Raw genomic sequence first — 55891 nt, forward strand, 5'->3', positions numbered from 1 at the left:
TTCTTCATATGGACAACTTACTTAGTTGTAAGTAAGCATGCCTCATGGACATCGCAGCTCCCCGCTTCGAACACCTCGACGACGCTCTTGGCCTGGGCGAAAGCCGTCCGAGACTCTCCTGGATCGTTGATTGCGAAAGCCCAGGATGGCACCAGAGCGCCTACGAGATCTCGGCCAGGGGCGAGCGCGTCCTGGTCGAGTCGGCGGAGTCGGTACTGGTCCCGTGGCCGTTCGCGCCGCTGGCCGCCCGCGAGCGCGTGGAGGTCCGCGTCCGCGTGCGCGACGCGGAGGGCGCGTGGTCGGACTGGAGCCCGCCCGCCGTCGCCGAGGCCGGCCTGCTCGGCCCGGCCGACTGGACCGCGCGCTTCGTCGCGCCGCCGGGCGAGGAGCAACTCCTGCGCGGCGAGTTCACGGTACGGCCCGCCGTAACGTCGGCCAGGCTCTACGCCACCGCGCTCGGCGTCTACGAGATCGAGCTCAACGGCGTCACGGTCGGCGACCACGTCATGGCGCCCGGCTGGACCAGCTACACCCACCGCCTGCGCTACCAGACCTACGACGTCACCCCGCTCCTGCGCCCCGGCCCCAACACGCTCGGCGCGATCCTCGGCGAGGGCTGGTACCGGGGCCGCCTGGGTTTCCAGGGCGGTACCGTCGCGGTCTACGGTGAGCGCCTCGCGCTGCTGGCCCAGCTGGAGATCACCTACGCCGACGGCACCGTCCAGCGGTACGGCACCGGCCCCGGCTGGCAATGCGCCCCCGGCCCCATCCTGGCCAGCGGCATCTACGACGGCGAGACCCACGACGCCCGCCTGCGGACTCCCGCCGACTGGCGCCCCGTGGACCCGCTGGAGCACGACCTGTCCACGCTGGTGGCGCCCAGCGGCCCGCCGGTGCGCCGTACCCAGGAACTCGCCCCTACGGAGATCCTTACCTCCCCCTCGGGACAGACCATCCTCGACTTCGGCCAGAACCTCGTCGGCCGCCTGCGGATCACCGCCCGCGGGCAGGCGGGCGAGCGCGTCGTCCTGCGCCACGCGGAGGTGCTGGAGGCCGGTGAACTGTCCGTCCGCCCCCTGCGCACCGCCGCCGCCACCGACGTCTACATCCTGCGCGGCGACGCCGAAGAGGTCTGGGAACCGCGCTTCACCTTCCACGGCTTCCGCTACGCCTCCGTCGAAGGGCCCGTGGACCCGGCGCTGGTCCGCGCCGTCGTCTGCCACACCGACATGGAGCGCACCGGCCACTTCGAGTGCTCGGACCCGCTGGTCAACCGCCTGCACGAGAACGTGGTGTGGAGCATGCGCGGCAACTTCCTCGACCTGCCCACCGACTGCCCCCAGCGCGACGAACGCCTCGGCTGGACCGGCGACCTCCAGGTCTTCACCCCCGCCGCCGCCTTCCTGCACGACTGCGCCGGAATGCTCACCTCATGGCTGGCCGACCTCGCCGCCGAACAGGCGCCGAGCGGCGCCGTCCCCGTCGTGGTCCCCAACGTGCTCGGTGAGCGCGCCGTGATCGCCGCCGCCGGGTGGGGCGACGCCGCCGTCCTGGTCCCCTGGACCCTCTTTCAGCGGTACGGCGACGCCGGGCTCCTGGAACGGCAGTTTCCCAGCATGCGGCGCTATGTCGACCATGTCGCGGAGCTGGCGGGCCATGGCATTTGGGACACCGGGTACCAGTTCGGCGACTGGCTGGACCCGGCCGCGCCGCCGGACAAGCCGGGCGACGGGCGTACACCCAAGGAGGTTGTCGCCACCGCCTACCTCGCGCACTCCGCAACGGTCGTCGCGCAGGCGGCGGCGGTCCTGGGACAGGACGCCGGCCCGTACACCGCGCTGTCAGCCCAGGTCCGGCAGGCCTTCGCGGCCGCGTATGTGTCGCCGGAGGGAATGGTGCTGGGGGATTCGGCCACCGGGTACGCGCTCGCCCTGCGCTTCGACCTGCTTCCCACGCGGGAGCAGCGGGTGTTCGCCGGCGAACGGCTGGCCCGGGTACTGGCCGACGGCGGCCACCACATAGCGACTGGATTCCTCGGAACCCCGGAGGTGTGCGACGCCCTGACCGAGGCCGGGCAGGTGGAGGCCGCGTACCGGCTGCTGCTCCAGCGAGAATGCCCGTCCTGGCTGTACGCCGTGACGATGGGCGCCACCACTATCTGGGAACGATGGGACAGCATGCTGCCCGACGGCACCGTGAACCCGGGCGAGATGACATCGTTCAACCACTACGCGTTCGGCGCGGTGGCCGACTGGCTGCACCGCGTGGTGGCCGGAATAGCCCCGGCGGCGCCGGGCTACCGCCGCATCCTGCTGTCCCCCCGCCCAGGCGCGAACCTGACGTCCGCGCAAGCAACCCTCCGCACCCCGTACGGAAGAGCCGAACTCTCCTGGACCCTGACCAAGAACACAATGACCACAGACGCCGTAATCCCCCCCAACACCACAGCCCTGGTCACCCTCCCCCACACACCCCCCTTCACCATCCAATCCGGCACCCACCACTGGACCACCCCTTGGCCAGCGGCAGACAGCACAAACCCGCACTAGAGAGGGCCTCTGCACGGGGCGCTCGGGGCAAGGGCTTCGTATGGGGCGCTTCGCGCTGGGGGCTCAGGCTGTTTTGTGTGGGGGCGCGGCCCCCACGCCCCGGCCTAAGGGCGAGGGCTTCGCACGGGGGCGCTTCGCGCCTTGGGCTCAGGCTGTGTCCCTTTTGGGGCTCTGCCCCAAGCCCCGGTGTGGGCTGTCGCCCAGGTGCACCACGGAAGGCTCACGACACATGCCGGGGTGACGTGTAGAAGCATTGAGCCCCCGGGATCCTTCGCCCTTGCAGGTCACGCGTGTAGCGGCGATGACAATCACTGCGCCGGGCTGCGTCGGGCTGCCTGCCGCGTGCCCCTGTCCCGCGTCTCAAAGGCTCCCGGTGCTACTCGGTTCCCGGCGCATGGCCGCTGTGCCCGGCTCATGGCCGCGGCGCATGGCCATGGTGCCTGGCCTCCACCCTGGCTCGCCGCCTTGCTCGTCGCTGTCCCGTCCACCTCTGTGCACTGCTCCGGCTCGTTCGCGTGCCACGGACAGCACCGACCGGCAACAGGGGTCGGCACGGCCGCCCGTCCAGGCGGCAGCCGTACCCCCGTCGACGGTCTTGAGAATGGGTGGTTTTGGGGCGTTGACCGGAATGACATAGCTCACCTAGCCTGTCTGCTACCAATCAGTTGGTAGGTTTTTGGAGGGCGCATGGAAGACCGGCCCGGTCTGGTGGAAAAGCTCGCCTTCTTCGGCGGTGTCGCGGGTGGTGCGCTGATGGGCGCGGCCTCCGGCTTCCTCCTGCTGTACCTCACCGACGTCGTCGGCATCGGCGCGGCAGCCGTAGGCACCCTGATGCTGGTGGCCAGGATCGTCGACGGCGCGAGCGACCCGATCATGGGCTACCTCGTCGACCACCTACCAGTCACTCGGTGGGGCCGGTTCCGCCTCTACGTGCTCATCGGCGGCATCCTCTGCGCCGTCTGCCTGGTGGCGCTCTTCGCCGCCCCAGCCTGGTTCCCGAACGCCCTGCTCGCCGCCTGGATCACCTACCTGCTGTGGGGCCTGCTGCTCGATCTGTTCCAGATCCCGGTGACGTCGTTGCTGCCCGTGGTGGCCGGCGACGCGCGTACCAGAAGTCAGCTCGCGAGCATCGTCGGCCTCACCGGCCTGCTGGCGGCGGCGCTGAGCACCGGCGCCACGCTCCCGATCGTCAAGGCGCTGGGGGGCGGCACGGGCGGCTGGCTCACGTACGTCAGCATGATCGCCCTGGTGGGCTGCGTCCTGGTGACCGTCATGGCGGTGCGCGTGCGCGAGCGCGTCAAGCCGTTGTCGCCGGAGCGCTACCGCCTGTCCGACGTACGCCGCGTCTTCTTCGCCCACCGCGCCGTCCCGATCCTGCTCACCTCCAAAGTGGCGGTACAGGCGGCCAGCGGCTCCCTCACCGCCGCCATGCCGTACTTCTTCCTCTACTACATCGGCGACCAGGCCTACCTCTCCGCCGCGGCCCTGGTCATGGCCGTGCCCATGGTCGTCGGCGCGATCGTGGTCCCCGTCATGGCCAGGCGGCACGGCGCCAAACCCTGGTACCTCCTCAGCCTCGCCGTCTCCATCGCCGGCCTCGCCCTGCTGATGGCCGTCCCGCCGACCCCCCTGCCGGTGCTCGCCTGCTTCGCGCTGACGGGCTTCGGTTTCGGCGGCGCCGTGGCGCTGGGTCTGGTCCTGCTCGCCGAACTCGCCGACTACACCGAGTGGCAGTACGGCTTCCGCACCGAAGCCTCCCTCGCCGCCATGACCTCGTTCGCCACCAAGGCGGGCAGTGGTGTGGGCGGCGGCCTGCTCGCGTACACGCTGGCCGCCACCGGCTACCGCAGCGGCGGCGTCGCTCAGGACCCAGAAGCGATCCAGGGCATCCTGTACGCCCAAAGCCTGATCCCGGCCGCCATCGGCATAGTCGGCGCCCTGGCCTTCGCCGCGTACCCGATCACCCGCGAAATAGCCTCCCGCGCCGCCGCCGACCTGGCCGATCGCAAACTCCTCGCCACCCAGCCCTGACCCCGATCCAGGGGCTGCGTGCGGTGTGCCGGGACGGATGCACCTGGCCCTGCCATGCTTTCTCCAACTGGCCCGGCTCCAGACCTCGGCCCGTCCGGGATGCACATCTGGCCGGACTTCTGACCCGGTCGGCATCACTGGTGCCGAGTGTTCGTCCCGGGGGTGGGTACACGTGGTGCCCGCTGGGCTGACGGCTCGCTCACCTCGGTCGGGGGTGTCGCGGCGCCCAGGAAGGTCCGGCCTCCAGGTTGGATCCTGTGGCAAGGTCTGGCCCCCGGGTTGGGTCCGGCGGCTTTGGTGGCAGGCGGCGTCCGGTGGTCGGGTTGTGCGCTGTTCGGAGATGGGTGGAGGCCAGAGACGGCTCGGGGGCGGGTGGGTGGCTCGAGGGGTGTCCCGGAAAGTGGGGGCGACGGGGACGCGCGGGAGAAAGCTACCGAGTGCTTGGTAGCTGAGCGATGGAAAACCTACCGACTGATAGGTAATTTTTGGTAAGGTTTGTTGCATGGTAGCCAAGAGGCGCTATGCCGTCGGGGTGGCTCGCAGGGAGCAGATTCTCGAGGCCGCTCGTGAGGTGTTCAGCGTCAGGGGCTACCGCGGTGGGTCCATGCGGGACGTGGCCGCGCGCGTGGGGCTCAGTCTGGCGGGGGTGTTGCATTACTTCCCGTCCAAAGAGGATCTGCTGGCTGAGGTGCTTCAGCAGCGTGATGACATCGACATTCCGTGGTTCGAGGAGAAGTGGGCTGAGCTGGGGAGCTTTCGGCTGGCGGTGCGGGAGCTTCAGGTTCGGAACATGGGGCGGGCCGGGGTCATGCGGTTGTTCGTCACGTTGTCGGCCGAGGCTGCCGATGCCCAGCATCCGGCGCACGACTTCTTCGCGAAGCGGTACAGGACCAGTCGTGAGCTGTTCTCGGCCACGCTGGCCAAGGCTCGGGAGCGGGGCGAGGTGGTGGAGGGCGCGAGCGGGCCGTTGCTGATCGCCGTACTCGACGGGCTGCAGGTGCAGTGGTTGCTGGAGCCGGACTTCGACCTTCTGACCGCCCTGGACGCCTACCTCGACAGCATTACGCGATAGCCGTCGCCAGGGGTGAGGTGATTCCGCGACCCATGGGGCCTGCATCGCTGATGGGGGTTCGTGTTTCTGGTGGGTTCGCGTGCCGCCGCAGGTCTCCACCCGGGCGCGCATGCGGGTCCGCGGTTCTGTGGCTGCGCTTCGGGGCGCCGGTGGTGGTGACGCCGGTGGTGGTGACGCCGGTGGTGGTGACGCCGGTGGTGGTGACGGCGGTGACGGTGGTGACGCCGGTGGTGGTGACGGTTGGGCGTCATGCCGGAGCGTAGGTGTGGGTTCTGGTGTCTGGGCGGCTGGGTGCGGCCGTGTGGATGTGCTCGCCGAGATGGGCGTGCCGGCCCTGCGGGAGTTGTGGTGGGCGGTGCTGGGATGTAAAAACGACCTATCGGTTGGTTGATTTGTTAGGGTGGCGAGTATGCCGTCGAAACGACCGTACGCCGTGGGGATCGCGCGGAGGATGCAGATCCTTCAGGCGGCCCGAGAGCTCTTCAGCGTCCGTGGTTACCGGGGCGCGTCAATGCGGGATGTGGCGGCGGAGGTCGGGCTGACGCTGGCTGGGGTGCTGCACTACTTTCCGTCCAAGGAAGAGTTGCTGGCCGAGGTGCTTCAGCAGCGGACCGACATGGACGTCCCCTGGTTCGAGCAGACGTGGGCTGAGCTGGGGAGTTTTCGGCTGGCTGTTCGCGAGTTGATGGTGCGGAATATGGCCGACCCCGGGGTTATGCGGTTGTTTGTGACGCTTTCGGCGGAGGCCACCGATCCTGGGCATCCCGCGCATGACTTCTTCGTCAAGCGGTACCGGACGAGCCGGGAGCTGTTCTCGGCCACGCTGGCCAAGGCCCGTGCCAACGGGGAGATCACCCGGCCGGTGAACGGGCCGTTGCTGATCGCCGTGCTCGATGGTCTGCAGATCCAGTGGCTCATCGAGTCGGACTTCGACCTGCTTGGGGCGCTTGACGCCTATCTGGACTCCATTACCGGGTGATCCCCGCCGAGTATGTGCCCGACCGGCTCCCTCACCGCCCGGCCCCGGTCACCCGGTTCCGGACGTGCCGGTCGGGCCGCTTTGCGGCACCGGCCCGAGCCGAACAAACCCACGCCGCCGCTCCGGCTCACGCGGAGAACGCCGTGTGAGGAGCGGACTCACCACGCAAGCGGCCCTTGGGGGCAGCTGTCTCAGGGTGCATGCGACTTCGCGGGCAGTGGGTCGCCGACCGAGCGGTCGTGGGGCGGCGACCGAGCGGTCGTGGGGCGGCGACCGAGCGGTCGTGGGGCGGCGATGTCGCAGGGCAGGCTGCCAAGGAGGCAGCCATCTCACGGAGCCTGCGCTCCGGGGCATCGACTCGCCGATCGAGCCGCGTAGATGCAGCGGTCTCGAAAGGCGAGCGGCCACCAGGACAGCGATCTCAAGTCCGTGCGGCATCGGGGCGGCGGTTTCACGGTGTGTGCGGCCTTGGGGGGCGGCGGTCTCACGGTGTGCGCGGCTTCAGAGGCAGTGACCTTACGGTGCGTGCGGCTTCGGGCGGGGGCCTCACCAGGGAAACGGTTTCACCAGCCCGCCCGCTCATTCACCTCGTCAGCCAGCTTGTCCAACCGCTCCGGATCCAGATAGGCCCCAGGAAACCGGGCAAGCCGCCGTACCGGCACCGACCCCGCCATCCGCAGAGCCGGCTCGGTGAGAAACCGCGAATGCGACTGCCCGGTCTCGGCAGGAGGTCGCATCTCCCGCTGCAGCACATCCAGCCCACCCGGCGCCGCCAGCCAATCAGCCAAAGGCGAATCAGGCGTGATGGCCGCCGGTAGAGGCTGTTTGGTGCCCTCCATCGCCACCGTGGCCGCCACCCGCAGGTCCCGGGAAGAAGCGCCGACGTGGATGGTGGCGGTGCCCGGGTCGATGGTCCAGCGGCGCCGTACCGGATGGAAGTAGGCGAAGTCCCGGAAGGCGAGATAGAAGCGCACGGTCGTGGAGGCACCCGGCTCCAGGGGGACTTTTCGGAAGGCGCGCAGTTCGCGGGCGGGGCGGCGGACGTCGTGGCCGGGGGCGGCGACGTAGACCTGCGCCACCTCCTGACCGGCCCGGTCGCCGAGGTTGGTGATGCGGACGCTGACGCGGACGACGAGTTCCTCGCCGGAGCCGCGCGTGTGGACATCGAGGTCGGAGTAGCCGAACTCGGTGTAAGACAGGCCGTGCCCGAACGGGTAGCTGACCGGCGCGTCGAGCGCGTCGTGGTAGCGGTAGCCGACGAAGACGCCCTCGGTGTAGCGGACGGTGCCGAGTTCGCCGGGGAAGTCGAGGTAGGAGGCGGTGTCCTCCAAGCGCAGCGGGATGGTCTCGGCCAGGCGCCCGGACGGGTTGACCTCGCCGTAGAGGACGTCGGCGATCGCGCCGCCGCCGGCCTGTCCGAGCAACCATCCTTCCAGTACGGCCGAGGCCGCCCCCTCCCAGTCCGCGACCCGGACCACGCCGCCGTTGGACAGCACGACGACCACCCGCGTCCCGGTGGCGGCCACGACGTCGAGCAACGCGCGCTGATTGTCCGGAAGCTCCAGATGTGTACGGTCGTATCCCTCACCCTCGTCCTCCGGCGGCAGCCCGAGGCAGACGACCGTGGTCGCGGCGCGCGCCGCGCCGGCCCGCGCCTCCACCTCCAGCTCGGGGGAACGGCCGGCGTCGCCCAGCCGGTATCCGGGCGCGTACTCCAGCTCCCGCCCGGCCAGCGCGCGCATCTCGGTGAGCACGTCGTCCAGCCGCGTGGGCACGATGTGGGAGCTGCCCGCCCCCTGATATCGGGGGGTACGCGCGAGTTCGCCCACCACCGCCACCGAATCCTGGAACCCCAGAGGCAGCACCCCGTCGTTCTTCAGCAACACGGCGCACTGACCGGCCACCTCCCGCGCCAGCCGGTGGTGCGCGCCGGCGTCGAACGTCCCCTCGCCGGGCTGGGCCCGCGCGACCAGCGCCAGGACGCGGGCGGCGGAGGCGTCCAGCAGCTCCTGGTCGAGCGCGCCGGCCTCGACCGCCTTGACCACCGAAGCGTCGGAGGCCCGGCCGGAGGTCGGCATCTCCAGGTCCAGGCCGGCCCACAGCGCCGCCACCCGGTCGTCGACCGCGCCCCAGTCGGACACGACGACGCCACGGAAGCCCCACTCCTCGCGCAGCACCTCGGTGAGCAGCCACGGATGTTCGGAGGCGTACACGCCGTTGACCCGGTTGTACGCGCTCATCACCATCCACGGCTTCGCAACGGTGACGACGTGCTGGAAGGCGGGGAGGTAGATCTCGCGCAGGGTGCGTTCGTCGACCTCGGCGCTGACGCGCATGCGGTCGGTCTCCTGGTTGTTGGCCGCGAAGTGCTTGACGGCGGCGCCGACACCCTGCGACTGGATGCCGAGGACGAGCGCGGCGCCGAGCACGCCGGACAGGCGCGGGTCCTCGGAGAAGTACTCGAAGTTGCGGCCGCACAGCGGGGAGCGCTTGATGTTGACGCCGGGGCCGAGCAGTACCTGCACGTCCATGGCACGCGACTCCCGGCCGAGCGCCTCGCCCACCCTGCGCACGAGCTCCGGGTCCCAGGAGGAGCCGAGCGCCACGGCGGGCGGGAAGCAGGTGGCGGGCGTACTGTGCCCGACTCCCAGATGGTCGCCGTCGTCCGGCTGGCGGCGTACGCCGTGCGGCCCGTCGCTGAGCGTGATCGACGGTATCCCGGCCCGCTCGATCGCCTGGGTGCGCCAGAGCGACTCGCCGGAGGTGAGCGCGGCTCGCTCGGCGAGGGTGAGCCGGTCGAGAGGGTTGTCTGTCATGCGTTTCCTTTCGCGGTCAGGGCGCGCAGTACGGCGAGGCTAACAAAAACTACCGATCAATTGGTAGACATTTGCCGAGGCCGTTGACGGGGTGATTCGCTGGCCCTACGGTGAGGCTACCAATCAGTCGGTAGGTTTTTTGGAGCAGCGCATGCGCAGACGCACCGCCGTACTGTCCGCCGCCTGCCTGATCACGGCAGCGTGCTTAACCGCGACCACCCCGGCCGCCGCCCACACCACCCCACCTTCAACCACCACCCTCGCCTCGTCTGACCAGACCGGGACCGCCCTCACCCTGTCTGGCCAGAACAGCACAACCCCGAACAGCACCCCTGTGAACGGCACCCCCGTGAAGTTCACGCTTGTGAACGGGACGCCTGTGAGGGGCACGCCTGTGGAGGGCAAGGCCACAGACGGACCGGCAGGGGACGGCCGGGCCACGAACGGCATACCTGCGAACGAGACGTCCGGGGCTGGGACGCCCACGGGCAGCACGTCCGGGGACGGCGAGGCCGTGGAAGGACTGGCCGCGGAGGAGGCGGCCAAGGATTTGCTGACCGGGCCGCTGGCCCAGCCCGTGTGGTTGTGCCGTCCCGGCAAGGCGGCCAACCCCTGTGGCCAGGATGCCGCCGGCAACCCCATCGACCCCGTGATCACCGGCAGGTACCCGGACGGCCACCAGGTCGGCCTGGACGCCACCGTCATCCGCCCCGACGGCACCACGACGAACGAACCGCTACCCCCACCCCAGTCCCCGAAGGTGGACTGCTTCTACGCCTACCCCACCGTCAACCTGCTGGCCAACCCGCTCCTCCTGCTAGGCGGCAACCCGCCGGTAGCCAGGGAGAGCGAGGCCGCCGTCACGCTGACGCAGATGGGCCGCCTGACGAGCAACTGCCGGGTGTTCGTGCCGCTCTACCGCCAGGTCGCCCTCACCGGCTACCTGCTGGGCGCCATCATCCCGCCGCACTTCGAGACCGCGTACCAGGACCTGAAGCAGGCCTTCCGCCAGTACTGGACCACCGACAACATCGACCCGGCCACCGGCAAGCGGCGCGGTGTCATCCTGCTCGGCCACTCGCAGGGCGCCTTTCACCTGGCCCGCCTGCTGCAGGAGGAGTTCGACGGCAACGCGGCCAACACGAAGAGCCTGGTAGCCGCCTACATCGTCGGCGCCGAGGTCAGGGTGCCGGTCGATGCGCCGTCCGGGGGCGGCTCGGACCCGGTCTCGACGTTCCAGCACCTGCCGGCGTGTGAACGGCCCAGCAGCCAGGCCCCCATGCCGGTCGGCTGCGTGGTGGCGTTCAACTCGGCCGATCTGCAGCCGGGCCATGAGGAGACGGTCGCCTTCGGCCGCGCGCCGGACCCGGCTCACCGCGTCCTGTGCGTGAACCCGGCCGCCGTCCTGGCCGGTGGACCCGCCGACGCGACCACACCCATGCGCCCCTACATGCCGACCAAGAAGCTCCTCAGGGGGAACCTGCTGGCGCCGGCCGGTTCGCTCAGCCTGCTGCTCAACTTCACGCCGACCACGCATCCGACGGGCTTCGCGGCGTACGCGGACCTGGCCACGGGAAGGTGCGCGCGCACCGACACCAGCAAGGGCAGGCTCGACTGGCTGCAGGTGGACGGGCTGGACGGCATCCGTTCCTCCCACTCGGCCCTGGGCCTGCACGTTCTCGACTACAACGTCGACGGCGGCGGCCTGGCCGCACTCGCCGCGGCCCAGGCCGCCGCCTGGACCGCGAGCGCCGGATAGCACACCTCACGGACGGGACAACAGGTCGCGGAGGGCCTTGAGCACCAGTTCAGGGTCCTCTTCGGCGACGAAGTGCCCGCTGGTGATCGTGCGATGCTCAAGGTCCGGCGCCCAGGCGCCCCAGAGCGCGACGGCGTCGTAGGGCAGCACGGCACCCCAGTCCTGCTGCAGTACGGTCACCGGCATGCCCAGCCGCCGCCCCGCCGCCCGATCGGCCAGATCATGCTCACGGTCGACCCCGGCGCTGGCCCGGTAGTCGGCCACGATCGAGGTCACGGCCTCGCGCGAGGCCCGCAGGTACTCCGCCCGCACGTCGGCGGGGATCGCCTCGGCCCGGAGCACCCACGTGTCGAGAAAGTGCCCGAAGAACTCGTCGGGCGCCGCGGCGATCAGCCGTTCCGGCAACCCGGGCGGCTGCGCCATCAGGTAGAGGTGGAACCCGACCGCGGCCGCCACCCCGTTCATGACCTCCCACATGTCCAGCGTGGGCAGCATGTCGATCGGCGCCAGATGGGTGATCGCGTCCGGATGGTCCAGCCCTGCGCGGAAGGCGACGAGCCCGCCCCGGTCGTGCCCGGCCAGGGCGAACCGGTCGTGCCCGAGCGCACGGGCCAGGTTGACGACGTCCTGAGCCATGCGCCGCTTGGAGTAGGTCTGCCCGTCGAGGTCGGCCGGCTTGTCGCTGGCGCCGTACCCGCGCAGGTCGGGGACGATCACCTGATGGCCGGCGGCGAGGGCGGGGGCGACGTGCCGCCAGATGAGATGGGTCTGCGGGAAGCCGTGCAGGAGCACGATCGGCGAGCCGGAGCCGCCGACGGCCACGTTGAGCGAGACGTCCCCGTCGACGGGGACGCGCTGGTAGGTGAATCCTTCGATACCGGTCATGGGGAACAGCCTGGAGGGCGGGTGTTGAAGAACGATGGAATCCGTCTTCAACGCCCGAGCGCGGCCAGGGCGGCCTCCAGGGCGGCCTTGCCGTGGACGACCTCGTGCGTTCCGGCCTCCGACAGGCCGAGGGCGAGCAGGCCGCGGGCGTAGGCGATCCTGGGGTCGGCGGGGGAGAAGGGGTCGGCGGGCGGCGGGTCGAGCGCCCCCACCAGGGCCAGCGCGCGGGCCACCACGAGCGTGCTGCCCACCGTCAGCTCGGGGTCGGGCGCGCCGCGGTGGCGCCGGTCCATGGCGGCCAGGCACGACGCCTCCTCCAGCAGCAGGTCGCGGGCGCCGGGATCGGTCATGGCACGTTCCGCGGCGCCGGTGACGGCCGCCAGCCAGCTCGCCTGCACGGTGGCGAGCGCCGCGCGCCGCTCCGCCTCGGGCGTGCGGGCGAGCGCGAAGTCCCGCAGCAGGTCGTGGTAGCGGTAGCGACCGGCGGCGGCCGACTCCAGCAGGCTGAGGTCCACGAGCTCCTCGCAGGTCCGCTCGGCATCCCGCGCGTCGCGGCCGAGCACCGCCGCCGCCAGCTCCACGGTCAGTTCGGCGCTGTCGGGTACGGCCAGCCGCCGAAACCCCCTGGCCAGCTCCTCCCCGAGCTGGTCATAGCTCAGCGCGAACGACGCCTCCACCCCCAGATCCCCCACCCGCAGCTCACCCAGCCGCTGCGCGGACAGCCGGGCCAGCAGGTCCTCGACGCTCCACCGGGGCCGGGCCGCCAGCCGCGCTCCGGCCACCCGCACCGCCAGCGGCAGGTACCCGCACGCCTCCACCACCCGCGCGGCCGTCCGCCCGGAAGGAGTCCGGGCGACCGCGGTGAACAGGGCGACGGCCTCGCGTTCCGTCAGCACGTCCAGGTCCACGTGCCGGGCGCCGATGAGGTCGGACAGCCGGGCGCGGCTGGTGACCAGCACCCCGCTGCCCGGCCCGGACGGCAGCAGCGGCCGGACCTGGGCCGCCGAGGCCGCGTTGTCCAGCAGGAACAGCACCCGCCTGTCCACGGTGAGCGTGCGCAGCAGGGCGGCCCGTTCATCCGGGCCGGGCGGGACGCGCCCGGCGCCGAGGGCGTCGAGGAAACGTTCGAGCACCAGGGCGGGGTCGGCCGGGTCCGCGCCGGCGCCGCGCAGGTCCACGTGGAGCTGGCCGTCGGGGTAGCGCTCCCTGACCCGGTGGGCCACGTGGACGGCCAGCGCCGTCTTCCCGACGCCGCCGAGCCCGGAGATCGCCACCACACCGGTCCGCAGGAGTTCCTCGACCGCCTCCACGGCCGCCCGCCGCCCGGTGAAGTCGGGAATGTCCCCCGGCAACTGGGCAGGGAGCGGGCCTGCCGTACCGGAAAGAAGCGGTCCGGTGGGAAGTGAGCCCGTGATGACCTGCTGGTAGACGTCGGCGAGTTCGGACGACGGCTCGACTCCCAGCTCCTCGTCCAGGACGCGGCGCGCCTCGGTGAAGACCCCGATCGCCTCCGACTGCCGCCCGGCCCGGTACAGCGCCCGCATCAGCAGGGCGCGCACGCCCTCCCGCAGCGGGTACGCGGCCACCAGCGCGCTCAGCTCGCCGGTCACCTCCATCCCGGACTCCAGGTCGGCGGCCAGCCGCCGCTCCAGCACCGCCAGCCGCTCCTCCTCCAGCGCGGCCCGCCTGGCCTCGGCGTAAGGGCCGGGCAGGTCGGCCAGTGCCTCACCCCGCCACAGGGCCAGCGCCTCGTGCAGCCGCCCGGCGTCCCGCAGCCGCTCGAACTCCGCCAGATCGGTGGAGACCTGGCCGAGCCGGTAACCGGATCCGACGGACACCAGCGCCTCCCGGCCGAGCACGCCGCGCAGCCGGGAGGCGTAGGTCCGCAGGACGTTGCGGGCGGTGGCGGGCGGGTCGTCCGCCCACAGCACGTCGATGAGCTGGTCACGGCCGAGCGTGCGGCCCTCGGCCAGGACCAGGGCGGCCAGCAGCAGCCGCTGCTTGGGCGAGCCCAGGTCGAGCTCGACCGGCCCGCGCCGCGCGCGGACCGGGCCGAGCAGGCCGAGGTGCGGCGTTTCGTCCATCCTTCGACCTTACGGGTGCATCAGCGTGTCCTTGCTGATCCGGCCGATGTCGTCCACGCAGCGGCCGAGGCCGAGCGCGACCGTCTCGACCGGGCGCTCGGCCCGCTGGACCGGCACCTCCAGTTCGAGCCGCAGCCGCCGCGCCAGTCCGCGCATGAGCGCGCCGCCGCCGGTCAGCACCGCGCCCCGGTCGGCCACGTCGGCGGCCAGGTCGGGGGAGCAGCGCTCGATGACCTCGCGGGCGGCTCGTACGATCATGCTGACGGTCTGCCGGGTGGCCTCGTACACCTGCCCGGCGGAGATCGCCACGATGCCGGCCCGGCCGGAGCGGTCGACGCCCCGCACGCTCGCCGTCCGGGTCACGGGCCGCCAGGCCGAGCCGATGCCGCGCTTGGCCACCTCGGCGGACTGCTCGGTGATGTCGAGGCCGTGGTCGTGCTTGACCTGGGCGACGATGGCCCGGTTGACGTCGGCGCCGCCGGACTGGACGGTGGCGGCGTGCACGACGCTGGCGCACGAGACGACGGCGATCCTGGTGGTGTCGCGGCCGATGTCGATGATCATGTTCCCGGCCGCCTCCCTGACCGGCAGCCCGGCGCCCAGCGCGGCGGCCAGGCCGTGGTGGACGAGGTAGACGCGCCGCGCCTCGGCCTGGAAGGCCAGGTCGCGCAGGGCGTTGCCGGCGAAGCCCGTGCTGTCGGCGGGCAGCGCGATGACCATGCGCGGCCGGGAGAACGGATGGCCGTGCACCTTGCGCAGGAAGTGCCGGATCATGCGCGTGGTCAGGTCCACGTCGGCGGGGACGCCGCCGACGACGGGCCGGATCGCGACGGGCTCGGGGCCGGTGCCCGCCGGGGTGTCGGCGCCGTAGCCGATCACCTTGCCGGTGGTGGCGCAGCGGACGACGAGTGAGGGTTCGTTGATGACGATGCCGCGCTTCCTGGCGTAGATCTGGGTGCTGGCTGCTCCGAGGTCCAGCGCCAGATCCTGGCCCAGGATGCGCATGGGGTTCATATCGCACCAATCGGTCGGCGGGTCATGTTGAGCCTCATATCCGGCGAAGTTCCACCACAACCTCAAGAACGTTCGATCCTTTGACGGGTTGAGTAGGGCTACTCACCTCATATGCGCTTAAAGCCCCATGTGTCGGCCCGCCTCCAGGTCAGAACCTGGTCACATGAACGGCCTCTACGCACTCAAGCCCTGGTACGCCGCCCGGCTGGGTGGCGTGCGCGCCCTCCTGGTCGCCCGCGAGGTACCCCCGTGGGCCATCACCGCCGCCGGGGTCGCCTTCGCGGCCGCGGCGGGAGCCGTACTGGCGACCGCTTCTCCAGGGCCGCTCGCCGCGCTCGCCGTCGCGCTGCTCCTGGCCGCCCGGCTGGCCTGCGCCAACCTCGACGGCGGCGTCGCCCGCGAGAGCGGGCGCGCCACCCGGTTCGGCGCCGTCGTCAACGAGCTGGGCGACCGCCTGGCCGAACTGGCCGTGCTCGCCGGCTGCCTCGTCCTGGCCCCGCCCGCGCTCGTGGCGAGCGCGGCGCTGGCGGCCACCCTGCCGTCGTGGGTCGCGCTGGCCGGTGCCGCCGCGGGGGCGCGGCGCGCGCAGGGCGGCCCCGTGGGCAAGACCGAGCGCTGTGTGCTGCTGGTCGCCTTCGCCCTCACGGGCTGGGCGCCGTGGCTGATCGTGCTCGCCGCCGGCTCGGCGATCACCGCTCTGGTACGGCTGGCGCGCATCGGAAAGGAACTGGCGTGATACTCGAGACCGCTCCCTTCCTGGCCGGCGCGCTCGGCGCCAGCGGCGTGGCCGTGTGGATCTCGCACCGGCGCGAGCTCGTCCAGCGCTGGCTGACCTGGGCCGTGGCCGCCCCGGTGGTGACGCTGGCGCTGCTGGCCGGTCCGGTCGGCGCGGCGGCGCTGGCCGCGGCGCTCGGCGTCGTGTGCGCCGCCGAGTACGCCCGGCTGGTCCGGCTGCGCCCGCCGGAGGCCCTGATCCTCGCCGGCGCCGCCGCCGTGCTGCCGTTCCTGCCCTCGCCGCTCGCCGCGGGCCCGTTGCTGCTGCTGGCGCTCGTCCTCGTCCCGGTGCTCGGCGGCGACGCCGAGGACGGCGGCAGGCGGGCCGCGTACTCGGTCTTCGGACTGCTCTGGATCGCGCCGCTGAGCGCCCTGGCCACGCTCGCCCCGGCGACCGCGTTCGCCCTCGTCCTGGCCGTCGCGCTCGCCGACGTCTGCGCCTGGTGCGGCGGCAGGCTCCTGGGCGGGCCCGCGCTGTCGCCGCTGTCACCGGCCAAGACCTGGGGCGGGGTCGCCGGCGGCGCCGCGGGCGGCCTGACGGTCCTGTTCCTGCTGGGCGAGCTCACCCCGGTCACCGCGCTGGCCGTTGCCATCGGAGCGCCGATCGGCGACCTGCTGGAGTCGATGCTCAAGCGGGGCGCCGGGGTCAAGGACGCGGGCACCTGGCTGCCCGGCTTCGGCGGCCTGCTGGACCGCGTGGACTCGCTGCTCGTGGCGCTGGCCGTCGTGGTGGTGCTGCCGTGAGGCTCGGGGCCGCGATGCGGCGGCGGCTGTGGCGTACCGCCTTCGCCTGCAGCGGCGGCCTGGCCGTCGAGGGGCCGGTGCCGGGCGGGCCGTGCGTCGTGGTCGCCAACCACTGCTCCCACGCCGACACCGCCGCCCTGCTGGCCGCGCTGCCCGCGCGGCTGCGTCCGTCCGTGGCCGCCGCCGCCGACTACTGGTTCGCCAACCGGGCGCGGGCGCTGGTCTGCCGGACGCTGGTCTCCGGCTTCCCGGTACGGCGGGGCGGCGGCGGCTCCAGGGACCTGGCGGCAGCCGTACGGCTGCTGGACCAGGGCCGGGTCCTGGTCGTCTACCCGGAGGGCACCCGCTCGCGCGACGGCCGCGTCGGCGACTTCCACGGCGGCGCGGCGCGGCTGGCCGAGGCGGCCGGCGTTCCGATCGTCCCGGTCCTGCTGGAGGGGACCGGCCGGGTGCTGCCGGTGCACGGCCGCCTGAGCCGCGCCCCGGTGACGGTCCGTTTCCTGCCGCCCGTGTCCGACCTGGAGACGGCCCATCACCTCCTGCGCTCCCGACAGCTCCCGACCACTCCCGAAGGGTGAAATTTCATGAAGTGGGCACTTATGCGGCTCCTGATGCGCACCGCCGGCCGTACCAGCCGCGGCATCCGCATCGGCTACCGCCACGGCTTCGACAGCGGCACCATGCTCGACTACGTCTACGTCAACAAGGCCCACGGCTGGCCCCTCGACCGGATCTACCTGAACTCGGTCGGCTGGCGGGCCATCCGCGCCCGCCGAGACCTGCTCAAGGAGGTCATCAGGGACGAGGTCTCCGCCAGGGCGGGCCGCGCGCTGATCCTCGACGTGGCCGCCGGCCCCGGCCGCTACCTGCAGGACGTCGCCAGGGAGCAGCCCGAGGTCGAAGTGGTCTGCCGTGACCTGGCCGCCGACGGCCTGCGCCTGGGCAGGGAACTGGCCAAGGAACGCGGCCTGGCGAACGTCCGCTACGAGCGCGGCGACGCCTTCGACCCCGAGCCGCTGGACCGGCCGGCCGACATCATCGTGGTCAGCGGGCTGTACGAGCTGATCCTGGACGACGAGACGATCAGGAAGTCCCTGGCCAGGCTGCGCGACCTGCTCGCCCACGACGGCGTACTGATCTTCACCACGCAGACCCGCCACCCGCAGCTGGAGTTCATCGCCAACGTGCTGCCCAACCGCGACGGGCGGCTGTGGGTGATGAAGTGCCGCTCGGCCGAGCAGCTGCACACCTGGGCCGTCGAGGCCGGGTACGCCGACGTCGTCAGCAGGCGGGAGAAGGTCGGCCTGTTCACGGTGACCACGGCGACTCAGCGGCCGGAATGTATGACCATGGACGCATGCAGACACGACTGATCGGTCAGATGAGTGTGAGCGCCATCGGGCTCGGCGCGATGCCGATGTCGGTGGAGGGCCACATGCCCGACGAGGAGCAGTCGATCAGGACCATCCACGCGGCCCTGGACGCCGGGATCACGCTGATCGACACCGCCGACGCCTACACGCCGACGGAGGCCGAGGTCGGGCACAACGAGCGCATCGTGGCCAAGGCGCTGGCGAGCTGGGGCGGCGACAAGGACGCGGTGCTGGTGGCCACCAAGGGCGGGCACACCCGGCCGCGCGGGCGCTGGGACGTGGACGGCCGGCCTGAATACCTGAAGCAGGCCTGCGACCGCTCGCTCAAGGCGCTGGGCGTCGAGTCGATCGGGCTTTACCAGCATCACCGGCCGGACCCGGCGGTGCCGTACGAGGAGTCGATCGGCACGCTCGTGGACCTGCTCGACGCCGGGAAGATCCGGATGGCCGGGATCTCCAACGCCAACCCGGTCCAGATCAGGCAGGCCAACGAGATCCTCGGCGGGCGGCTGGTGAGCGTGCAGAACCAGTACTCGCCGAGCTTCCGGGGCAGTGAGCCGGAGGTGGACGTCTGCGAGGAGATCGGCGTGGCGTTCCTGCCGTGGGAGCCGCTGGGGGGCATGAACCACGTCGGCCGCCTCGGCCGCCGCCACGCCGCCTTCGGGGAGGTCGCCGCCGAGCGCGGGGTCTCGCCGCAGCGGGTCTGCCTGGCGTGGGAGCTGGCCAGGAGCCCGGTGATGATCCCGATCCCCGGCTCCAGCCGCCCGGCGACGATCCTCGACTCGCTGGCCGCCGCCGACCTGGAGCTCACCGCGGAGGAGCTGGCCAGGCTGGGCTGACGCGGTGCCCGGTTTCGCGTCAGGTCGGCCGTCGTGCGAAGCTGTTGTGGTCCCCAACACCAGGAGGTCCTCATGGCGGAAACACCGGAGCCGGAAGTCAGCGAAACTCCCGAGGACGAGATGAAGCGCAAGTTCCGGGAGGCCCTGGAGCGTAAGCGCAATCAGCACTCCGACTCGGGTGCGGGTGGCAGGGGCACGGATCAGTCAAAGATCCACGGCGCACACGGCCCTGCTGCCAGCAAGCGTTCGTTCCGGCGCAAGAGCGGCGGCTGAGCCGGCGTTCTGAGGGGGTACGGCTTGGCCGTACCCCCCTTTTTCTTGACCTTCTTAGGTAGATCTTCGCCCGTTTCATGGCGATTGTTTTGCTTTTGCCGTCTTTGGCACTTACAGTCCTAAGCGTTACCAGTTGGCGACCCGACCCTTCACCAGGAAGAGGCGGCCGGCTGGCGCCGAATCCCGTACCCACGGGAACCGGGGAACCAATGTTCCTTGGGGTGAATCCGACGTACGCGTCGGTAGGGCATCTCCACGCCCGAACCCGTCAGCTAACCCGGTAGGCGCGATGGAGAGGACTGATCTTTTCATGCACCACCGCGATGAACCCCCATTCCGCGTAGTTTCACCCGCCGCCTACTGAGCGGCCCCTTCCCCAGGCTTTCCCCCCGCGCTTTCGCGTAGCGTCCGTTCGGCTTTGTGCCCGGCTACGCCCCTTTGACGAGCGCATTTCCCCTGTCCCCGCACAAAGGACTTCTCTTCTTCATGTCTTCCCGCTTTGGCATGCGTTCTTTCACCATGCTCGCCTCCGTCGCCGTCATCGGCGCGGTCACCCTCAGCACCGGCGCAACCGCACACGCGGATGACTTCTCCGAGAAGAAGCCCCTTCTCAAGGGCTCCACCACCGCCTCCTACTACTGGGACGACGCCTCCGGCCGCAACGGCGACACCGGTCTTCCCGCCTCCGGCAAGCCCATGCAGAAGGGCCTGGCCGCCAGCCCGAGCTGGCCCCTCCTGACCGAGGGCTACGTCATCTACAAGGGCAAGAAGGAGCCGTTCTTCGTCGGCGACCGCGGCCCCGGGGTCCCCTCGAACAGGGGCATCATGCTCGACCTCGACGCCAAGACCTTCGCCTCGCTGACCGGCGGCAAGTTCAACTCCAGCTCGCTGACCGTCGACGGCGTCGGCGGCCAGGGCCACATCAAGATCGAGTACGTCATCACCAAGTGGGGCCCCGGCGTGGGCAAGAAGAACCACCCCGTCGCCTTCTCCACCGGCGCCTGGTCCCGCAAGGACGCCAAGCCGGCCACGCCCCCGGTCGTGACCGCGGAGGAGAAGACCGAGAAGAAGGACGAGAGGCCCGAGACCCCGGCCGCTCCCGCGCAGGTCGCCAAGAAGGCTCCCGAGCAGGCTCCTGAGAAGGCCCCCGAGCAGACCTCCGCACAGGCCTCCGAGCGGGAGAAGGCGCCGCAGGCCGAGCTGGCCGCGGCGGTCACCACCCGCGAGACCGAGTCGAACGGTGTGGGCGGCCTCGCCCTCATCAGCGCCCTGGCCCTCCTGAGCGGCGGCATGTTCCTGGCCCGCGGCCGCATCCGCAAGGCGTTCGACCGCTGACCTCTTTACTCATGGGGAACAGAATGTGATTCTGTTTCCCATGACCCAGCGCGCGGCCGTCAACGGCATCGAGATCGTCTACGACAGCTTCGGCTCGCCACAAGCACGGCCACTGCTGCTCATCATGGGGCTCGGCGCCCAGCTCATCCACTGGGACGAGGAGTTCTGTGAGCTCCTCGCCGAGCAGGGTCACTATGTCGTCCGGTTCGACAACCGCGACGCCGGTGAATCCACGCATCTTCACGAGGCGGGCGTTCCGGAATTCGGATCGCCCGCTTCGCCGTACCTGCTGGCGGACATGGCGCGGGACGCGGCCGGGCTGATCGACGCGCTCGGCTGGCCCGCCGCGCACGTCGTCGGCGCGTCGATGGGCGGCATGGTCGCCCAGCAGCTCGCGCTCGACCATCCTGGGCGGGTACGCACGCTGACCTCGATCATGTCCACGCCCGGACCGCAGGTCGCGCCGCCCACGCCGGAGGCGAGCGCGACCCTGATGTCGGCCCCGCCGCCCGACCGCGCGGCCGCGATCGCGTTGGCCCAGCGGACCTGGGCGGTGATCGGCTCGCCCGGCTACGACCTGGACACCGAGCGGGTCGCCCTGCTGGCCGGGCTCGCCTATGACCGGGCGCACGACCCGGCGGGAACGGCCCGGCAATTGGCCGCCATTCTGGCCTCCGGTGACCGGACCGAAAGGCTGGCCCGGCTGGCCGTACCCACGCTTGTCCTGCACGGAGAGGACGACGCGCTCATTCCGGTCGCCGCCGGCCACGCAACCGCTGCGGCAATTCCGCGCGCAAGACTGGTCACGTTCCCCGGAATGGGGCACGATCTGCCCAAGCCACTCTGGTCGCGGTTCGTGGAAGAGATCACGAAACACACGGCCGGGTGACCCGCGTCGCGCGGCCGTTCCCCCACGGCGGCCGCGCGACGCCCTCAGACCTCCAGCTTCTCCTCCACGTTGCGCAGGTGGTGGCGGGCCATCGCCAGGTTGGCCCGGCCGCGGTCGAGCGCCAGGTAGAGGAACAGCCCCTTGCCGCCGCGCCCGGCCATCGGCCGGATGATGTGGTACTGGGTGCCGAGCGTGATGAGGATGTCCTCGATGGTGTCCTTGAGGCCGAGCGAGTCCATCGTGCGCATCTTCGCCTTGACCACCTCGGTGTTGCCCGCCGCCGCGACCTGCAGGTCGAGGTCCTTGGAACCGCCGAGGGCGCCCAGCGCCATCCCGCTGCCGTGATCGACCACCGCCGCGCCGACGGCGCCGTCGATGGCCATCATCTCCTTGAGGGAGACGTCGATGCCGGCCATGCGTACCTCCTTGTGTGTGTTCACCGCTGTCGCGATGCGATGGCGGCCAGCGCGGCCGCCGTCTTGCGCCCCTCCAGCCGCAGCAGGCCGAGATTGGCGCCCGGCTCGGCCACGACGGTGAGGACGATGGTGGGTCCCGCGGCGTAAAGGGCGGCGAACCCGGCGCTGGCCGACACCAGCGTCTCCTGCAGCACACCCTTTCCCGCGAGGTCGGCCATGCGCCGGCTGAGCGCCAGCACCGCCGCCGAGAGCGCGGCGGTCTGGTCGCACCGGTCACCGGGCAGGTCGCCGGCGATCGGCAGCCCGTCCACGGTGCAGGCGACGCTGCCGCTGACCTCGGGCACGCGCTCGCGCAGCCTGCTCATCTCGCCGAGCACCCGCTCGCGGAGTTCCACGGAGGGCCTCCTTCCGTTCCGTCGCAGGGCGCGAAGGCGCAGGCTCGTCGCGGAGAACCTCACGCCAGCTCCTCCAGCGCCCTCTTCACCGCGGCCAGGACATCCGGGTCGCTCTGCGGCAGGGCCGGCGGCACCGACCGATCCAGCGCCCGCCCCCGCCGGCGCGGCATCAGCGGCGCGACCAGGAGTCCCGCGGCGGCCAGGCGCCGGACCGCGAGCAGCACCGAGTAGGCGGGCTGCCCCAGCCGGTCGGCGAGCTCGGCCGGCGTCGCCACCCGGTCGGCGCCGAGCAGGATCTCCCACTCCAGCGCGCTCACGGTCGCCCGATGTCCGGGCAGCCGCGCGGCCGGGGTCACCGGGACGTCGTCCAGTTCGGCCGAGGACCAGATCTGCGCCAACTGGGCTCTCCTTCGCGCGCATTCGCCGACCAGCCAGGCGAGCTCGAACTCCAGCCGGGTGTGCGGCCGCGGGCACTCACCCGGCCGGAACTTCGGCCGCGCCGCCGGGAGCTCGGCCGGCAGCAGGAAGTAGGCGGCGTCCAGCACCGCGCCGGCAACGCAGAACTCCAGCTCGGCCCGGCTGTAGGCGCCCGCCCCGCCGCGCGCGGTCAGCAGCCGCTCGACCGACGGCGTGCGCGGGCACTCCAGGTGGGTGATCCGCCCTTCGCGCAGGTACGCCTTGCCGGCCGGGAGCACGTTGAGCGAACCGGTGGCGCGTTCTCTGGCCAGGCCGGTGAGCAGCGTATGGACGGCGGCCACGGCGTCAGCCCCGCAGCCGGCCGGTGATCGAGCTGAGCTGGTGACGGGCCAGTGCCAGGTTGGCGCGGCCGAGGTCGAGCCGCACGTAGATCACCAGCGGGCCGTCGAAGGGCATCTCCACCGGATGGAGCAGGTGGTAGCCGTCGTCGGCGATGACGATCAGGTCGTCGATGCGGACCGTTCCACGGTGGGTGGCGCCGGCGAGGGCGTCCATGGTGACGCGCAGCGTCTCGCCGAGCGCGGGCGCCGACCGTTCGGCCTCGCCGCGCCCGCCGGAGGCCATCACGGTTCCGCTGAGGTGATCCATCACCAGGGCGTCGAGGACGCCCGGGATGTCCATCACGCTGAGGAGGCAGTCGTCAAGTGCGAGCACTGACGCAGCGTAGAGCCGGACGGCCATCCCGCCCCGGGCCGCGGGGAAGGGCTTTGTTCCCCCAGCGGAATGTATCCCCACCAGGTGGCATATATGGCCATCACCAGGGGCAATGCCCGGCTACAAGCGAAATTTCCTCACATTGTGGGTTCGTCGGGCAGCAGGGCCTTCTCGTCCGGCTTGTGGACCAGCACCTCGTCGATGTACGACTTCACCGCCGCGCTCAGCCCCACGTCGCTGCCCGCCGCCTCCGACAGGTACCACCGGTGGTCGAGCACCTCGTGGAACACCTGTGCCGTGTCGAGCTTGCGGCGCAGGTCGGCCGGGATCGCCTCGATCGTCGGCTGAAAGGCCTCGGCCAGCCACCGGTGCGCCACGATCGCCTCGTCCTCGTGCCGCAGGCCCTTGGCGACGCGGAAGCCGTCCAGGTCGTTGAGCAGCCTGCGGGCCTGGTTCTCCTCCACGTCCAGGCCGGTCAGGCGGAGCAGGCGGCGCTGGTGGTGCCCCGCGTCGACCACCTTGGGCCGCACGATCAGCCGCCCGGTGCCGACCTTGCGGCGCACCATCATCTCGGCCACGTCGAAACCGAGCAGGTTGAGCCGCCGGATACGCTGCTCGACCTTGTGCCAGTCGACCTCTTCGATGATCTCGTCCTGGGTGATCTCGCTCCACAGCCGGTGGTAGCGGGTGACGATGTCCTCTGCCGTCTCCATGGGATCGATCGACGGGTGCAGCAGGCCACCGGTCTCCAGGTCGAGCATCTCGCCGAAGATGTTGACGTGCGCGGTCTCGATGTCGGCCAGCCGCTGGCCCTCGCTGATCATCGGGTGCATCTCGCCGGTCTCGGCGTCCACCAGGTACGCGGCGAACGCGCCGGCGTCCCGGCGGAAAAGCGTGTTCGACAGCGAGCAGTCGCCCCAGTAGAAGCCGTTGAGATGCAGGCGCACCAGCAGCACGGCCAGCGCGTCGAGCAGCCTGGTCAGCGTGTCGGGGCGCAGCGTGCCGGACATCACGGCCCGGTAGGGCAGCGAGAACTGCAGGTGCCGGGTGATCAGCGCGGCGTCCAGGCCCTCGTCGCGGCCGGTGACGTAGGCGACCGGTTCCACCGACGGGGCATCCAGCCTGGCCAGGTCCCAGAGCAACTGGTACTCGCGCTTGGCGTACCTCTCGCTGATCTCCTTGATCGCGTAGACCTTGCCGGACAGGCGGGCGAAGCGGACCACGTGCCGCGAGATGCCGCGGGGCAGGTCGACCAGATGGTGCTGCGGCCACTCGGCGAGAGGGGTCTCCCAGGGCAGCCGGATCAGGTCGGGGTCACCCAGCGCGCCGGTGATCTGTAGGGGCATTTCATCAGGATATGGTGCGATCCGTGGACGAGTTTCTCTCCTGGTACTTCACCAACCACCCCATCCTCGCCAACCACCTCGGCGCCGACGGATACGACCACACGCTCGGCGACTTCTCCGCCGCCGCGCTGATCGCCGTCGAAGACGAAGAGCGCCGCTGGATCACCCGCCTGTCCGCGCTGGAGCCCCAGACCCTCGACGACGCGATCGATCGCGACCTCGTCCTGTCGCAGCTGCGCGGCTCCGTCGCCATGGCGCAGTGGCCGGCCTGGCGGCGCGACCCCGCGTACTACGTGGCCCTCGTGTTCACCTCCCTGAACACGCCCTTCCAGCAGAAGCTCAAGCCCGAGCACGAACTGGTCGCCGCCGCCGTCTCCCGGCTGGCCGAGATCCCCGGCGTCCTGGCCGACTGCCGCGCCAACCTCGACCCCACGATCGCCGCGCCGCTGCTCATCCAGCGCGGACTCGGCCAGGCCCGCACCGGCCGCCGCTTCCTCACCTCCACGCTGCCGTCGCTGGTCGACGACCCCGACCTGCGCGCCAAGCTCGCCGCCGCGGCGGAACCCGCCGCCGACGCCTTCGACCAGCTCGTCACCTTCCTCGACGGCTTCGAGTGCGGTGGCACCTGGCGCATGGGCGAACAGCTCTACACCGTCCTCCTGCGCGAGCGCGAGCTCCTCGGGTACGGCGCCGCCGACCTCCACACCAAGGGCGAACACGAGTGGGCCGCCCTCGACACCCGCATGCGCGAGGTGGCCCAGCGCGTCAACGGCACCGAAGACTGGCGCGCCGCCATGGAATCCCTCATGGACGACCACCCGCCCACCCTCGAAGCCATGCGTACCGAATACGAGGCCGAGACCCAGCGGGCCCGCGAGTTCGTCCGCGACCGCGACCTCGTCACCTTCCCCGAGGGGGAGGAGTGCAGGGTGCTGCCCTCGGCCGAGTACACGCGCCCCATCCTCGCGGTGGCCCACTACCTCGCCCCGCCGCCCCTCAGCACCTCCCGCACCGGCATCTTCTACGTGCCCTACACCCCCGACGACTTCACCGACGAGCAGATACGCCAGCGCCTGCGCACCAACGCCCGCGCCCAGATGCCGTCGATCGCGGTCCACGAGGCCTACCCGGGTCACCACTGGCACCTGTCGCACATCGCCGAGAGCCGCCGGACGGTCAGGAAGGTGTTCCGCACGCCGTACTTCACCGAGGGGTGGGCCCTGTACGTCGAGAAGATGCTGCACGAGCAGGGCTACTTCGACACACCCGCCACCGAACTGGCCCACCTGGACTGCCGCATCTTCCGCGCCGCCCGCATCGTCGTGGACGCGGCGCTGCACTGCGGGGACATGACCATCGAACAGGCCGAGACCTTCATGGCCACGCGGGCGTCGTTGTCGCCGGGGACGGCGCAGGGGGAGGTCAACCGGTACTGCGCGTGGCCTACGCAGGCCCCGTCGTACCTGACGGGCGCCATCGAGATCGACCGCATCCGGGAGTCCTACCAGGGCACCCTCAAGTCCTTCCACGACCGCCTGGCCGGCTCCGGCGGCCTTCCTCTGGGCCTGGCCGAAAAAGCCCTGACCTAACCCCACCACCGACCCTCCAACCCCGCAGGCTCCGCCCTCCCACACCCCCGGGAGCCTCGGGGGCGCCGGTCTCGCGTGCTCTCGCGCCTCCGGGCCCCTGCGGGTTTCCGCCCTTCCGGGCCGCTGCTTCCGGGCGCCTCGGGGCTCTTGGCCTGTGTCCCTTCGCGTCTCCCGGTGGCTACCGAGTCCTTCGGGGGCCGCAAAGGCCGGTCAGGGGGTGCGGCGGGGGAAGGTGGGCGGGTTGAAGGAGCGGTCGATCACCGCGGCCAACTGGTCGTCGGTCAGCACCGTGGGCTTCCCGATCGACAACCCGCGCACGTACACCTCACACAGCCACTCGAGCAGCCGGGTAGCCTCGAACGCCTGCTCCAACGTGGCGCCGATCGTCACCCCGCCGTGGTTGGCCAGCAACGCCGCCTGCTTGCCCTCCATGGCCAGCCTGACGTTCGCCGCCAGCTCAGGCGTCCCGTACGTGGCGTACTCGGCCACCCGCACCACCCCGCCCAGCATGAGCGCGTTGTAGTGCACCGGAGGCAGTTCGGTCATCGTGGTGGCCACCACCGTCCCGAACACCGAGTGCGTGTGCACGATCGCCCGCGCCGGCGTGGTGGCGTAGACGGCGAGGTGCATCGGGGTCTCGGACGACGGCTGGAGGTCGCCCTCCACCAGGTACCCGTCCAGGTCGACGACCGGGCACCCCTCCGCGGTCAGCCGGTCGAGCTGGACCCCGGACGGGGTGACCGCGACCAGGTCGCCTTCCCTGGCGCTCAGGTTCCCGGATGAGCCGATGACCAGGCCCTGGTCGACGGCGCGCCGGCCGTACTCGCACATCTGTTGTCTGAGCTCGGCCAGCAGCATGCCGGACAATGTACCGCGACCGGGTCAGGGGATCAGGCGGCGGCCGGGCGCGGTCGCCGCGCCGTGGGCGGCGTGGATGATCTCCGTGGCGAAACCGACGCATTCGCCGCAGATCCGCACGCCCGGCCCGTTGACCATCGCCCGTCCTTGATCCACGCAGCCGCAGAACGAGCAGGCCGAAACGTCCCGCCTGCCGAGTTTCCGGCCGCGTCGTCCGGGCCGGGGAGGGGGCGGGATGAGGTCGTTGAGCTCCTTCTTGATCCGCGCGGGGTCGACCCCGAGATCGTCCAGGACGCGCCGCGCCGACGAGCCGGGATCCATGGCCAGGATCCACAGCAGGTGCTGGGTGCGGGTCAGGTTCTGACCCCTGCTCGCGGCGAGGCGGCGGGCGCGCATCACGTTGTCGTACGCCTCGCCGTCCCCCACCACGCCCCCACGCGGCGCGAGCAGCCGCGCGGCCGATTCGCGGATCCCTTCCCTGGTCACCCCCACCCGGTCGAGCACGCTCGCGGCGACCCCCACCTCCAGCAGCCCGAGCAGCAGATGCTGGGTGCCCGGCACGCTGCCCTCCGCGTCCGCGAGGGCCTGCGCGACCTCGACGCACACCGACAGCCGCGGCGCGACCGGCGCCGGTTCGGCCACGGGCCCGCCGCTCACCTCCAGCCTCGGCGCGAACCGCTGGCGGGCGGCCTGCTTGCTGATGCCGAGCCGGTCGCCGATGTCGGTCCAGGAGAGCCCGGCGGTGCGGGCGGCGTCGACGTAGTGGTCGACCATGCCATCGGCGGCGGCGCCGGCCAGCGTGGCGTAGGCGATGGCGGCTTCGAGCAGTACCAGAGGCTCCGGCGAGGCGGCCCGCTCGGCCACCGCCTCGATCATGGCCTGGGTGTTCAGCGCGTGGCTGTCCATGCCGACAACACTAAGTTGTCAACGCCGCTTCGACAACCCTAACTTGTCGCGAATCCGTCGATCGCCGCCCCCATGAGCCGTTCGAGATCCGCATGCCGCAGCCGCCCCGGATACAGCAGCAGGTGCAGGCTCAGCCCGTCGACCAGGGCGAGCAAATGCTCGGTGGCATCGTCGAGGTCCGCCTCCGCGCGTACCTCTCCCGCCGCCCGAGCCTCGACCAGCAGTCCGTGTACGGCGGCGCGCAACTCACCCGCCTCCGCCCGCTGCACCTCGGCCAGCTCTTCCGACGACAAACTCCGGCTCCAGAAGCTGACCTCCAGCCGGGTCTCCTCGGTGCGCTCCGCGTCGAGCGGAAGGTTGTCCAGCAATACCTCCCGCAAGGCCGCAAGCCCCCCGAGCTCGCCGACCTTGGCGGTCAGCCGCTCCCGGATCCGCCGATGCGACTCCCGCAACGCCGACAGCAGGATCTCGTCCTTGTCGGCGAAGTAATGGGACAGAACACCATTGGAGAGCCCGGCCTCCTTGGCGATGGCGCGGGTGGTGGCCGCGTCGATGCCATCCCGCACGATGACCCTGCTGGCGGCGGACAGCACGTCGCGCCGGCGCTCGTCGTGGTCCACGATCTTCGGCATGCGGGCATTGTATTGACTTTTTAGTCGGACGTCTGTCTACTAACGCGGTATGACGGTCGTCACAGTCGGCGTGCACATCGTCGACATCCTCACCCGCCCCGTGGAACACATCCCTCCGGGCCAGGACACCGTGCTCGTCGAGCAGATCCGCCTCACCGCCGCGGGCGCCGCCGCCGGCACCGCCGTGGACCTGGCCAAACTCGGCAACCAGGTGATCTCCCTTGGCGCCATAGGCGACGACGAGCTCGGCGACTTCCTCCTCATGGTCATGGGCCGGCACGGCGTGGACGTCTCCCACATCCGCCGCCGCCCAGGCGAACAGACCGCCGCCTCCATCCTCCCCATCCGCCCGGACGGCGGCCGTCCCAGCTTCCACGTCCCCGGCGCCAACCTCTCGGTCACCCCCGCCGACGTGGACCCCGGCATCCTGCGTACGGCGAAGGCCGTCCACCTGGGCGGCGTGGACGTGACCTTCGGCCTGGGCGACCCCGCGTTCTTCGCTCTGCTGGACACGCTGCGCGCCGCCGGAACCATCATCACCATGGACCTCCTCTCGGAGATGCCCGACCTCCTGGGCATGGCAAAGGCGTTCCTTCCGCACGTCGACTACGTTCTCCCCAACGAGTCCCAGGCCCTCCTCATGACCGGCGCCACGACCCTGGAGGAGGCCGCCGAAGCCCTGCTGGCCGAGGGCCCGAAGGCCGTCCTGATCACCATGGGCTCGGAGGGCAGCCAGATCTTCACCGGAGGCCCGCCGGCCGGCGATGTGGTGCCCGCCCTGAAAACCGAGGTCAGCGACACGACCGGCTGCGGCGACGCGTACTGCGCGGGCTTCATCACCGGCCTCCTGCACGGCCAGGACGTCCTCACCGCCGCCCGCTGGGGCACGGCCGCGGCCGCCCGCGTGGCGACCGGCCTGGGCTCCGACGCGGGCATCACCGACCTCCCCTCCACCCTCGGCCTCCTGGACGACGGAAGGAATTGAGATGACAGACAGCGAACTTCGCCAGCGCGCTGCCAAGGTCGTGCCGGGCGGGATGTACGGGCATCTCAACGCCGCCATCTTCGCGCCGGGCTACCCGCAGTTCTTCGAGCGCGGGGACGGATGCCGGCAGTGGGACGTGGACGGTCGGGAGTACGTCGACTTCATGTGCAGCTGGGGGCCGGTGGTGCTCGGGCACCGGCATCCCGAGGTGGAAGCGGCAGCCGCTGCTCAACTGGCCAAGGGTGACTGTCTCAACGGGCCCGGCGCGGTCATGGTCGAGCTGGCGGAGCTGCTGGTCGACACCGTGCCCAGTGCTGATTGGGCGATGTTCTCCAAGAACGGCACCGATGCCACCACGCAGGCGTTGATGGTGGCCAGGGCGGCCACGGGGCGGAACAAGGTGCTGATGGCGCACGGCGCCTACCACGGGGCCGATCCCTGGTGTACGCCGTCGCTCGCCGGGACCACGCCCAACGAGCGGGCCGATCTCGTGGAGTTCGCCTACAACTCGCCGGCCAGCCTGGAGGAGGCCGCGGCCACGGTCGAGGGTGATGTGGCGGCGATCATCGTGACGCCGTTCAAGCACGACTCGTTCGAGGATCAGGAGCTCGTGGAGCCGGAGTTCGCGCGGGGTGCGCGGGCGCTGGCCGATCGGCTGGGGGCGGCGCTGGTGATCGACGATGTCCGGGCGGGGTTCCGGATCGATCTGCGCGGGTCTTGGGAGCCGTACGGCGTGCGGCCCGACCTGACCGCCTGGTCCAAGGCGATGGCCAACGGGTACCCGATCGCCGCGGTCACCGGCACGGACGCATTGCGCGGGCCGGCGCAGACCCTGTACTCGACCGGCTCCTTCTGGTTCTCCGGCGTTGCCATGGCCGCGGCCAAGGCCACGATCGAGACCCTGCGCGACACGAACGGCATCGCCGCCATGGAGAAGGCCGGCTCCCAACTGCGCGAAGGGCTGTACGCGCAGGCCAGGTCCCACGGGTTCACCGTGAAGCAGACGGGGCCGGTGACGATTCCCTGGCTGAGCTTCGAGGGTGACGCCGATCTGTCGGTGGCCATGCATTGGAGTTCGGCGTGCTTGCGGCACGGGGTGTACATCCATCCGTGGCACAACTGGTTCATGTCCGCCGCCCACACGGAGGCCGACGTGGCCCGCGCCCTGGAGGGCACCGACGCCGCCTTCGCCGAAACCCGCGCCCACCTCGGCTGACGACCCCGGCCTCCTCCAGACCGGGCAATGCCTCGAAGTGCGGGCGAGGGCCGGGGGTACGGCGATGCGACGTGGTGGGGCCGGGCTGGGCGACGTACCGGAAAAGGTGCCGCGCCGCGCACGAGGCGGTGCGGCGCGGTCGGAGGGAGGGGTGGGTTACAGGGGGATGGCGGCGGCGGTTTGGCGCCAGATCTGGCCGTTTCGGATGATCAGGGTGCCGTAGGCGCTGACCCGGTTGTTGTTCACCGTCATGACGGCGTTGTAGAAGATGGTGTCGTTCACGGCCTGGAGGGCTTTGATCTCCGCTACCTCGGGCTTGAGTGCCAGGTAGGCGGCGAAGAAGGCGCGGATCTCCTCGGGGCCCGTCGCCACGCGGTCCAGGCGGACGATCATGGCGTCCTCGTGGTACTGGGCGAGGATGGCCTCCAGGTCGCCGTCGGCGATGGCCTTCAGCTGGCGGGTGAAGAGGTCTTCGATCATTGTGCGTCTCCGGTGACGGGGCGGGCCAGCAGGTACGCGACCTGACCGGCGCCAAGGAGCAGGACGAACAGGAGCACAACGGTCACCGGGAGCCACGAGAACACGAGGATCAGCCCGGCGCTCGCGGCGCGGACGGTGGAGGAACGGCGGTCGCCGGAGCACAGGTGTTGCAGGCCGAGCGTTGCCAGTACGAGCGCGGCGGGGATGCCCACCGACCAGCCGGAAGATCCCGGGTCGGCCAGCGCGTGCTCCACCCCGATGCCGAACGCGGCCAGCCCGAGCGCGAGCGGCAGGTGCGAATACACCCATACCTGCCCAGCCAGCCGCGTACGCAGGACGACGGACTCGTCGAGGTGACCGAAGTACAGCCACCAGAAGGCCATCGCCACCGCGATCCCGCTCAGCGCGATCAACACGCTGCCCGGCGTCACGGCGTGACTCTTGAGGCCGAAGACGACCGCCGCGACGACTTCGCCCAGGACGATCACGACGAACAGGCCGAACCGCTCGGGGAGGTGTTCCGTCTGGGGCGGCAGTGAGCCTTGATGGCGTCGCGCGAGGAACGGCGTCGCCAGGTCGATGGCCACGGCGACGCCCCACAGGACGTACCGGATCGGCGGCTCGAACGCCAGCGACAGCAGCCAGATCGCCGCCGCGATCGCGAAGCCCTGGATGTAGCGGCTGGTGAGCGCGCGGGCCTCGGGGACGTGCTGGCGCGCCCTGATGTAGGCGACGATGAGCAGCAGACGTACGACGACGTACGACACGGCGAACAACGCCGACCGGTTGCCGATGTCGCCGACGCTGGCGGCCATGAGGGCGATCGCGAGGATCTGCGGCAGCATGAGCAGGCGGTGGCTGACGTCGTCGGTGTCGAAGCGGTTGGCGTAGAAGACATAACCCGCCCAGGCCCACCAGAGCGGGACGAACAGGCCGACGAAGGCCAGGCCGTTTCCATGGGCCAGTACGTCGGCGAGCTCCGCCACGGCCACGACGAACACGAGGTCGTACAGGAGTTCCAGCCAGGTGGCGCGCCTGTGGTCACCCTCGAAAAGCCTTAAGCGGGGCGGCTGCCACCGGCGTTCAGACATTCTTCAAGCCCTTCGACGTAATTGTGTAAGCATCTTAGGGCCATAGCCGACAAGACCGCCCAGACCTGGGCACAGGGGCGGAGGGTGCTCCGTCGCTCAACGGGGCTTCAAGGCAGGGGCGTGCACAAAGGCCGAGCGCGGTGGCGGGGGAGGGCGAGCGGCGCCAACGCGTGCGGGTAGCCGCGGCGCGAAACGGGCGGTGGGGGGTGAGAGCTCGCACCTGATGGCCGCATGAGCGGCGCTGCGCGGTGCTTAGCGGTGCTGACCCCTGGGAGGGGCAGCCAGGGAATGGAGTGGCCAGGAGGGGTGGTGGCGGGGAGAGGGGTGGCCCGGGAAAGGGGGAAGGGGTGGTTTAGTTGAGGGTCAGGCAGGCTACTCGGGGGCCGGCGGTGCCCGCTGACGGCCCCGTGCTGGTGGTCGGCTGGGCGTGGATGACCAGGGCGCGGGGGAGGTGGCCCGGCTCCAGTTCCCAGTCGTTGCGGGCCGTCGCGCGTCCCGTGCCCTCGGCGTCGGTGGTGAGGTCGAGCCACACCTCGTTCGCCGCGCTGGCGCTCTTCCCGTGGTGCTGGAAGTGGGGCCCGGCGTCGTCGGGCTTGGCGCCGCACGGGTTGGTGTGCAGGTGCGCGCCGTACGCACGCTTGGGCAGCAGCCCCTCCACGACCAGCGACGACGTCGTCCTGCCGCCGATCGACTCGGCGGTCAGGCTGGCCTGGGATCCGGCGGGGGCGAGTTTGCGGTCGTAGGCGATGGCCGCGGTGTCGGCGTCGGTGAAGCGGCCGGCGCCCTTGAGCGTCACGGCGGCGGCAGGTGACGGGGCCGCCGCGGGCGTGGCGGACTGCGTGCAGCCCGCGGCCAGCAGCGGCACGAACAGCGACAGAAGGATGGCGGGCCGACGCATGGTCTCTCCCCGGAGTGACGGGCTGTGGGCCCGCCAACTCTAGCGAGTGACTGGCTACTTACGCTCCGTGTTTGGCCGCGATTTCGTCGATGATGGCCGCCAACCGGTGGTCGAGGTCGGTCAGGCCGCCCGCGTCGTGCGTGGTCAGGACCAGGTGGAGGGTACGCCACCGGATGTCGATGTCGGGATGGTGGTTCATCTCCTCGGCCTTGACCGCGATCTCGTCGACGATGCGGATGGCCGTGGGGAAGTCCGGCGCGGTGATCGTGCGCCGGAGTTCCTCACCTTCGCGGGTCCACTCACTCATGAGGGCAACGTTACTTCAAGGCTCCCGCGCCGAGCCCGGACTGGATCTGGCGCTGGAAGATGATGTAGACGATCAGCACCGGGATGATCGCCAGGTTCATGGCGGCGAACAGAGCAGGCCAGTCGGCCTCATAGCCGGCGATGGTGGAGATATCGGCGATGCCCTGCGTGATGACCCATTTCGAACGGTCGGCCGGCACGAGCGCGAGCGGCAGCAGGTACTGGTTCCACTGGCCCAGCACGTTGAAGATGGTGATGCTGATCAGGCCGGGCTTGGCCATCGGCAGCATGACCTGGAAGAACGTACGGGTGTGCGAGGCCCCGTCGATCTTCGCCGCTTCGGCCACCGCCTCCGGCAGCGTACGGAAGAAGGCGGCCAGGAAGAACACGGTGAAGGGCAGCGAGTAGGCGATGTAGACGACGATCAGGCCGAGGTAGGAGTTGAGCAGCCCGACCTGCTTCACCACGAAGAACAGCGGGGTGATCGCCAGGAACACCGGGAAGGCCATGCCGGAGACGAACAGCAGGTAGATGAGCTTGCTGCCGACGAACTTGTAGCGGGCCAGCACGTACGCGGCCATCGAGCCGAACAACATCGTGCCGAGCGTGCTGAAGAACACGACGATCACCGTGTTGATCATGTACTGCCCGACGTGGGCCTTCTCCCAGGCCCGGACCCAGTTGTCCCAGCGGGCCGCGCCGGGGAACTGGAGCGCGTCGCCGAAGATCTCGGTGTTGTCCTTGAACGCGGCCAGGAACGTCCACAGGAGCGGAAGGATGATCAGCAGCGCCCAGACGGCGAGCGCGACGTGCGACAGGCCGCTCAGGGCGCTGGGCTTCGGCTTGTTTCGCATGTCAGAGTCCTCTTGCCGAGCGATGACGGATGGATGCGTGTCGCCTCGGATCCATCACATCTCGATCTTCTCGCGCCGGGTGACGCGCAGGGTCAGCACCGCGAAGGTGACCGTCAGGAAGAACAGGGCCACGCCCATCGCGGAGGCGTATCCGACCTTGCTGTAGGAGAAGGCGGTCTTGAAGATCTCCACGGGGAGCACGGTGGTGGCGCCGTCGGGCCCGCCGGCGTCCAGGGTGAGTACCTGGACCAGGGCGAAGCAGTCGAAGGCGGCGATGCCCAGGTAGACCCAGCCGACCTGGATCGTGTCACGCAGCAGTGGCAGCGTGATGCGGAAGAAGAGGGTGAACCGGCCGGCCCCGTCGAGGGAGGCGGCCTCGAAGTAGTCCTTCGGGATGGCCGACATGCCCGCGGAGAACAGCACCACGTAGAAGCCGACCGCCTGCCAGACCATGACCGCGATGAGCGACCAGAGGGCCAGGTTCGGGTCGCTCATCCAGCCGATCGGCTCGCCGCCCATTTTCATGACGGCGCCGTTGATCACGCCGCTCTCGTCGGGGCGGTAGATCGCCTTCCAGAGCACGCCGACGATGGCGACGGCCAGGACCTGGGGCGCGAAGAACACGACCTTGTAGAAGGTCGAGCCCCACACGCCCCGCATGCCGGCCCCGCGCGAGCCGCCGCCCAGGTTGAGCAGGAAGGCGAAGACCAGCGCGAGGGCGAGCACGACGAGCGGCATCACAAGCAGGACGATCCCGTGCGTCCGCAGGGCGTTCCAGAAGACCTCGTCGTTGAAGAGCCTGGTGAAGTTCTCAAACCCGACGAAGGCGGGGTTCGCCTGGTAACCGTTCCAGCTCGTCAGCGAGAGCTGAAAAGCCTGGATGTACGGACTGATCACGAAGACTACGTAAAGCGTCACCGGGACGGCGAGAAATCCCAGGACGAAACCGTACTTGCGAAGCCGCTCCATCGAGTTACGCGTTCCTGGTCTGCTTGGCGATGGAGGAGTCGGCCTTGATGTCGTCGGCCTTCTTCTGGACCTTGTCCAGGAACTCGTCGACGGTCATCCGGCCGCCCATGAGGATGTTCTGCTGCGCCCAGGCGTAGTCGAACAGCTCCTTGTACCAGCCCTCGAAGCGTGCCGAGGTGATGAGGCTCTGACCGGCGGCGGTCTGGACCTTGTTGGCCGAGGCCAGGCCCGGGGGCAGGTCGACGCCCTCGGCGGAGCCGTTCACGATGGTGAGGCTCTTGGTCTGCTGGACGAAGCCCTTCGCGCCCTCCTTGGAGAGCATGATGCGCAGGTACTCCAGCGCGCCCTGCGGGTTCTTGCCCTTGGCGGTGGCGAAGAAGACCTCGCCGGTGCCGACCTGGATGGCGCCGTAGGGCATCGTGTCGTTGGCGGTGACGGTGGGGAACGGCGCGAGGGCGTACTCGAAGGTGTCCGGCTTGTCCTTGGCCATCTCACCTTCCAGCCAGGAGCCGGTCGGGTAGAACAGGAACTTGTCCTGCAGGTGCTTGATCTGGGTCTGGGTGTGGTCCAGGCCGAGGTAGGACTTGTCGCTGTACTTCGTGAAGATCTCGTGCCAGGCGGTCACGGACGCCTTGAACGCCTCCGACTTCCAGGCGTTGTCCACCAGGTTGTCGATGTCGATGATGGCCTGGTTGCCGCCGATCTTCGCGGCCTGGTAGAGCATGTTCCACAGCATGTAGTACGGGCCCTTCTGGCCCGGGTAGGCGAACAGGTGCATGCCCTTGGCCTTGGCCTTGTCGCCCAGCGCCTTGAACTCATCGAGGGTCTGCGGGAGCGTCCAGCCCTCCTTCTCGAAGAGCTTGCTGTTGTACCAGAGCCCGCGGTGGGACACGACGTAGTTGAGCGTCATGTCCTTGCCGTTGAGCTTGCCCTCCTCGAGCGCGGCCGGGGTGACGGTGTCGCGGACCTTCTTGCCCGGGTCGTCGAGCGCCGGGGCGTCCCAGAGCGGGCCCAGGTCGGCGACGTGGCCCTCGGCGGCCAGCGCGGCCACGTCCATGGCCTCGGGGCCGGAGTTGTTGACGACGTCGGGCGCGTCGCCGGCCAGGAAGCGCGGGCGCAGCATGGTGCCGACGTTCTGGGTGCCGGTGTGCTTGATGGAGACGCCGGCGAAGGACTTGGTGTACATCGCCTCGTGGACGAGCTTGGCGTAGTCGTCCTTGAAGCCGCCGGTGAAGATGACGACCTCGAGGCCCTTCTTGGCGTCGACGCCGAAGGGGTTCTTCGGGTCGGTGCCGGCGCTGGAGGCAGGGGCGGGGGCGGAGGCGGACGGAGCCGCGGTGCCGCCGGTGGCGCAGGCTGAGAGCAGGCCCACCCCGGGGCCGGCGACGAACGCGGTCAGGCCGATCCGGCGCAGCAGCTGGCGCCGTGTGATCTCTCCCGGGTGGGACATACGGATCTCTCCTGAAGGGGATCAATTAGGAAAGTTTCCTAAACGTTTTGCCGAACGTACGAATGTCCGGTGACTCCCGTCAAGAGGGCGCAATCGACCCGTGACCTTGTGAGGCGCTTCCGTGACCCCTTGTCTAGAATCGTGTTCTAGAACAAGGTGGTGCCCATGATTGAGGAGTACGCGGACCGTATCTGGAACGGTGAGTCGGACGACAGCATCGTGGACACGGGCATGGACGGCAAGGGCGTCCAGCCGATCGCGGACGGGCTCGGGTGGTGGCCGGGCTTCGGCAACGTGATCACCTTCGAGACCGAGGGCGAACTGGTCCTCTTCGACACCAGCAGCCCCTTCTCGGCCGCGCAGCTCCACACCGACGTACGCGCCTGGTCGAAGGCCCCGCTGACCACGGCATTCTACTCGCATGGCCACATCGACCACGTTTTCGGCACCGCGCCCTTCGAGGAGTCCGGTCCCCGCGCGACGATCTACGCCCACAAGGCAGTTGTAGCCCGTTTCCACCGCTACGTGCTGACGAACGGCTACAACGCGATCATCAACCAGCGCCAGTTCCAGGCCCCGAACCTGCGCTGGCCCACGGACTACCGTCACCCCGACGTCACCTTCGACGACTCCCTGACGGTACGGCGCGGCGGCCTCACCTTCGACCTCTTCCACGCGAAGGGCGAGACCGACGACGCGAGCGTCTGCTACGTCCCGGAACACAAGCTCCTGCTGCCCGGCGACCTGTTCATCTGGGTCACCCCGAACTGCGGCAACCCGCAGAAGGTCCAGCGCTACCCGCGCGAGTGGGTCCACGCCCTGCGCCGCATGGCCGCCCTGGACGCCGAGATCATGCTCCCCAGCCACGGCGCGCCCGTCTTCGGCCGCGACCGCATCCGCACGGCGCTCCTGGAGACGGCGGAATGGCTGGAGTCCCTGGTCACCCAGGCGCTCGGCCTCCTCAACGCCGGCGCCCGCCTGGACGAGATCATGCACACGGTACGCCCGCCGGCCCACCTGGCCGACCGGCCGTACCTGCGTGCCCGCTACGACGAGCCCGAGTTCGTGGTCAGGAACCTCTGGCGGCTGTACGGCGGCTGGTACGACGGCAACCCCGCCACCCTCAAGCCCGCCCCGGACGCCGCCGTGGCCGCGGCGGTCGCCGGGCTGGCCGGCGGCGCCTCGGTGCTGGCCGACGCCGCGCTGAAGGCTCTGGGCGAGGGTGACGAGCGCCTGGCCGGGCACCTGGCCGAGATGGCCGCACTGGCCGCCCCCGGCGACCCGGGCGTGCACCGGGTCCGGGCCGAAGTCTTCGCGGCCAGGGCGGCGGGCGAACAGTCGCTGATGGCCAGAAGCGTCTTCGCCTGGGCGGCAGCAGAGTCACAAAAGCACACCAGCTAGCACCAAAGCACACTAGCTAGCACGAAAGCGCGCCGGCTTTCACGAAACGCAAACCAGCTAGAACGAAACGCGAACCGGCCCTGGGAAGGCGAAACGGGCCCGCGCGACGCGGGCCCGTCGAAGCCGGTCGGGGTCAGGCGTGTTCGGCCGGGATGACGCCCAGCTTGCCCGCCTGGTAGTCCTCGAAGGCCTGAACCAGCTCGGCCCGCGTGTTCATGACGAACGGACCGTAGTGCGCCACCGGCTCCCCGATGGGCTCGCCGCCCAGGACGATCACCTCCAGCGCCGAACGCGGCGCCGCGGTGAGCGTGATCGCCTCACCCGAGGTGGCCAGTCCGGGCCGGTTGCCGAACCCCTCGAACACCGCCAGTTGCCCGCTGCCGAACGCCGTCTTCTCCGTACCGGCGCTGCCGTTCCCGGACAGCGCGTACGCGAGCGCGTTGAAGTCCTTGCGCCACGGCAGCGTCAGGCGCGCGCCGGGGCTGAGCGAGGCGTGCAGCAGCGTGATGGGCGTCTGGGTGGAGCCGGGCCCGGCGTGCCCGCCCAGGTCGCCGGCGATCAGGCGCACCAGCGCGCCGCCGTCGTCGCTGCTGAGCAGGACGACGCTGGAGCTGCCGATGTCCTGGTAGCGGGGAGCGATCATCTTCTTGGACCCGGGGAGGTTGACCCAGAGCTGGATGCCGTGGAAGAGGCCGCCCTTCTGGACGAGCCACTCCGGCGGCGCCTCCTTGTGCAGGATGCCGGCGCCGGCCGTCATCCACTGGGTGTCGCCGTTGGTGATCGTGCCGCCGCCGCCGTTGGAGTCGAGGTGGTCGATGACTCCGTCGATCATGTACGTGACGGTCTCGAAGCCGCGGTGCGGGTGCCACGGGGTGCCCTTGGGCTCGCCGGCGGCGTAGTCGACCTCGCCCATCTGGTCCATCATGACGAACGGGTCGAGGTACTGCGGCTTGATGGCGGCCAGCGCCTTGCGTACGGGGAAGCCCTCGCCCTCGAAGCCGGTGGGCGCGGTCTCGACCGCCAGCACCTTGCGCTGCGGACCGGTGTGGGCCGGGATGCGCGGGAGGGTGAGCGGGTTCTCGACGGTTACGGCGGGCATGTCGGGCTCCTTCCTGCGGTGTCTGCAGGGCCTAACCCAGTTTATCTTTCAACTATTCCAAGCCTAAGCGGAGGGGATGCGGGACATCATGCGTTCCATCCCGTTCACCCAGTTGTCGCGCAGCGCCTCCGTCGCCTTGTCGAGGTGGCCGGCCATGAGCAGTTCGGCCACCTCGCAGTGCTCGGCCGCCTCGCGTTCCAGGGGGGCGTCGTCGCCGGCGATCAGGTGGGCGTAGCGCCGCATGCCGGCCTTGACGCTGGTGATCAGGTCGAGCAGCCGCTCGTTCTGGCAGCCGCTCAGCAGCAGGTCGTGCCACTCGTCGTCGTGCCGTTCTATGATCTGCTGCTCGGCGACCGGGTCGGGGAAGTCGCGCGCCAGCCGTAGCAGCTCAGGGGCGATCTTGCGCAGGTAGCCGGGGTCGGAGGTCTCCAGCGCGAGTGACTCCAGGGCGGCGACGATCTCGCACAGCTCCCTGAACTCCCTCTTGCTCACCGGCGCGAACCGGAAGCCCCTGCCCTGGGAGCTCTCCAGCACGCCCTCGCCCGCGAGTGTGATGAGCGCCTCACGCAGGGGAGTACGGCTGACGCCGAGCTCGCCCGCCAGCGCCGCCTCGTTGATGTCCGTGCCCGCGGAAAAGTCGCCGCGATCGAGCCTTCTCAAGAGCTCGTCCCTGATCTGCTCGCGCAGTGGTCGCCGCTCGATCGGCATGGCACTCCTTCGGTGTGATCTTCCCTGTTCAGCGTAGCGCTTGACGTGATGCAAAATACTGCACTATGAATTCTGTGTACAAAATAGTACACAGCACAAGAGGAGTAAGAGTGGGGCTGACCCGGGTGCCGGGGTTGCTGTTCGGCGGGGACTACAACCCCGAGCAGTGGCCCGAGGAGGTCTGGGCCGAGGACATGAGTCTGATGGCCGAGGCCGGCGTGAACATGGCCACCGTCGCCGTGTTCTCGTGGTCGCGGCTGGAGCCGAGGCGGGGCGAGTACGACTTCGGCTGGCTCGACCGCGTCCTCGACCTCCTGCACGAGCACGGGATCGCCGCCGACCTGGCCACCGCGACCGCCACCCCGCCGCCGTGGCTGGTGCGCGAGCACCCCTCGGTGATGCCGGTGAGCGCCGACGGCGTGCGCCTGGAGTTCGGCTCCCGGCAGGGCTACTGCCCCAGCTCTCCGGTCTTCAAGGACCACGTCGTACGGCTGGCCGAGGCGATGGCCGAGCGCTACAAGGACCACCCGGCCCTGGCCATGTGGCACATCGGCAACGAGTACGCCGACCACACCCTCGAATGTTTCTGCGAGGAGTCGGCCCGGCACTTCCGCCGCTGGCTGGCCGAGCGCTACAAGGACGCCGACGGGCTCAACGCCGCCTGGGGCACCTCCTGCTGGGGCCAGCACTACACCGACCTGGCCCAGGTCGAGCCGCCCCGCACCGCCCCCGGCCCGGTCAACCCCGCGCAGCTCCTCGACTGGCGCCGCTTCTGCAGCGACGCCCTCCTGGAGCTCTTCGAGGCCGAGAAGGCCGTGCTGCGCCGGGTGACCCCCGAGGTCAAGGTCACCACGAACTTCATGAGCATCCTGCACGGCCTGGACTACTGGAAGTGGGCCGCCGCCGAGGACCTCGTCAGCGACGACGCCTACCCCGACCCCGCCGACCCGCGCTCGCACGTGGCCGTGGCCCTCAGCTACGACCTCATGCGCTCGCTGAAGCGGCAGCCGTGGCTGCTGCTGGAGTCGGCCCCGAGCGCCGTGTCGTGGCGCGAGGTCAACGCGCCCAAGCCGCCCGGCATGATGCGCCTGCACAGCCTGCAGGCGCTCGCCCACGGCTCCGACGGCGTCATGTTCTTCCAGTGGCGCCAGGCCAAGTACGGCCCCGAGAAGTTCCACTCCGCGATGCTCCCGCACGGCGGCACCGCCACCCGCGGCTGGCAGGACACCCTGCGCCTGGGCGCGGACCTGCGCAGGCTCGGCGAGGTCGCCGGCTCCCACAGCGAGGCCGAGGTCGCCCTGGTCCTCGACTGGGACAGCTGGTGGGGCCTGGAGGCGCCCGAGTCGATGCCGTCCAACCGGCTCAAGCTCAAGGACCTCCTGCTGGCCTGGTACGCGCCGCTGCACGCGCGCGGCATCGCCGTGGACCTGACGCCGCCCGGCCGGGACCTGTCCGGCTACAAGCTGGTGATCGCCCCCAACCTCTACCTCGCCGGTGACGAGCTCGCGGCGTACCGGGGAGAGCTGGTCGTGGGGCCGTTCAGCGGCGTGGTCGACGCCAACGACCAGGTGCACGACGGCGGCGCGCCGGGACCGCTGCGCGAGCTGCTCGGCGTGGCCGTGGACGAGTGGTGGCCGCTGCCCGACGGCGTCCGCCAGCCCGTGGAGGGTGGCAGCGCGCACACGTGGGCGGAGTGGCTGCGGCCGATCGACGCCGAGGTGCTGGCCCGCTACCGGGGCGGCGACCTCGACGGGCGGCCCGCGATCACCCGCAAGGGCCGGGCCACCTACCTGAGCTGCCTTCTTGACGACGTGACGCCGGTTCTCGACGACGTGCTCGCCCGCGCGGGCGTCCGTGGCATCGAGGTTCCCGAGGGGGTGGAGGCCGTGCGGAGGGGCGCGTACCTCTTCCTGCTCAACCACACCGCCGAGACCCGGCGGGTCGCGCTCCCGCACCGCGGCGAGGACCTGCTCACCCAGACCACCCTCGACGGCGAGATCGAGCTCGCCCCCCGAGACGCCATCGTGTTGAAGGAGATCCGTTGACACACCCGTATATCCCGAACACCGAGCCTGGTGTCAGGGCCGAGATGCTGGCCGCCGTCGGCGCGCGGAGCGTCGAGGAGTTCTATGCCGACATCCCGGCCGAGCTCCGGCTGAACCGCCCCCTCGACCTGCCCGCGCCGCTGGTGGCCGAGCAGGATCTCGTGCGCCACATGGAGGGCCTGTTCGCCAAGAACGTGGCGGGGCTGAGCTTCCTCGGGCACGGCAGCTACGCGCACTACGTCCCTGCGGTCTGCGACGAGGTCAACTCCCGCAGTGAGTTCCTCACCGCCTACGCCGGCGAGCCGTACGAGGACCACGGGCGTTTCCAGGCCCTGTTCGAGTACGTGAGCATGATGGGCGAGCTGCTCGAGATGGACGTGGTCAACGTCCCCACCTACGACGGCTACCAGGCGTCCGGCACCGCCATCCGCATGGCCTGCCGCTACACCGGCCGGCCCAAGGTCCTGCTCAGCGGCGCCATCGCCGCCGAAAAGCTGAGCAAGCTGCGTGACTTCCTCGCCCACGACATCGAGATGGTCTTCGCCCCGGTCGCCGCCAACGGCGAGATCGGCGAGGTCGCGATCGACGACACCTTCGGCGCGATCTACCTGGAGACCCCCAACGTCTACGGCGTGGTCGAGACCCGGGGCAAGGAGCTGGCCGACCTGGCGCACGCCAACGGCGCGCTGCTCGTCGTCAGCGCCGACCCGATCTCCCTCGGCGTCCTCGCGCCCCCGGCCGCCTACGGCGCCGACATCGCCTGCGGCGACATCCAGCCGCTCGGCATGCACCCGGGCTACGGCGGCGGCCACGCCGGCTACATCGCCACCCAGGACCACGAGCCGCTGGTCGCGGAGTTCCCCTCGCGCCTGTTCGGCATCGCGCCGACGAAGGTCCCCGGCGAGTACGGCTTCGGCGACGTCTACTACGACCGCACCTCCTTCGCCCACCGCGAAGAGGGCAAGGAATGGGTGGGTACGGCCGCCGCCCTGTGGGGCATCACGGCCGGTGTCTACCTGGCGCTCATGGGCCCGGAGGGCATGAAGGAGGTCGGGGAGACGATCCTGTCGCGTACCCGCTACGCCATGGACGCCCTGGGCCGGCACGTCACCGTGCGGCACAAGGACGCCGTGCACTTCCGCGAGTTCGCGATCGAGGTGCCCTCGTCCGGCGCGCTCCTGGACGGGCTGCGCGACAAGGGGATCTTCGGCGGCGTCGCCCTCGACGACCGCACGGTGCTCGTGTGCGTGACCGAGTGCCACTCCACCGACGACATCGACCGGCTCGCAGCGGCCGTCAAGGAGGTTCTGGGCGCATGAGCGGTCACGGAGAGTCGTTCGCCGAGCTGCCGGTGGCGCCGAAGCCGCCGCTGCGCCGCTTCCACCAGGCCCGGTGGGACGAGCCGATCATCTTCGAGCTCTCGCACCCGGGACGGCGCGGCATCGCCGTGCCCAAGGCCGAGGGGCCCGCGGTGGAGCTGCCCGCGTCGGTGCGTCGGGAGCACGCGCCGAAGCTGCCCGAGATGTCGCAGCTGCACGTGCTGCGGCACTACCTGCGGCTGTCGCAGGAGAACCTGGGCTTCGACCTCAACATCGACGTCGGCCAGGGCACCTGCACGATGAAGTACAGCCCCAAGGTCAACGACCTGTTCGCCAAGGCGACCAACCCGCTCCACCCGCACCAGCACGAGGACACCGTGCAGGGCGTGCTGGAGATCTACTGGCGCATGGAGCGGATGCTGGCGGAGATCTCGGGGATGTCCCGGGTCTCGCTGCAGCCGGGCTCGGGGTCGGCGGCGATCTACGCCAACATCGCGATGATCCGCGCCTACCACGCCGCCAACGGCGGTGAGGGCCGCGACCAGGTCATCACCACGATGTTCTCGCACCCGTCCAACGCGGCCTGCGCCAAGACCGCCGGGTACGAGGTCATCACGCTGATGCCGGACGCCGAGGGCCTGCCGGACATCGAGGCGCTGAAGGCGGCCATCGGCCCGCGTACCGCCGCGCTGATGATCACCAACCCCGAGGACACGGGCGTCTTCAACTCGCGCATCAAGGAGTTCGTGGACCTGGTGCACTCGGTGGGCGGCCTGGCCTGCTACGACCAGGCCAACGCCAACGGCATCCTGGGCATCACCCGGGCGCGCGACGTCGGTTTCGACCTGTGCCACTTCAACCTGCACAAGACGTTCTCCACCCCGCACTCCTGCGGCGGTCCGGCGGCGGGCGCCTGTGGCGTCTCGCCCGCGCTGGAGCCGTTCCTGCCCGAGCCGACCGTCGACCGGGTGGAATTCGACGGTACTGAATTCGACGGCACTGAGCGTTTTGTGCTGAAATATCCGGAAAAGTCCGTTGGCAAGATCCGCCCGTTCCTCGGCGTCACCCCGAACGTCGTCCGGGCCTACGCATGGATCATGTCGCTGGGCGCGGAAGGGCTCCGTCAGGTCGCCGAGACCGCGGTGCTCAACAACAACTACCTCATGCACAAGATCCTCCAGATTCCCGGCGCCTCCGTCCCATGGAACAGCCGCCACGTCGAGCAGGCCCGCTACTCCTGGCAGCAGCTGTCGGAGGAGACCGGCGTGCACTCGGAGGAGATCGGCACCCGCGCCGCGGACTTCGGCGTCCACTACTGGACCTCGCACCACCCCTACCTGGTGCCCGAGCCCTTCACGCTGGAGCCCACCGAGTCCTACGCCAAGGAGGACCTCGACGAGTACGCCGCGATCCTGGCCCACGTCGCCGACGAGGCGCGCCGGGATCCGGAGTTCGTCAAGGGCGCGCCGTACAACCAGACGATCCACAAGATCGACATGACGTCGCTCGACGACCCGAAGCAGTGGGCGCCCACCTGGCGCGCCTACGTCCGCAAGCACCTGCAGGGTCAGGACTGAGCCATGTTCACTGTGGGGTTGGTGGTCAATCCGGTGGCCGGGCTCGGCGGCTCGGCCGGGCTCAAGGGCAGCGACGGGACGGACGTCCAGCGCGAGGCCCTGGCCAGGGGCGCCCGGCCGCGGGCGGGGGAGCGGGCGGCGCAGGCCGTCCGCACGCTGCTCGCCCGCCGTCCCGGCGTCCGGATCGCCACCGTCCCCGGCCCGATGGGCGTCGAAGGCGCCCACGAGCTGGTACGGCCACCGGCCCCCCACCACCCGGAGCCCGGCAGGATCGCCGGCGGGGTGGGGCTGACGACGGCGGCGGACACCAGGGCGGCGGTGGCCGCGCTGGTCGCGCTGGCCGATGTCGACCTGCTGCTGTTCGCCGGCGGCGACGGCACCGCGCGCGACGTCCTGGACGCCGTCCGGGAGCTGGGTGAGGCGGCCCCTCCGGTCCTCGGGATCCCGGCGGGTGTCAAGGTCTACTCGGGCTGCTTCGCCCTCAGCCCGGCCACGGCCGGGTTCGTGGCCGCCGGGTTCGACGGCACGACGGCCGAGGCCGAGGTGGTGGATCTCGACGAGGAGCTCTACCGCCGTGGCGCGGTCAGTCCCCGCCTGTACGGCTCGCTCAGGGTCCCCGCGGCCCGTGCGGCGCTGTCGGGCAGGAAGGCGGGCTCGTCCGCGACGGCCGAGGGGACCGTCGAGGGCATCGCCCGCGAGGTCGTGGCCACGATGCGCCCCGGTGTCCGCTACGTCCTGGGCCCCGGCGCGACCACGCTGGCCGTGGGCAGGGAGCTGGGGCTGGCCACGACGCTGCTGGGCGTGGACGTGGTCGAGCGTGGCGGCTCGGGATTCGGCGGCGTCGGTGGTGTCGTGGTCGGTGCGGACGTCTCGGAGCCCGAGTTGTTCGAGCTGGTGAACGGCGAGCGGTCGGCGCTGGTCCTGTCGGTGATCGGCGGGCAGGGCTTCGTGCTCGGCCGCGGCAACCAGCAGGTCTCGCCCCGGGTGCTCGACGCGGTCAGGGACGGCGGAGGGGAGCTGTTCGTGCTGGCCACCCAGCAGAAGCTGGCCGCGCTCAACGGCCGGCCGCTGCTGGCCGACACCGGCGACGACGAGACAGACAGCAAGCTCAGCGGGCACGTCCGGGTGATCACCGGTTACCGCGAAAGCACGATCTACCGGATCTGTCCGGCAAGTGAGGAGTTCCAGATATGAGCACGCTCGACGGCAAGGTAGCGATCGTCACCGGCGGTGCCTCGGGCATCGGCCGCGCGACCGCGATCCTGTTCGCCAAGGAGGGCGCGAAGGTCGTCGTGGCCGACGTCGACGCCGCGGGGGCGCGGGCCGTGGCAGAAGAGGTCGGCGGCACCGCCGTACCGGCCGACGTGTCGCAGCCGAAGGACTGCGAGCTGATCGTCCGCACGGCGGTCGAGACTTACGGCGGCCTGCACGTGCTGTTCAACAACGCCGGCATCATCCGCCGCACCACCGCGCTCGACCTCGACGTCGAGGAGTGGGACCGGGTCATGGCGGTCAACGTGCGCTCGGTGTTCCTCATGAGCAAGTACGCCATCCCGGCCATGACCGAAGGCGGCTCGATCGTCAACACCGGTTCTGGCTGGGGCCTCAAGGGCGGCGGCAACGCGATCTCCTACTGCGCCTCCAAGGCGGCCGTGGTCAACATGACCAGGGCGCTGGCGATCGACCACGCCAAGGCCGGGATCCGCGTCAACTCCGTCAATCCCGGCGACACCAACACCCCGATGCTGCGCGACGAGGCCAAGCAGCTCAACGAGGACTGGGCGGCGTTCGAGAAGGACGCCGCCGACCGGCCGATGGGTCGCTCGGGAACCCCCGAGGAGATCGCTCAGGCCGTGCTCTTCCTGGCGAGTGACGCCGCCAGTTACATCACCGGATCAGCGCTCGTCGTCGACGGCGGCGGGCTCGCGTAACACCCCTCAGGAGTAAGACATGAAGCGTGCGGCGGCCGTCATCGGCATCCTCGCGATCGCTGCCACGGCATGCAGTGGCGGCGGCGGCGCACCGGGCGTCCCCGGCTCCGGCGGCAAGGACGCCGCCGGCGGCCCGGTGACCATTCGCTGGTCGGCCTGGGGGTCGGCGGAGGACATGAAGCTCTACGAGCCCCTGATCAAGGAGTTCGAGAGCAAGAACCCCAACATCAAGCTCAAGCTTGAGCCGGTGGCCAAGTACGACGACTACCACCCCAAGCTCCTCACCCAGCTGACCAGCAAGACCGCGCCCGACGTGTTCTTCGTGGGCGACGACAACATCGGCAAGTTCGTCCAGGCCGGTGTCCTGACCCCGCTCAACGACAAGCTCGCCGGCGCCGACTCCAAGAGCAAGCCCGAGGACTTCTTCGACGGCGTGTACGGCGGCGCCAAGAAGGACGGCCAGATCTACGGCGTCCCGAACGACGTCAACCCCGAGGTCCTCTGGTTCGACAAGCAGGCCCTCAAGGACGCCGGCATCACCGAGAACCCGGCCGAGCTGTACGCCGCCGGCCAGTGGACGATGCCCAAGTACCTGGAGATGGGCCAGAAGCTGGTCAAGGCCGGCAAGTCCGGTTCCCTGTTCTGGAACTGGTACGGCTCCACGTACAGCATGATCCACGGCTTCGGCGGCAAGGCGTGGGACGGCGGCAAGTTCACCGCGACGACCGACCCCAAGTCCCGCGAGGCGCTGCAGACGCTGGCCAAGGGCTACCAGGACAAGACGTTCGTCTCGATCGACCTGCTCCCGGCCAGCAACGGCGGCAACACGCAGTTCCTCAAGCACAAGGCCGGCTTCTACGCCGGCGGCCGCTGGGTGATCGACATCCTCAAGAAGGGCGGCGACAAGGCCAACTACGACATCGTCCCCTTCCCCTCCCCGGACGGGAAGCCGATGTCGGGCGCCGTGGCCGCCTCCTACCTGGCGATCAACAAGGACACTCCGCACGCGAAGGAGGCCTTCCAGTTCTTCACGAACTTCGTCAGCAAGGAAGGCCAGATCACCCGCATGAAGGGCGGCGGCGCCGTGCCGTCGGTCAAGGGCGCTGAGTCGGTCGTCCTGGACGGCTACCCCGAGCACGCGCAGACCCTGATCGACGTGCGTGACAACGGCTTCGCCAACTACCCGGAGGAGGTCGCCGTGCCGGGCCTGACCAAGGACATCAACGACCACCTGCTGAAGGTCTGGCAGGGCAAGGTCCCCGTCGAGCAGGGCATGACCGAGCTGCAGAAGCTCGTCGAAGGCAAGCTCGGCTAGTGGCGACGCTCACCCGCCCCACGGCCGCCCCGGCCCGGACCTCCGCCAAGAAGGTCCGGAACCGGGACGGCCTGTGGGCCGCCTTCTTCCTCGCGCCGCAGGTGCTCGGCCTGGTGTTGTTCCTCATCGTGCCGCTGCTGTTCGCCGTGGTCCTGGCGTTCATGAAGTGGGACGGTCTCGGCGCCACGGAGTGGGTCGGCTTCGACAACTTCGCCGCCCAGCTGAGCAGCCCGGACTTCGGCAGGGCCGTCTGGAACACGGTCGCGATCGCGCTGATCACCGTGCCCGTGGGCCTGACCCTGGCCGTGCTGGTCGCGGTGGGGCTCAACAACCTCAAGGGCAGCAACGTCTACCGCGTGCTGTACTTCATGCCCGTCGTCACCAGCTCGGTCGCGGTCGCGCTGATCTGGCAGGTCATCCTGGCCAACGACGAGAACGGCGTGCTGAACACCACGCTGCAGAACCTGTTCGGCATCACGGGCCCCGACTGGCTGGGCAGCCCCGCCTGGGTGATCGTCTCGATCGCGGCCGTGACCATCTGGTCCTCGCTCGGGCTCAACGTGGTCATCTTCATGGCCGGGCTGCAGACGATCCCGCCGGCGATCTTCGAGGCGTCCAGGATCGACGGCGCGACGGCCTTCCAGACGTTCCGCCGGGTCACGCTGCCGCTGCTGTCACCGACGATCTTCTTCTCCACCGTGGTCGCCGTCATCAGCTCCCTGCAGGCGTTCGACCTGATCTACGTGCTGGTCGACCCGAAGGACAACGAGGGCGCGCAGACGATCGTCTACCACCTCTTCGACCTCGGCTTCAAGAAGTTCGAGTTCGGCATGAGCAGCGCCGCGGGCGTCCTGCTGCTGGTGCTGACGCTGATCGTCACGCTGGTCCAGTTCATGGCGCAGAAGCGCTTCGTCCACTACGACTCCTAAGGGATCCGCCATGCGAACCAGGCAGGTCGCCCTGCACGTCTCGCTGACCGTCGGCGGGCTCCTGATGCTGTTCCCCTTCGTCTGGATGCTGCTGACATCCTTCAAGGGCACGCACCAGATGCTCAACAACCCGACCGACTGGCTGCCCAGCCCCTGGCAGCCGCAGAACTACGGCGAGGTGCTCGGCGAGAGCACGATCCTTCCCGCGTACTGGAACAGCTTCTACATCGCCGTCATCAACGTCGCGCTCACGCTGCTGACCTCGGCGATGGCCGCCTACGCCTTCGCGCGGATCAAGTTCAGGGGCTCTGGCGCGCTGTTCGTGCTCTTCCTGGCCACGCAGATGGTGCCGCCGCAGGTGACGATCACCGCGCTGTACCTCATGCTGGCCAAGGTCGGCTGGGTCGACTCGCACCTGGCGCTGATCGTGCCCACGATCGTCAACCCGTTCGCCGTCTTCCTGCTGCGCCAGTTCATCCGGGCGGTGCCCATGGAACTGGAGGAGGCGGCCAGGATCGACGGCGCCAACCGCTGGACCATCTTCTGGCGCGTGGTCCTGCCCAACATCAAGCCGGGCCTCGGCGCCATGGGCATCATCGCCTTCCTCGCCGCCTGGAACTCCTACTTCTTCCCGCTGATCTTCCTCAACACGCCAGAGCTGTTCACGGTGCCGCTGCTCCTGGCCACCTACGCCAAGCAGTTCGGCGCGATCGACTACGGCCTCATCCTGGCCGCCTCCTCGATCGCGGTCGTGCCCACGCTGATCGCCTTCCTGATCGGCCAACGGAAGATCATCAACTCGATGGCCGCATCCGGCCTCGGAGGACGCTGACCTTGTTCACCCTCGACCTGCGCGAGCGCCCCTTCACCGACCGCGGTTCCCGCCTGCTGGTGATGGCCGCCGACGACGGTTCCCTGTGGATCGCCCGCGCCCAGTACGAGACCCGCCTCAGTGAGACGACCGTCCTGACGGGCCTGCGCCTCTTCCGCGGCGACCACGAGCTGCGGGTACGGCAGGCGCTCCCCGACCGGATCGACTTCGAGGACGGCGTGAGCCTGGCCTTCGCCGGCCCGGACACCCTCGTCCTCGCCGGGACCGGCGCCCGCGCGGTCTGGGACCAGGGCGAGGCGGCCGTGGAAGGGACGTTCACCCTCGTCGGCGAGGGCGTCCACGAGGACGTCCTGGAGAAGGCGGCCGCCAGGTGGGCGGCGTGGTTCGCCAAGCTGCCCGCCGTCCGCGAGGATCTGCGTGAGCGCGCCCAGATGGCCTGGTGGACGCTCGCGGTCAACCTGATCGACATCAGGGGCCGCGAGTCGCTCGTGCCCTCCAAGTACGGCTACGTCGGCCTGTGGAACTGGGACTCCTACTTCCACGCCATCGCCCTGCGGCACGCCGACCCGGAGCTGGCCCGCGAGCAGATCCGCATCCTGCTGGACAACCAGCGCGAGGACGGGCTGATCCCCGACGTCGTGCACGACCACGGATCGCTGGCCGAGACCACCGACCTGCCCCGCTCCGACCTGGCCCGCCTGGCCGAGCACGTCGGCGGCGAGCCGATCAGGGAGGTCGTGCCGGTCACCAAGCCCCCGCTGACCGCGTGGGCCGTCTGGAAGATCCACGAAGCCGCCCCCGACCGCGGCTTCCTGGAAGAGGTCTACCCGAAGCTGGTCCGCTCGCAGGAGTGGTGGTTCGAGCGCTCCGACCCGGACGGCGACGGCCTGGCCGAGTACCTGCACCCGTACTCCTCCGGCCTGGACGACAGCCCGATCTGGGACCACGGCCCCCGCGCCGAGCCCCCGGACCTCAACTCCTACCTGGCCCTGCAGTACGACCGGCTGGCCGACATCGCCACCGAGCTCGGCCGCCCCGAGGCCGCGGACTGGCGGGCCAGGGCACAGGCGCTCACCGACCTCATGGTCGAGCGGCGCTGGACGGGCGCCCGCTTCCGCACCCTGGTCGGCGAGGTCGTGGCCGAGGTCAGGACCCCGCTGGACCTGATGCCGCTGTTCACGGGCCGGCTGCCCAAGGAGGTCGCCGACCGTCTGGTGGCCGACCTCCGCTCGCCCTCCTTCTGGGGCGAGCGCCCGGTGCCCACCGTGGCCTTCGACGACCCCCGCCACGACCCCGACGCCATGTGGCGCGGACCGGTCTGGCTGAACGTCAACTACCTGCTCGCCGACGGGCTGCGCCGTTCCGGGTACGGCGAGGCCGCCGACGCCCTGGTGGCCAGGACGCTGGCGATGGTCCGCGACGGCGGCGGCCTCTACGAGTACTGGAACCCGGAGACGGGCAGGAAGGCGAAGCGGGCGACCACCGGCTTCGGCTGGTCGGCCGCCCTCTTCCTGGATCTCGCGATCACTTCGCCAGCTTGACCGCGCCCCTCGCGAGCACCACGAACTCGGTTTCGGCGCTGGACGGGAACGGCGCGGCCGGGTTGGTCCCCATCGCGGTGATGAAGTAGACCTTCCCGTTCGGCGCCCGGTAGGAGTAGCCGACGTCGCTCAGGCCGGGCTCCGAGCCGCCCTTGAACCAGGCACCCTGCGCCAGGCCGCCGGGGTTGGCCGACATCACCTCGCCGACCTTCGGATCGCTGATCCCGCGCAGCTCGGCGTGGGCGCGGGCGACGTCGGCCGGCGAGGCGAACCATTCGATGGTGTGGAGCTCGCGGGGCTTCAGCCAGGGCGTGATCGAGGTGAGCGGCAGCTTGCCGATCGTGGCGCGCAGGTAGGCGCGCTTGGCCGGCGTGCCGAGCGCGAGGTAGGCCTTGGCGTGCTTGGGATAGTCGGCGCCCTTGAGCGTGAACAACTCCCGGGTGCTGAGGACCGGGAAGTTCCGCTTGTCCCGGGCGCCCCAGGCCCGCATCGTCTTCTCGACGGCCTTCTTGCCCGCCTTGTGCAGGAGCATGTCGGTGCCGGTGTTGTCGCTGATGGAGATCATCAGCTTGGCCGCCTCGAAGACGCTGACCTTGCTGCCGTCGGGACGGTCCTGCAGCTCGCCGCTGGGCAGGCTCTTCAGCTCCGGCGTGATCGTGAGCTTCGTGTTCCAGGAGAGCTTGCCCTGGCGGATCTGCTCGGCGATCGTGCCGAGAATGTACAACTTGAACATCGAGCCCAGCGGCCGGTCGGTGTTCTGGTCGATCGCGTGGATCGGGCGGATCCGGTTCCCCTTGATCTCCGCCGCCAGGAAGCCGTGCTGGGGCGCCGCCTTGGCGAGGCGCTCGTCCAGCTCCTTCCACGTCTTGGGCTCGGGAGGCAGGGGCAGGATCGGCGCGAAGCCCAGGGTGGCGATCTTGCCGGTGCCGTCGAGGGCCAGCGTGACGTCGAACTTCTGGCCCGACACGACGCCGACGGCCCTGATCGAGTTCGGGCCGGATCCGTCGACGCTGCTCAGCGTCAGGCCTTTCAGCTGCACCAGGAGCGCGTTCATCTCGGCCGGCGGCACCTGGCTGAGGAGGGAGGGGGCGATGTGCTCCTTGATCTCGCTCTCCGGGACCGGCGCGCGCCCGACGGCGTCGAGCACCCAGCGCAACTGCTGCCCGGCGGGCGTCGCGGGGATCTCCGCGCCGGGCGAATCGGTGGGCGTGGGCGACGGGCCGGCCGCGGCACTGGCGGCGGTCGCGACGCCGGATCCGACCAGCAGCGTCGCGGCGACGGCCAGGGCCAGCAGGGACTTCGATGTCATTCGAGGGACCATGTCTCCACTCTGGTGACGCGGGCCCGCCGTACCCACCAAGTTGACCGCACACCGGTATGCGGTCAACCGCATAGACGTGGCGCATGCCCTCTGAGCAGGATGGACACCCATGAGAGCGTTCGCGAGCGCCCTGGCGGCGCTGTCCGGGGCGAGCCTGATCATCGGCTCCTTGATGGACGGCACCGGGGCCGGCCAGTGGCTCTACGTGCTGATCGGCCTGCTCACCCCCGTGCTCGGCTGGCTGATCACGCTGCGCCGCCCCGAGATCCCGTACGGCTGGCTGCTGCTGGCCACCGCCTGCGCTCTCGGTGTGGGCACGCTGGGCAGCGCTCTGGCCAGGCACGCCGGCGCGGACGTTCTGGGCAAGGGGTCCACCGCCTCCTTCGCGGTCTTCTACGGGCTGGTGTGGGTCTTCCTGCCGCTGCTGTTCCCCGACGGCCGGTTGCCCTCACGGCGCTGGCGGCCGGTCGCCTGGATCGCCGGAGTGGCGATCGTCGTGCACGCGGTGGCGACGACCCTGTCGTCCCTGGACCCGCTCAGGGAGGGGCCGCCCGTCATGTCCGGCCCGGTCGACCTGCTGGCCTCGGTGCTCAGCGGCCTGGCGCAGATGGTCGTGTACATCATGGCGATCGTCGTGCTCTTCGGGCTGGTCGCGCGGTGGCGGCGCGCGGGGGCGCAGGAGCGGCCGCAGTACCTGTGGATGCTCTGCGGGAGCGCGCTCGGCGTCATCGGGTTCGCGGTGGTGCTGGCCTACCTGGCCGTCGGCCACCTGGCGATCGTGAGCATCGGCACCATGACCGTGCTGGCCGCGGTGCCGGGGGCGATCGGTGTCGCGCTGGTACGGCACCGGCTGCTCGACATCCGGTTCGGCGTCCGGGGCTCCAGGCTCTCGCTCGTCTTCGACATGCGGCCCACGGTGAGCGAACTGCTGTCGGAGCTGTCGCCGGAGCTCCAGGACGCCGAGCCGGGGGAGCAGCTGGCCGGGCTGGCGCGGGCCGTACGGGAGGGGCTGGACGTGCGGTGGGCGGAGGTGTCGCTCACGGGCGGCGCGCGGTTCACCGCGGGCGGCAGGCAGGGCGAGGCGACCGTGCGCGAGCGCGTGGCCGGCGGGCTCGGGGAACTGGCCGTGGGGGAGAAGAACCAGGGGCGCTTCACCGCGGAGGACCGGCGGCTGCTGCACGCCTTCGCGGTGCCGGTCGGGCTGGCCATCCGCAGCGCCGCGCTGGCCGGGCGGCTGGTCAACGCCCAGGAGGCCGAGCGGCGGCGGCTGGAGCGCAACATCCACGACGGCGTCCAGCAGCAACTCGTCGCGCTCATCGCCGGGCTGGAGCTGGCCCGCGCCTCCGGCGGCGCACCCGAGATGCTGCCGCCGCTGCGCGAGCAGGCCCGCCAGACCCTCGACGACCTGCGGGAGCTGGCCGCCGGCATCCACCCCTCCGTGCTGGCGCAGGGCGGCCTGGTGGAGGCGGTGGAATCGCGCTGCGCCCGCCTGCCGGTGGCGACGACCGTGCTGGCCGGCCCGGATCTGCGCGCGGCCCGCTTCGCCGACGAGATCGAGGGCGCGCTGTACTTCACCGTCAGCGAGGCGCTGGCCAACGCGCTCAAGCACGCCGCCGCTGGAAAGATAGAGGTACGGCTGTCGCACCACGACGGCCGGCTGCGGGCCTCGGTCCGCGACGACGGCAGGGGGTTCGAGCCGTCCGCCACCGCTCTGGGCGCCCTGGCCGACCGGCTGAGCGCGCTCGGCGGCGGCCTGGAGGTGTCGAGCACGATCGGAAAGGGGACCACGGTGAGCGCCTGGGTGCCGGCACATGGCTGAGCCGCTGCGTACGGTCGTGGCCGACGACCACTACCTGGTGCGCGAGGGCGCCAGGCGGCTGCTGGAGACGTCGGGACGGGTGGAGGTGGTGGCCGCTGTGGGCAACGCCGACGAGCTGCTCGACGCGGTCCGCAGGTTCGCGCCCGACGTGGTGGTCACCGACATCAGGATGCCGGGCGGCGGCTGGCGGGCCGGGTTCGAGGGCATCGACGCGGCCCACGCCGTCCGGTCGGCGCATCCCGGGGTCGGGGTGGTGGTGCTGTCGCAGTTCGGCGACGCCCTGTACGCCTTCGAGCTGTTCAAGAAGGGCACCGAGGGCTTCGCGTACCTGCTGAAGGACCGGGTCGGCGACCTCGACGAGCTGCTCGGCGCGATCACCGCCGTGGCCGAGGGCGGCTCGGTGATCGACCCCAAGGTGGTCGAGGGGCTGATGTCGCGGCGGGAGGTGCGCGGCGGGGGCGACTCGCCGCTCGGCTCGCTGACCGGGCGGGAGCGCGAGGTGCTGCGGGAGATGGCGCGGGGGCGGTCCAACCCGGCGATCGGGCGGGCGCTGCACCTGTCGCTGTCGTCGGTGGAGAAGAACGTCAACGTGATCTTCTCCAAGCTCGGGCTGGAGAACACCGGCGACGTCAACCGGCGGGTGGCCGCGGTGCTGGCCTATCTGGAGGGTTGAGGCCTCATCCGAAGTCGCTTCATCCGAAAACAGAAGGCGGCGGCACCGGGGCGAGGACCGGGTCGCCGTCGCGGATGGGGGCGGCGCCGGCGACGAAGTTCGTGAGGGCCTCGCCGTACACGCATCTGGCCTGGGTGAGGCCGCCGGCCGCGCGGCGGGTGAGCAGGTCGACGGGCAGGGAGGTGCGGGAGGCGGCGACGATGAGGTTGCCGAAGCGGCGCCCGCGCATGATGGCGGGCTCGGCCAGCAGCGCGACGTGGCCGTAGGCGGCGGTGACGGTGGCCAGCAGGCGGCGGGCGAAGGACAGGCCCTTGCCGTCCGCGATGTTGATCAGCAGCGTCCCGGTGGGACGCAGGACGCGCGCCAGGTCGGCCAGGTACTCGGCGGTGGCCAGTTCGACCGGCATCGTGGCGGCGGTGAAGGCGTCGAGCACGACCAGGTCG

General features: G+C 70.5%; 52 protein-coding genes and 1 riboswitch (2 of these 53 only partly in view). Of the genes, 28 read left to right on the top strand and 24 right to left on the bottom strand.

Features of this window, described 5'->3' with window-relative positions:
* Positions 1–8: the start of a TetR/AcrR family transcriptional regulator gene (locus ACFWYW_RS16135; protein WP_379610436.1), read on the bottom strand. 562 nt of this gene lie to the left of the window's left edge; only the first 8 of its 570 coding nucleotides appear in the window; it begins with the start codon at positions 6–8; its stop codon lies off the left edge, out of view.
* Between the two features lie 36 nt (positions 9–44).
* On the opposite strand from ACFWYW_RS16135, the gene ACFWYW_RS16140 reads away from it, so the two are divergent.
* The 4 genes from ACFWYW_RS16140 (at position 45) to ACFWYW_RS16155 (ending at position 6631) form a co-directional block, all read left to right on the top strand.
* Positions 45–2549, top strand: a complete 2505-nt coding sequence (locus ACFWYW_RS16140) for a family 78 glycoside hydrolase catalytic domain (RefSeq protein ID WP_379610434.1) — start codon at positions 45–47, stop codon at positions 2547–2549.
* 687 nt (positions 2550–3236) lie between these two features.
* A complete protein-coding gene (locus ACFWYW_RS16145) occupies positions 3237–4580 on the top strand; it encodes an MFS transporter (RefSeq protein WP_379610433.1) in 1344 nt (447 codons plus the stop codon).
* A gap of 502 nt (positions 4581–5082) precedes the next feature.
* On the top strand, positions 5083–5652 hold the full coding sequence (locus tag ACFWYW_RS16150; RefSeq protein ID WP_379610432.1) for a TetR/AcrR family transcriptional regulator: 570 nt from the start codon (positions 5083–5085) through the stop codon (positions 5650–5652).
* A gap of 409 nt (positions 5653–6061) precedes the next feature.
* Positions 6062–6631, top strand: a complete 570-nt coding sequence (locus ACFWYW_RS16155) for a TetR/AcrR family transcriptional regulator (protein WP_379640997.1) — start codon at positions 6062–6064, stop codon at positions 6629–6631.
* A gap of 563 nt (positions 6632–7194) precedes the next feature.
* On the opposite strand, the gene ACFWYW_RS16160 is transcribed toward ACFWYW_RS16155, so the two are convergent.
* Positions 7195–9447 (bottom strand): glycoside hydrolase family 3 C-terminal domain-containing protein, encoded by a 2253-nt coding sequence (locus ACFWYW_RS16160; RefSeq protein WP_379640998.1) that lies wholly within the window; start codon positions 9445–9447, stop codon positions 7195–7197.
* 151 nt (positions 9448–9598) lie between these two features.
* Here ACFWYW_RS16160 and ACFWYW_RS16165 point away from each other — a divergent pair, with 151 nt between their 5' ends.
* The gene (locus tag ACFWYW_RS16165) at positions 9599–11206 is read left to right on the top strand and encodes a DUF3089 domain-containing protein (RefSeq protein WP_379610429.1); all 1608 of its coding nucleotides are present in this window, start codon (positions 9599–9601) and stop codon (positions 11204–11206) included.
* Positions 11207–11212: 6 nt separating this feature from the next.
* On the opposite strand, the gene ACFWYW_RS16170 is transcribed toward ACFWYW_RS16165, so the two are convergent.
* From ACFWYW_RS16170 to ACFWYW_RS16180, 3 genes are read right to left on the bottom strand one after another with little or no spacing between them, the layout of a single operon-like run.
* Positions 11213–12091 carry an alpha/beta fold hydrolase gene (locus ACFWYW_RS16170; RefSeq protein ID WP_379610427.1) on the bottom strand — a complete coding sequence of 293 codons (879 nt, stop codon included), beginning with the start codon at positions 12089–12091 and terminating at the stop codon, positions 11213–11215.
* Between the two features lie 47 nt (positions 12092–12138).
* The gene (locus ACFWYW_RS16175) at positions 12139–14175 is read right to left on the bottom strand and encodes a BTAD domain-containing putative transcriptional regulator (protein WP_379610426.1); all 2037 of its coding nucleotides are present in this window, start codon (positions 14173–14175) and stop codon (positions 12139–12141) included.
* 9 nt (positions 14176–14184) lie between these two features.
* Positions 14185–15189 (bottom strand): rod shape-determining protein, encoded by a 1005-nt coding sequence (locus ACFWYW_RS16180; protein ID WP_379610425.1) that lies wholly within the window; start codon positions 15187–15189, stop codon positions 14185–14187.
* 163 nt (positions 15190–15352) lie between these two features.
* On the opposite strand from ACFWYW_RS16180, the gene ACFWYW_RS16185 reads away from it, so the two are divergent.
* The 8 genes from ACFWYW_RS16185 to ACFWYW_RS16220 all read left to right on the top strand — a co-directional run bounded on the left by ACFWYW_RS16185 (position 15353) and on the right by ACFWYW_RS16220 (position 21416).
* The gene (locus ACFWYW_RS16185) at positions 15353–15925 is read left to right on the top strand and encodes a CDP-alcohol phosphatidyltransferase family protein (protein WP_379640999.1); all 573 of its coding nucleotides are present in this window, start codon (positions 15353–15355) and stop codon (positions 15923–15925) included.
* Positions 15922–16707, top strand: coding sequence for a phosphatidate cytidylyltransferase (locus ACFWYW_RS16190; protein WP_379610423.1), 786 nt, complete (start codon positions 15922–15924; stop codon positions 16705–16707). The genes ACFWYW_RS16185 and ACFWYW_RS16190 overlap by 4 nt, the downstream gene beginning before the upstream one ends.
* Positions 16704–17285, top strand: coding sequence for a lysophospholipid acyltransferase family protein (locus ACFWYW_RS16195; RefSeq protein ID WP_379610422.1), 582 nt, complete (start codon positions 16704–16706; stop codon positions 17283–17285). The genes ACFWYW_RS16190 and ACFWYW_RS16195 overlap by 4 nt, the downstream gene beginning before the upstream one ends.
* Before the next feature lie 6 nt (positions 17286–17291).
* Positions 17292–18080: a class I SAM-dependent methyltransferase family protein gene (locus tag ACFWYW_RS16200; protein WP_184960132.1), complete on the top strand. Its 789-nt coding sequence runs from the start codon at positions 17292–17294 to the stop codon at positions 18078–18080.
* On the top strand, positions 18065–18919 hold the full coding sequence (locus ACFWYW_RS16205) for an aldo/keto reductase (protein WP_379610421.1): 855 nt from the start codon (positions 18065–18067) through the stop codon (positions 18917–18919). Before ACFWYW_RS16200 ends, ACFWYW_RS16205 begins: the two co-directional genes overlap by 16 nt.
* Before the next feature lie 72 nt (positions 18920–18991).
* The gene (locus ACFWYW_RS16210; protein WP_184960130.1) at positions 18992–19192 is read left to right on the top strand and encodes a DUF5302 domain-containing protein; all 201 of its coding nucleotides are present in this window, start codon (positions 18992–18994) and stop codon (positions 19190–19192) included.
* 164 nt (positions 19193–19356) lie between these two features.
* Positions 19357–19494, top strand: a riboswitch (cyclic di-AMP (ydaO/yuaA leader).
* A 184-nt stretch (positions 19495–19678) separates the two neighbouring features.
* Complete coding sequence (locus ACFWYW_RS16215) at positions 19679–20527, top strand: hypothetical protein (protein ID WP_379641001.1); 849 nt, start codon at positions 19679–19681, stop codon at positions 20525–20527.
* Positions 20528–20567: 40 nt separating this feature from the next.
* A complete protein-coding gene (locus ACFWYW_RS16220; RefSeq protein WP_379610418.1) occupies positions 20568–21416 on the top strand; it encodes an alpha/beta fold hydrolase in 849 nt (282 codons plus the stop codon).
* Positions 21417–21460: 44 nt separating this feature from the next.
* On the opposite strand, the gene ACFWYW_RS16225 is transcribed toward ACFWYW_RS16220, so the two are convergent.
* The 5 genes from ACFWYW_RS16225 to ACFWYW_RS16245 form a co-directional block, all read right to left on the bottom strand.
* Positions 21461–21832, bottom strand: a complete 372-nt coding sequence (locus ACFWYW_RS16225; protein ID WP_379610416.1) for a hypothetical protein — start codon at positions 21830–21832, stop codon at positions 21461–21463.
* Positions 21833–21852: 20 nt separating this feature from the next.
* Positions 21853–22227, bottom strand: coding sequence for a roadblock/LC7 domain-containing protein (locus tag ACFWYW_RS16230; protein WP_379610415.1), 375 nt, complete (start codon positions 22225–22227; stop codon positions 21853–21855).
* A gap of 59 nt (positions 22228–22286) precedes the next feature.
* Positions 22287–22985, bottom strand: coding sequence for a hypothetical protein (locus ACFWYW_RS16235; RefSeq protein ID WP_379610414.1), 699 nt, complete (start codon positions 22983–22985; stop codon positions 22287–22289).
* 4 nt (positions 22986–22989) lie between these two features.
* Positions 22990–23358 carry a roadblock/LC7 domain-containing protein gene (locus ACFWYW_RS16240; RefSeq protein ID WP_184960122.1) on the bottom strand — a complete coding sequence of 123 codons (369 nt, stop codon included), beginning with the start codon at positions 23356–23358 and terminating at the stop codon, positions 22990–22992.
* A gap of 137 nt (positions 23359–23495) precedes the next feature.
* Positions 23496–24704, bottom strand: a complete 1209-nt coding sequence (locus ACFWYW_RS16245) for a DUF4032 domain-containing protein (protein ID WP_379610413.1) — start codon at positions 24702–24704, stop codon at positions 23496–23498.
* 23 nt (positions 24705–24727) lie between these two features.
* On the opposite strand from ACFWYW_RS16245, the gene ACFWYW_RS16250 reads away from it, so the two are divergent.
* The gene (locus ACFWYW_RS16250; protein WP_379610412.1) at positions 24728–26293 is read left to right on the top strand and encodes a DUF885 domain-containing protein; all 1566 of its coding nucleotides are present in this window, start codon (positions 24728–24730) and stop codon (positions 26291–26293) included.
* Positions 26294–26503: 210 nt separating this feature from the next.
* Here the strand turns inward: ACFWYW_RS16250 and ACFWYW_RS16255 are convergent, their stop codons facing one another.
* From ACFWYW_RS16255 to ACFWYW_RS16265, 3 genes are read right to left on the bottom strand one after another with little or no spacing between them, the layout of a single operon-like run.
* Complete coding sequence (locus ACFWYW_RS16255) at positions 26504–27151, bottom strand: class II aldolase/adducin family protein (protein ID WP_379610411.1); 648 nt, start codon at positions 27149–27151, stop codon at positions 26504–26506.
* 24 nt (positions 27152–27175) lie between these two features.
* Complete coding sequence (locus ACFWYW_RS16260; protein ID WP_379610410.1) at positions 27176–28057, bottom strand: Clp protease N-terminal domain-containing protein; 882 nt, start codon at positions 28055–28057, stop codon at positions 27176–27178.
* Positions 28058–28095: 38 nt separating this feature from the next.
* A complete protein-coding gene (locus ACFWYW_RS16265; protein ID WP_379610409.1) occupies positions 28096–28689 on the bottom strand; it encodes a TetR/AcrR family transcriptional regulator in 594 nt (197 codons plus the stop codon).
* Between the two features lie 49 nt (positions 28690–28738).
* Here ACFWYW_RS16265 and ACFWYW_RS16270 point away from each other — a divergent pair, with 49 nt between their 5' ends.
* Both ACFWYW_RS16270 and ACFWYW_RS16275 read left to right on the top strand, forming a co-directional pair.
* Positions 28739–29674, top strand: a complete 936-nt coding sequence (locus tag ACFWYW_RS16270; protein WP_379610407.1) for a carbohydrate kinase family protein — start codon at positions 28739–28741, stop codon at positions 29672–29674.
* A gap of 1 nt (position 29675) precedes the next feature.
* Positions 29676–30890, top strand: a complete 1215-nt coding sequence (locus ACFWYW_RS16275) for an aminotransferase class III-fold pyridoxal phosphate-dependent enzyme (protein ID WP_379610406.1) — start codon at positions 29676–29678, stop codon at positions 30888–30890.
* 156 nt (positions 30891–31046) lie between these two features.
* On the opposite strand, the gene ACFWYW_RS16280 is transcribed toward ACFWYW_RS16275, so the two are convergent.
* The 7 genes from ACFWYW_RS16280 to ngcE form a co-directional block, all read right to left on the bottom strand.
* The gene (locus tag ACFWYW_RS16280; protein ID WP_379610405.1) at positions 31047–31370 is read right to left on the bottom strand and encodes a nuclear transport factor 2 family protein; all 324 of its coding nucleotides are present in this window, start codon (positions 31368–31370) and stop codon (positions 31047–31049) included.
* The gene (locus ACFWYW_RS16285) at positions 31367–32461 is read right to left on the bottom strand and encodes a low temperature requirement protein A (protein WP_379610404.1); all 1095 of its coding nucleotides are present in this window, start codon (positions 32459–32461) and stop codon (positions 31367–31369) included. Before ACFWYW_RS16285 ends, ACFWYW_RS16280 begins: the two co-directional genes overlap by 4 nt.
* Before the next feature lie 352 nt (positions 32462–32813).
* Positions 32814–33359, bottom strand: coding sequence for a superoxide dismutase family protein (locus ACFWYW_RS16290; protein ID WP_379610403.1), 546 nt, complete (start codon positions 33357–33359; stop codon positions 32814–32816).
* 58 nt (positions 33360–33417) lie between these two features.
* Positions 33418–33666, bottom strand: a complete 249-nt coding sequence (locus tag ACFWYW_RS16295; protein ID WP_379610402.1) for a 4a-hydroxytetrahydrobiopterin dehydratase — start codon at positions 33664–33666, stop codon at positions 33418–33420.
* A 10-nt stretch (positions 33667–33676) separates the two neighbouring features.
* A complete protein-coding gene (locus ACFWYW_RS16300) occupies positions 33677–34519 on the bottom strand; it encodes a carbohydrate ABC transporter permease (protein ID WP_379610401.1) in 843 nt (280 codons plus the stop codon).
* A gap of 54 nt (positions 34520–34573) precedes the next feature.
* Positions 34574–35437 (bottom strand): carbohydrate ABC transporter permease, encoded by an 864-nt coding sequence (locus ACFWYW_RS16305; protein WP_379610400.1) that lies wholly within the window; start codon positions 35435–35437, stop codon positions 34574–34576.
* A gap of 55 nt (positions 35438–35492) precedes the next feature.
* Complete coding sequence (ngcE, locus tag ACFWYW_RS16310) at positions 35493–36938, bottom strand: N-acetylglucosamine/diacetylchitobiose ABC transporter substrate-binding protein (RefSeq protein WP_379610399.1); 1446 nt, start codon at positions 36936–36938, stop codon at positions 35493–35495.
* 165 nt (positions 36939–37103) lie between these two features.
* Here ngcE and ACFWYW_RS16315 point away from each other — a divergent pair, with 165 nt between their 5' ends.
* Positions 37104–38339: an alkyl sulfatase dimerization domain-containing protein gene (locus ACFWYW_RS16315; protein WP_379610398.1), complete on the top strand. Its 1236-nt coding sequence runs from the start codon at positions 37104–37106 to the stop codon at positions 38337–38339.
* A gap of 133 nt (positions 38340–38472) precedes the next feature.
* Here ACFWYW_RS16315 and ACFWYW_RS16320 read toward each other — a convergent pair whose 3' ends face one another.
* Together ACFWYW_RS16320 and ACFWYW_RS16325 are read right to left on the bottom strand one after the other, a co-directional pair.
* Entirely contained in the window at positions 38473–39438 is a 966-nt protein-coding gene (locus ACFWYW_RS16320) for a pirin family protein (RefSeq protein WP_379610396.1), read from the bottom strand.
* 63 nt (positions 39439–39501) lie between these two features.
* Positions 39502–40146 carry a GntR family transcriptional regulator gene (locus ACFWYW_RS16325; RefSeq protein WP_184960088.1) on the bottom strand — a complete coding sequence of 215 codons (645 nt, stop codon included), beginning with the start codon at positions 40144–40146 and terminating at the stop codon, positions 39502–39504.
* Between the two features lie 110 nt (positions 40147–40256).
* Between ACFWYW_RS16325 and ACFWYW_RS16330 the strand changes: the two genes are divergently transcribed.
* Genes ACFWYW_RS16330 through ACFWYW_RS16370 form a run of 9 tightly spaced genes read left to right on the top strand, consistent with a single transcriptional unit; the run spans position 40257 to position 51635 of the window.
* The gene (locus ACFWYW_RS16330) at positions 40257–42191 is read left to right on the top strand and encodes a beta-galactosidase (RefSeq protein WP_379610395.1); all 1935 of its coding nucleotides are present in this window, start codon (positions 40257–40259) and stop codon (positions 42189–42191) included.
* A complete protein-coding gene (gene gcvPA / locus ACFWYW_RS16335; protein WP_379610394.1) occupies positions 42188–43510 on the top strand; it encodes an aminomethyl-transferring glycine dehydrogenase subunit GcvPA in 1323 nt (440 codons plus the stop codon). The genes ACFWYW_RS16330 and gcvPA overlap by 4 nt, the downstream gene beginning before the upstream one ends.
* The gene (gene gcvPB / locus ACFWYW_RS16340; protein WP_379610393.1) at positions 43507–45087 is read left to right on the top strand and encodes an aminomethyl-transferring glycine dehydrogenase subunit GcvPB; all 1581 of its coding nucleotides are present in this window, start codon (positions 43507–43509) and stop codon (positions 45085–45087) included. Before gcvPA ends, gcvPB begins: the two co-directional genes overlap by 4 nt.
* Before the next feature lie 3 nt (positions 45088–45090).
* Positions 45091–46281: an ATP-NAD kinase family protein gene (locus ACFWYW_RS16345; RefSeq protein ID WP_379610392.1), complete on the top strand. Its 1191-nt coding sequence runs from the start codon at positions 45091–45093 to the stop codon at positions 46279–46281.
* Positions 46278–47018 carry an SDR family NAD(P)-dependent oxidoreductase gene (locus tag ACFWYW_RS16350; RefSeq protein WP_379610391.1) on the top strand — a complete coding sequence of 247 codons (741 nt, stop codon included), beginning with the start codon at positions 46278–46280 and terminating at the stop codon, positions 47016–47018. The genes ACFWYW_RS16345 and ACFWYW_RS16350 overlap by 4 nt, the downstream gene beginning before the upstream one ends.
* A 19-nt stretch (positions 47019–47037) precedes the next feature.
* Complete coding sequence (locus ACFWYW_RS16355) at positions 47038–48333, top strand: ABC transporter substrate-binding protein (RefSeq protein WP_379610390.1); 1296 nt, start codon at positions 47038–47040, stop codon at positions 48331–48333.
* On the top strand, positions 48333–49262 hold the full coding sequence (locus ACFWYW_RS16360) for a carbohydrate ABC transporter permease (protein ID WP_379610388.1): 930 nt from the start codon (positions 48333–48335) through the stop codon (positions 49260–49262). The genes ACFWYW_RS16355 and ACFWYW_RS16360 overlap by 1 nt, the downstream gene beginning before the upstream one ends.
* 10 nt (positions 49263–49272) lie before the next feature.
* Positions 49273–50094 carry a carbohydrate ABC transporter permease gene (locus tag ACFWYW_RS16365; protein WP_379610387.1) on the top strand — a complete coding sequence of 274 codons (822 nt, stop codon included), beginning with the start codon at positions 49273–49275 and terminating at the stop codon, positions 50092–50094.
* 2 nt (positions 50095–50096) lie between these two features.
* Positions 50097–51635 (top strand): amylo-alpha-1,6-glucosidase, encoded by a 1539-nt coding sequence (locus ACFWYW_RS16370; protein WP_379610386.1) that lies wholly within the window; start codon positions 50097–50099, stop codon positions 51633–51635.
* Here the strand turns inward: ACFWYW_RS16370 and ACFWYW_RS16375 are convergent.
* Complete coding sequence (locus ACFWYW_RS16375; RefSeq protein ID WP_379610385.1) at positions 51619–52944, bottom strand: serine hydrolase; 1326 nt, start codon at positions 52942–52944, stop codon at positions 51619–51621. The genes ACFWYW_RS16370 and ACFWYW_RS16375 overlap by 17 nt on opposite strands.
* A gap of 121 nt (positions 52945–53065) precedes the next feature.
* Here ACFWYW_RS16375 and ACFWYW_RS16380 point away from each other — a divergent pair, with 121 nt between their 5' ends.
* Together ACFWYW_RS16380 and ACFWYW_RS16385 are read left to right on the top strand one after the other, a co-directional pair.
* Positions 53066–54775: an ATP-binding protein gene (locus ACFWYW_RS16380; protein WP_379610383.1), complete on the top strand. Its 1710-nt coding sequence runs from the start codon at positions 53066–53068 to the stop codon at positions 54773–54775.
* On the top strand, positions 54768–55448 hold the full coding sequence (locus tag ACFWYW_RS16385; RefSeq protein WP_379610382.1) for a response regulator: 681 nt from the start codon (positions 54768–54770) through the stop codon (positions 55446–55448). Before ACFWYW_RS16380 ends, ACFWYW_RS16385 begins: the two co-directional genes overlap by 8 nt.
* Positions 55449–55467: 19 nt before the next feature.
* Here the strand turns inward: ACFWYW_RS16385 and ACFWYW_RS16390 are convergent, their stop codons facing one another.
* A protein-coding gene (locus ACFWYW_RS16390) for a spermidine synthase (protein WP_379610465.1) crosses the window boundary here: on the bottom strand, positions 55468–55891 show its 3' portion. Its footprint extends 398 nt past the window's final position; 424 of the gene's 822 nt are visible here — the last part of the coding sequence; the start codon falls outside the window, past its right edge; its stop codon occupies positions 55468–55470.

The sequence above is a fragment of the Nonomuraea sp. NPDC059023 genome (genome assembly GCF_042740095.1).
Lineage (GTDB): Bacteria > Actinomycetota > Actinomycetes > Streptosporangiales > Streptosporangiaceae > Nonomuraea.

Coding starts and splice junctions, on each gene's coding strand:
- ACFWYW_RS16350 (WP_379610391.1), top strand. CDS start 46,278: ATGAGCACGCTCGACGGCAAGGTAGCGATCGTCACCGGCGGTGCCTCG.
- ACFWYW_RS16170 (WP_379610427.1), bottom strand. CDS start 12,091: ATGACCGGTATCGAAGGATTCACCTACCAGCGCGTCCCCGTCGACGGG.
- ACFWYW_RS16145 (WP_379610433.1), top strand. CDS start 3,237: ATGGAAGACCGGCCCGGTCTGGTGGAAAAGCTCGCCTTCTTCGGCGGT.
- ACFWYW_RS16140 (WP_379610434.1), top strand. CDS start 45: ATGGACATCGCAGCTCCCCGCTTCGAACACCTCGACGACGCTCTTGGC.
- ACFWYW_RS16265 (WP_379610409.1), bottom strand. CDS start 28,689: ATGCCGAAGATCGTGGACCACGACGAGCGCCGGCGCGACGTGCTGTCC.
- ACFWYW_RS16200 (WP_184960132.1), top strand. CDS start 17,292: ATGAAGTGGGCACTTATGCGGCTCCTGATGCGCACCGCCGGCCGTACC.
- ACFWYW_RS16300 (WP_379610401.1), bottom strand. CDS start 34,519: ATGCGAAACAAGCCGAAGCCCAGCGCCCTGAGCGGCCTGTCGCACGTC.
- ACFWYW_RS16270 (WP_379610407.1), top strand. CDS start 28,739: ATGACGGTCGTCACAGTCGGCGTGCACATCGTCGACATCCTCACCCGC.
- ACFWYW_RS16280 (WP_379610405.1), bottom strand. CDS start 31,370: ATGATCGAAGACCTCTTCACCCGCCAGCTGAAGGCCATCGCCGACGGC.
- ACFWYW_RS16285 (WP_379610404.1), bottom strand. CDS start 32,461: ATGTCTGAACGCCGGTGGCAGCCGCCCCGCTTAAGGCTTTTCGAGGGT.
- ACFWYW_RS16155 (WP_379640997.1), top strand. CDS start 6,062: ATGCCGTCGAAACGACCGTACGCCGTGGGGATCGCGCGGAGGATGCAG.
- ACFWYW_RS16165 (WP_379610429.1), top strand. CDS start 9,599: ATGCGCAGACGCACCGCCGTACTGTCCGCCGCCTGCCTGATCACGGCA.
- ACFWYW_RS16275 (WP_379610406.1), top strand. CDS start 29,676: ATGACAGACAGCGAACTTCGCCAGCGCGCTGCCAAGGTCGTGCCGGGC.
- ACFWYW_RS16355 (WP_379610390.1), top strand. CDS start 47,038: ATGAAGCGTGCGGCGGCCGTCATCGGCATCCTCGCGATCGCTGCCACG.
- ACFWYW_RS16180 (WP_379610425.1), bottom strand. CDS start 15,189: ATGAACCCCATGCGCATCCTGGGCCAGGATCTGGCGCTGGACCTCGGA.
- ACFWYW_RS16245 (WP_379610413.1), bottom strand. CDS start 24,704: ATGCCCCTACAGATCACCGGCGCGCTGGGTGACCCCGACCTGATCCGG.
- ACFWYW_RS16150 (WP_379610432.1), top strand. CDS start 5,083: ATGGTAGCCAAGAGGCGCTATGCCGTCGGGGTGGCTCGCAGGGAGCAG.
- ngcE (WP_379610399.1), bottom strand. CDS start 36,938: ATGTCCCACCCGGGAGAGATCACACGGCGCCAGCTGCTGCGCCGGATC.
- ACFWYW_RS16345 (WP_379610392.1), top strand. CDS start 45,091: ATGTTCACTGTGGGGTTGGTGGTCAATCCGGTGGCCGGGCTCGGCGGC.
- ACFWYW_RS16290 (WP_379610403.1), bottom strand. CDS start 33,359: ATGCGTCGGCCCGCCATCCTTCTGTCGCTGTTCGTGCCGCTGCTGGCC.
- ACFWYW_RS16160 (WP_379640998.1), bottom strand. CDS start 9,447: ATGACAGACAACCCTCTCGACCGGCTCACCCTCGCCGAGCGAGCCGCG.
- ACFWYW_RS16315 (WP_379610398.1), top strand. CDS start 37,104: ATGATTGAGGAGTACGCGGACCGTATCTGGAACGGTGAGTCGGACGAC.
- ACFWYW_RS16375 (WP_379610385.1), bottom strand. CDS start 52,944: ATGACATCGAAGTCCCTGCTGGCCCTGGCCGTCGCCGCGACGCTGCTG.
- ACFWYW_RS16175 (WP_379610426.1), bottom strand. CDS start 14,175: ATGGACGAAACGCCGCACCTCGGCCTGCTCGGCCCGGTCCGCGCGCGG.
- ACFWYW_RS16255 (WP_379610411.1), bottom strand. CDS start 27,151: ATGCTGCTGGCCGAGCTCAGACAACAGATGTGCGAGTACGGCCGGCGC.
- gcvPB (WP_379610393.1), top strand. CDS start 43,507: ATGAGCGGTCACGGAGAGTCGTTCGCCGAGCTGCCGGTGGCGCCGAAG.
- ACFWYW_RS16210 (WP_184960130.1), top strand. CDS start 18,992: ATGGCGGAAACACCGGAGCCGGAAGTCAGCGAAACTCCCGAGGACGAG.
- ACFWYW_RS16225 (WP_379610416.1), bottom strand. CDS start 21,832: ATGGCCGGCATCGACGTCTCCCTCAAGGAGATGATGGCCATCGACGGC.
- ACFWYW_RS16220 (WP_379610418.1), top strand. CDS start 20,568: ATGACCCAGCGCGCGGCCGTCAACGGCATCGAGATCGTCTACGACAGC.
- ACFWYW_RS16295 (WP_379610402.1), bottom strand. CDS start 33,666: ATGAGTGAGTGGACCCGCGAAGGTGAGGAACTCCGGCGCACGATCACC.
- ACFWYW_RS16320 (WP_379610396.1), bottom strand. CDS start 39,438: ATGCCCGCCGTAACCGTCGAGAACCCGCTCACCCTCCCGCGCATCCCG.
- ACFWYW_RS16185 (WP_379640999.1), top strand. CDS start 15,353: ATGAACGGCCTCTACGCACTCAAGCCCTGGTACGCCGCCCGGCTGGGT.
- ACFWYW_RS16365 (WP_379610387.1), top strand. CDS start 49,273: ATGCGAACCAGGCAGGTCGCCCTGCACGTCTCGCTGACCGTCGGCGGG.
- ACFWYW_RS16385 (WP_379610382.1), top strand. CDS start 54,768: ATGGCTGAGCCGCTGCGTACGGTCGTGGCCGACGACCACTACCTGGTG.
- ACFWYW_RS16325 (WP_184960088.1), bottom strand. CDS start 40,146: ATGCCGATCGAGCGGCGACCACTGCGCGAGCAGATCAGGGACGAGCTC.
- ACFWYW_RS16380 (WP_379610383.1), top strand. CDS start 53,066: ATGAGAGCGTTCGCGAGCGCCCTGGCGGCGCTGTCCGGGGCGAGCCTG.
- ACFWYW_RS16260 (WP_379610410.1), bottom strand. CDS start 28,057: ATGGACAGCCACGCGCTGAACACCCAGGCCATGATCGAGGCGGTGGCC.
- ACFWYW_RS16205 (WP_379610421.1), top strand. CDS start 18,065: ATGCAGACACGACTGATCGGTCAGATGAGTGTGAGCGCCATCGGGCTC.
- ACFWYW_RS16215 (WP_379641001.1), top strand. CDS start 19,679: ATGTCTTCCCGCTTTGGCATGCGTTCTTTCACCATGCTCGCCTCCGTC.